General features: G+C 63.4%; 46 protein-coding genes, 2 tRNA genes and 1 pseudogene. 31 read left to right on the top strand and 18 right to left on the bottom strand.

The window, feature by feature from the left end; genetic code table 11:
- Positions 1-193: 193 nt before the first annotated feature.
- Positions 194-715 (top strand): hypothetical protein, encoded by a 522-nt coding sequence (locus tag IEV75_RS09325; protein WP_188452287.1) that lies wholly within the window; start codon positions 194-196, stop codon positions 713-715.
- A 9-nt stretch (positions 716-724) separates the two neighbouring features.
- Here the strand turns inward: IEV75_RS09325 and lipB are convergent, their stop codons facing one another.
- Complete coding sequence (gene lipB, locus IEV75_RS09320; RefSeq protein WP_188452286.1) at positions 725-1,405, bottom strand: lipoyl(octanoyl) transferase LipB; 681 nt, start codon at positions 1,403-1,405, stop codon at positions 725-727.
- A 102-nt stretch (positions 1,406-1,507) separates the two neighbouring features.
- Between lipB and IEV75_RS09315 the strand changes: the two genes are divergently transcribed.
- The 7 genes from IEV75_RS09315 (at position 1,508) to IEV75_RS09285 (ending at position 7,459) form a co-directional block, all read left to right on the top strand.
- Positions 1,508-1,753 (top strand): FliM/FliN family flagellar motor switch protein, encoded by a 246-nt coding sequence (locus IEV75_RS09315; RefSeq protein WP_127566322.1) that lies wholly within the window; start codon positions 1,508-1,510, stop codon positions 1,751-1,753.
- 107 nt (positions 1,754-1,860) lie between these two features.
- Positions 1,861-1,945 (top strand) — tRNA-Leu (locus IEV75_RS09310).
- A 192-nt stretch (positions 1,946-2,137) separates the two neighbouring features.
- Positions 2,138-3,136: a Kelch repeat-containing protein gene (locus IEV75_RS09305; RefSeq protein ID WP_188452285.1), complete on the top strand. Its 999-nt coding sequence runs from the start codon at positions 2,138-2,140 to the stop codon at positions 3,134-3,136.
- A gap of 64 nt (positions 3,137-3,200) precedes the next feature.
- Positions 3,201-4,718: a lysozyme gene (locus IEV75_RS09300; RefSeq protein WP_188452284.1), complete on the top strand. Its 1,518-nt coding sequence runs from the start codon at positions 3,201-3,203 to the stop codon at positions 4,716-4,718.
- Positions 4,719-4,766: 48 nt separating this feature from the next.
- The gene (locus IEV75_RS09295) at positions 4,767-5,939 is read left to right on the top strand and encodes an isovaleryl-CoA dehydrogenase (protein ID WP_188452283.1); all 1,173 of its coding nucleotides are present in this window, start codon (positions 4,767-4,769) and stop codon (positions 5,937-5,939) included.
- A gap of 694 nt (positions 5,940-6,633) precedes the next feature.
- Positions 6,634-7,080: an AbrB/MazE/SpoVT family DNA-binding domain-containing protein gene (locus tag IEV75_RS09290; RefSeq protein ID WP_188452282.1), complete on the top strand. Its 447-nt coding sequence runs from the start codon at positions 6,634-6,636 to the stop codon at positions 7,078-7,080.
- A complete protein-coding gene (locus IEV75_RS09285) occupies positions 7,067-7,459 on the top strand; it encodes a type II toxin-antitoxin system VapC family toxin (protein ID WP_188452281.1) in 393 nt (130 codons plus the stop codon). Before IEV75_RS09290 ends, IEV75_RS09285 begins: the two co-directional genes overlap by 14 nt.
- 4 nt (positions 7,460-7,463) lie before the next feature.
- On the opposite strand, the gene IEV75_RS09280 is transcribed toward IEV75_RS09285, so the two are convergent.
- The 6 genes from IEV75_RS09280 to IEV75_RS09260 all read right to left on the bottom strand — a co-directional run bounded on the left by IEV75_RS09280 (position 7,464) and on the right by IEV75_RS09260 (position 13,267).
- Positions 7,464-9,197 carry a patatin-like phospholipase family protein gene (locus tag IEV75_RS09280; protein ID WP_188452280.1) on the bottom strand — a complete coding sequence of 578 codons (1,734 nt, stop codon included), beginning with the start codon at positions 9,195-9,197 and terminating at the stop codon, positions 7,464-7,466.
- A gap of 41 nt (positions 9,198-9,238) precedes the next feature.
- Positions 9,239-9,601: a GFA family protein gene (locus tag IEV75_RS09275; protein WP_188452279.1), complete on the bottom strand. Its 363-nt coding sequence runs from the start codon at positions 9,599-9,601 to the stop codon at positions 9,239-9,241.
- Between the two features lie 17 nt (positions 9,602-9,618).
- Positions 9,619-10,731: a DUF885 domain-containing protein gene (locus IEV75_RS09270; RefSeq protein ID WP_267905774.1), complete on the bottom strand. Its 1,113-nt coding sequence runs from the start codon at positions 10,729-10,731 to the stop codon at positions 9,619-9,621.
- Positions 10,668-11,492, bottom strand: a complete 825-nt coding sequence (locus tag IEV75_RS13970) for a DUF885 family protein (protein ID WP_267905773.1) — start codon at positions 11,490-11,492, stop codon at positions 10,668-10,670. The genes IEV75_RS09270 and IEV75_RS13970 overlap by 64 nt, the downstream gene beginning before the upstream one ends.
- Positions 11,493-11,519: 27 nt before the next feature.
- Positions 11,520-12,359, bottom strand: a complete 840-nt coding sequence (locus IEV75_RS09265) for an enoyl-CoA hydratase-related protein (protein ID WP_188452278.1) — start codon at positions 12,357-12,359, stop codon at positions 11,520-11,522.
- A gap of 92 nt (positions 12,360-12,451) precedes the next feature.
- Positions 12,452-13,267 (bottom strand): DUF5694 domain-containing protein, encoded by an 816-nt coding sequence (locus IEV75_RS09260; RefSeq protein WP_188452277.1) that lies wholly within the window; start codon positions 13,265-13,267, stop codon positions 12,452-12,454.
- Between the two features lie 171 nt (positions 13,268-13,438).
- Here IEV75_RS09260 and IEV75_RS09255 point away from each other — a divergent pair, with 171 nt between their 5' ends.
- The 10 genes from IEV75_RS09255 to IEV75_RS09210 all read left to right on the top strand — a co-directional run bounded on the left by IEV75_RS09255 (position 13,439) and on the right by IEV75_RS09210 (position 23,902).
- The gene (locus IEV75_RS09255) at positions 13,439-15,046 is read left to right on the top strand and encodes a carboxyl transferase domain-containing protein (protein WP_188452276.1); all 1,608 of its coding nucleotides are present in this window, start codon (positions 13,439-13,441) and stop codon (positions 15,044-15,046) included.
- A gap of 544 nt (positions 15,047-15,590) precedes the next feature.
- Complete coding sequence (locus IEV75_RS09250; RefSeq protein ID WP_188452275.1) at positions 15,591-16,172, top strand: NAD(P)H-dependent oxidoreductase; 582 nt, start codon at positions 15,591-15,593, stop codon at positions 16,170-16,172.
- 96 nt (positions 16,173-16,268) lie between these two features.
- On the top strand, positions 16,269-16,586 hold the full coding sequence (locus IEV75_RS09245) for a hypothetical protein (protein WP_127566347.1): 318 nt from the start codon (positions 16,269-16,271) through the stop codon (positions 16,584-16,586).
- A 135-nt stretch (positions 16,587-16,721) separates the two neighbouring features.
- A complete protein-coding gene (locus IEV75_RS09240; protein WP_188452274.1) occupies positions 16,722-17,081 on the top strand; it encodes a hypothetical protein in 360 nt (119 codons plus the stop codon).
- A gap of 173 nt (positions 17,082-17,254) precedes the next feature.
- Entirely contained in the window at positions 17,255-18,049 is a 795-nt protein-coding gene (locus IEV75_RS09235) for an enoyl-CoA hydratase-related protein (RefSeq protein ID WP_188452273.1), read from the top strand.
- A gap of 18 nt (positions 18,050-18,067) precedes the next feature.
- Positions 18,068-18,937 carry a DUF817 domain-containing protein gene (locus IEV75_RS09230; RefSeq protein WP_188452272.1) on the top strand — a complete coding sequence of 290 codons (870 nt, stop codon included), beginning with the start codon at positions 18,068-18,070 and terminating at the stop codon, positions 18,935-18,937.
- Between the two features lie 50 nt (positions 18,938-18,987).
- Positions 18,988-20,964: an acetyl/propionyl/methylcrotonyl-CoA carboxylase subunit alpha gene (locus IEV75_RS09225; RefSeq protein WP_188452271.1), complete on the top strand. Its 1,977-nt coding sequence runs from the start codon at positions 18,988-18,990 to the stop codon at positions 20,962-20,964.
- A 628-nt stretch (positions 20,965-21,592) separates the two neighbouring features.
- On the top strand, positions 21,593-22,510 hold the full coding sequence (locus IEV75_RS09220; protein WP_188452270.1) for a cupin-like domain-containing protein: 918 nt from the start codon (positions 21,593-21,595) through the stop codon (positions 22,508-22,510).
- Complete coding sequence (locus IEV75_RS09215; RefSeq protein ID WP_188452269.1) at positions 22,510-23,442, top strand: hypothetical protein; 933 nt, start codon at positions 22,510-22,512, stop codon at positions 23,440-23,442. Before IEV75_RS09220 ends, IEV75_RS09215 begins: the two co-directional genes overlap by 1 nt.
- A 40-nt stretch (positions 23,443-23,482) precedes the next feature.
- A complete protein-coding gene (locus IEV75_RS09210; RefSeq protein ID WP_188452268.1) occupies positions 23,483-23,902 on the top strand; it encodes a DUF1489 family protein in 420 nt (139 codons plus the stop codon).
- 511 nt (positions 23,903-24,413) lie between these two features.
- Here IEV75_RS09210 and panC read toward each other — a convergent pair.
- A complete protein-coding gene (panC, locus tag IEV75_RS09205; RefSeq protein ID WP_188452267.1) occupies positions 24,414-25,289 on the bottom strand; it encodes a pantoate--beta-alanine ligase in 876 nt (291 codons plus the stop codon).
- A gap of 288 nt (positions 25,290-25,577) precedes the next feature.
- Between panC and IEV75_RS09200 the strand changes: the two genes are divergently transcribed.
- From IEV75_RS09200 to IEV75_RS09190, 3 genes are all read left to right on the top strand, one after another.
- The gene (locus IEV75_RS09200) at positions 25,578-26,153 is read left to right on the top strand and encodes an SPOR domain-containing protein (protein WP_188452266.1); all 576 of its coding nucleotides are present in this window, start codon (positions 25,578-25,580) and stop codon (positions 26,151-26,153) included.
- A 90-nt stretch (positions 26,154-26,243) separates the two neighbouring features.
- The gene (locus tag IEV75_RS09195) at positions 26,244-27,134 is read left to right on the top strand and encodes a division plane positioning ATPase MipZ (RefSeq protein WP_188452300.1); all 891 of its coding nucleotides are present in this window, start codon (positions 26,244-26,246) and stop codon (positions 27,132-27,134) included.
- Between the two features lie 10 nt (positions 27,135-27,144).
- A complete protein-coding gene (locus tag IEV75_RS09190) occupies positions 27,145-27,606 on the top strand; it encodes a J domain-containing protein (protein ID WP_188452265.1) in 462 nt (153 codons plus the stop codon).
- 3 nt (positions 27,607-27,609) lie between these two features.
- On the opposite strand, the gene IEV75_RS09185 is transcribed toward IEV75_RS09190, so the two are convergent.
- Both IEV75_RS09185 and IEV75_RS09180 read right to left on the bottom strand, forming a co-directional pair.
- Entirely contained in the window at positions 27,610-28,971 is a 1,362-nt protein-coding gene (locus IEV75_RS09185) for a D-alanyl-D-alanine carboxypeptidase (protein ID WP_188452264.1), read from the bottom strand.
- Positions 28,968-29,375, bottom strand: a complete 408-nt coding sequence (locus tag IEV75_RS09180) for a hypothetical protein (RefSeq protein WP_188452263.1) — start codon at positions 29,373-29,375, stop codon at positions 28,968-28,970. The genes IEV75_RS09185 and IEV75_RS09180 overlap by 4 nt, the downstream gene beginning before the upstream one ends.
- Here IEV75_RS09180 and IEV75_RS09175 point away from each other — a divergent pair.
- Together IEV75_RS09175 and IEV75_RS09170 are read left to right on the top strand one after the other, a co-directional pair.
- Positions 29,362-29,802: a phasin family protein gene (locus IEV75_RS09175; RefSeq protein WP_188452262.1), complete on the top strand. Its 441-nt coding sequence runs from the start codon at positions 29,362-29,364 to the stop codon at positions 29,800-29,802. The two genes, IEV75_RS09180 and IEV75_RS09175, sit on opposite strands and share 14 nt — an antisense overlap.
- Before the next feature lie 571 nt (positions 29,803-30,373).
- A tRNA-Thr gene (locus IEV75_RS09170) sits at positions 30,374-30,448 on the top strand.
- An 84-nt stretch (positions 30,449-30,532) separates the two neighbouring features.
- On the opposite strand, the gene IEV75_RS09165 is transcribed toward IEV75_RS09170, so the two are convergent.
- A complete protein-coding gene (locus IEV75_RS09165) occupies positions 30,533-30,940 on the bottom strand; it encodes a DUF1761 domain-containing protein (protein ID WP_188452261.1) in 408 nt (135 codons plus the stop codon).
- A gap of 9 nt (positions 30,941-30,949) precedes the next feature.
- On the bottom strand, positions 30,950-31,357 hold the full coding sequence (locus IEV75_RS09160; RefSeq protein WP_188452260.1) for a DUF1761 domain-containing protein: 408 nt from the start codon (positions 31,355-31,357) through the stop codon (positions 30,950-30,952).
- Positions 31,358-31,464: 107 nt separating this feature from the next.
- On the opposite strand from IEV75_RS09160, the gene metG reads away from it, so the two are divergent.
- Complete coding sequence (gene metG / locus IEV75_RS09155) at positions 31,465-33,171, top strand: methionine--tRNA ligase (RefSeq protein WP_188452259.1); 1,707 nt, start codon at positions 31,465-31,467, stop codon at positions 33,169-33,171.
- Positions 33,172-33,485: 314 nt separating this feature from the next.
- Here the strand turns inward: metG and IEV75_RS09150 are convergent, their stop codons facing one another.
- Positions 33,486-34,163, bottom strand: coding sequence for a lysophospholipid acyltransferase family protein (locus IEV75_RS09150; RefSeq protein ID WP_188452258.1), 678 nt, complete (start codon positions 34,161-34,163; stop codon positions 33,486-33,488).
- A 216-nt stretch (positions 34,164-34,379) separates the two neighbouring features.
- Between IEV75_RS09150 and IEV75_RS09145 the strand changes: the two genes are divergently transcribed.
- The 5 genes from IEV75_RS09145 (at position 34,380) to aspS (ending at position 39,529) form a co-directional block, all read left to right on the top strand.
- A complete protein-coding gene (locus tag IEV75_RS09145) occupies positions 34,380-35,702 on the top strand; it encodes an amidohydrolase (protein WP_188452257.1) in 1,323 nt (440 codons plus the stop codon).
- 90 nt (positions 35,703-35,792) lie between these two features.
- The gene (locus tag IEV75_RS09140) at positions 35,793-36,068 is read left to right on the top strand and encodes a hypothetical protein (protein ID WP_188452256.1); all 276 of its coding nucleotides are present in this window, start codon (positions 35,793-35,795) and stop codon (positions 36,066-36,068) included.
- A gap of 50 nt (positions 36,069-36,118) precedes the next feature.
- The gene (locus IEV75_RS09135) at positions 36,119-36,271 is read left to right on the top strand and encodes a hypothetical protein (protein WP_188452255.1); all 153 of its coding nucleotides are present in this window, start codon (positions 36,119-36,121) and stop codon (positions 36,269-36,271) included.
- A gap of 95 nt (positions 36,272-36,366) precedes the next feature.
- Entirely contained in the window at positions 36,367-37,569 is a 1,203-nt protein-coding gene (locus IEV75_RS09130; protein WP_188452254.1) for an FAD-dependent oxidoreductase, read from the top strand.
- A gap of 133 nt (positions 37,570-37,702) precedes the next feature.
- Positions 37,703-39,529, top strand: a complete 1,827-nt coding sequence (gene aspS, locus IEV75_RS09125) for an aspartate--tRNA ligase (RefSeq protein WP_188452253.1) — start codon at positions 37,703-37,705, stop codon at positions 39,527-39,529.
- 68 nt (positions 39,530-39,597) lie between these two features.
- Here aspS and IEV75_RS14065 read toward each other — a convergent pair.
- The 4 genes and pseudogenes from IEV75_RS14065 to IEV75_RS09105 form a co-directional block, all read right to left on the bottom strand.
- Positions 39,598-39,905: pseudogene (locus IEV75_RS14065) on the bottom strand (GIY-YIG nuclease family protein).
- A gap of 230 nt (positions 39,906-40,135) precedes the next feature.
- Positions 40,136-41,338, bottom strand: a complete 1,203-nt coding sequence (locus IEV75_RS09115) for a pentapeptide repeat-containing protein (protein WP_188452252.1) — start codon at positions 41,336-41,338, stop codon at positions 40,136-40,138.
- Positions 41,339-41,399: 61 nt separating this feature from the next.
- Positions 41,400-41,897, bottom strand: a complete 498-nt coding sequence (locus IEV75_RS09110; protein WP_188452251.1) for a pentapeptide repeat-containing protein — start codon at positions 41,895-41,897, stop codon at positions 41,400-41,402.
- A gap of 68 nt (positions 41,898-41,965) precedes the next feature.
- The gene (locus tag IEV75_RS09105; protein WP_188452250.1) at positions 41,966-43,051 is read right to left on the bottom strand and encodes a helix-turn-helix transcriptional regulator; all 1,086 of its coding nucleotides are present in this window, start codon (positions 43,049-43,051) and stop codon (positions 41,966-41,968) included.
- Positions 43,052-43,161: 110 nt separating this feature from the next.
- Here IEV75_RS09105 and IEV75_RS09100 point away from each other — a divergent pair, with 110 nt between their 5' ends.
- On the top strand, positions 43,162-43,989 hold the full coding sequence (locus IEV75_RS09100; protein WP_188452249.1) for a hypothetical protein: 828 nt from the start codon (positions 43,162-43,164) through the stop codon (positions 43,987-43,989).
- An 882-nt stretch (positions 43,990-44,871) separates the two neighbouring features.
- Here the strand turns inward: IEV75_RS09100 and IEV75_RS09095 are convergent.
- Positions 44,872-45,117, bottom strand: a complete 246-nt coding sequence (locus tag IEV75_RS09095; RefSeq protein ID WP_188452248.1) for a hypothetical protein — start codon at positions 45,115-45,117, stop codon at positions 44,872-44,874.
- A 213-nt stretch (positions 45,118-45,330) separates the two neighbouring features.
- On the opposite strand from IEV75_RS09095, the gene IEV75_RS09090 reads away from it, so the two are divergent.
- Entirely contained in the window at positions 45,331-45,726 is a 396-nt protein-coding gene (locus IEV75_RS09090) for a hypothetical protein (protein WP_188452247.1), read from the top strand.
- The last annotated feature ends 205 nt before the right edge of the window (positions 45,727-45,931 follow it).

Below are 45,931 nucleotides of genomic sequence, written 5' to 3'. Positions count from 1 at the left end.
ACTTCCTGGCCGCCATCGCACTCGCATCAGCAAGACTCTGGGTCAGAGCTTATGAGTCCACGCCCTAGAACTTTATCCGCTGAGGTGAAGCTTGCGGGCGCGGGTGACAAACCCGCGCCCGTTGGCATTTGACGATTGACCGGCTTGGGCTAGAAGCGGGGCTGCCGACTGACCGCAGCCCGGAGCCCGCCGCGTGCCCCTCAATTTCCGTGCATTCTTCCTGCCTGATACGCGCGCCGACGCCGACACATTCTGGCTCGGCCTCGGCTTCATCGCGCTTGCCGATGCCTTGCGTCTGACGCTTCTGGATGCAGGGCTGGCCATGTTCGCCTGGCTGCTTGTCCTGTTCTGTGTGGCGTCCATCCATATCAACCGGCTGCGTGATGCGGGCCGGCAGGGCCCGCTGGTCATCATCCCGCTGGCCGCGGGGGTGGCCGTGAAGGCCGTGGTCGCGATTATCGCGGTGACGGTCGCCATACTGCCGGGCTTCATGGAGTATCTCGAAGCGCAAGGCGTCGACATCAATGACCCCGCCCAGGTGCAGGCCGCCGGTCAGGACGACGAACTCATTGCCGGTTTCCAGCAGCTGATGATCGAGAACGAGGCCGATACGCTTGCCGCGTTTTCCGCTGGCGACTGGCCGTCGGCCATCGCCTTCTGGCTCACCGTGTTTGCCATCGGTTTCTGGTTCGCGCGCATGCCGCGCAAGGGGTGAGGGCGGCCCTCAAACCGGCGGCACCTCGTCCTGTACCGCGCCGAAAATCTCGACGAACGCCTGTTTCAGCGCGAAGTCCGCATCATCCATCGTCACCGGCAGGCCGAGATCGGTCAGGCTGGTGACCCCGAACGATGGATTGGTGATGCCGCACGGCACTATCCCGCCAAAATGGGACAGATCCGGCTCCACATTCAGCGCAATGCCGTGGAAGGAAATCCAGCGGCGCAGACGGATGCCGATGGCGGCAATCTTGTCTTCGCGAGAGGGCCCGCCTGGAACCGTGCGGTCCACCCACACGCCGATCCGGTCACAGCGCTTTTCACCCTTCACGTTGAAGCGGTCCAGCGCGCCGATGATCCAGTCTTCCAGATTATTGACGAATTTGCGCGCATCGCGTCCGCGCATCCGCAAATCCATCATTACATAGGCCACGCGCTGGCCCGGCCCGTGATAGGTGTATTCACCGCCGCGTCCGGAGCGGTAGACGGGAAATCTCTCCGGCTCGCGCAGGTCTGATGCGTCCGCGCTGGTGCCGGCCGTGTAGAGGGCAGGGTGCTCCAGGAGCCATATCAGCTCGCCCGCCTCGCCGCGATGAATGGCCGCCACGCGTGCCTCCATCGCCGCAACGGCGGCGTCATAATCGACCGGGGCTGCAGAAACTGCCCATCCCGCTGGTTTTTGTTGCATTGCTTAACGCCTCGGAAACCGGCCCGGAACATCGTGTGTAAACGTGCCGCTTTCAAGTGAGGGTGTGCGGCGGGAAAACGCGGGACAAGGTACCAGCACATTATGAGTCAGCTCGGCGCTGTGCAGATTGAAATTGCGGTTCTTCTGGGCCGCTCGCGCCTGCCCATCCAGCAATTCTTGCGGATGGGGCGCGGCGCGGTGATTCCCCTTGATGCGGCCGAGCACGAGGAAGTGTGGATTCTGGCCAATAACCACCCCATCGCGCGCGGTGAAATCGTCATTCAGGGCGACCATATCGCCGTGTCGATCACCGAAGCGGCGGATGTGCACGATTATTTCGCTGCCTGATTGCCTTCATTTCCGCTGGCGCGGACCGCTCGGAAAATCGTCCTGTGTCACGCAGTGAGGGGCTTTCCTTTCCCGCGCCGTCTTGCTAAACGCCCGTCTCCCAGTTTGCGGCCGTGGCGGAACTGGTAGACGCGCAGCGTTGAGGTCGCTGTGGGGCAACCCGTGGAAGTTCGAGTCTTCTCGGCCGCACCATTTTCTCTCCGGCGGAGAGATATGAAAATCACCCGGTCCGCACCTTGCGGGCCGGGTGTTTTCGTTTTTGGGCCGCGGCTTCATCTGACCACTCGCCTTGCCGGGCTGCACGCAGTAGGCTGGCCGCCATAATCCTGCCTTCCGGCAAGGGAAGGCTGACGTCTGGTTATTCGCTGTGCTGGAGGGTGCCTGGTGCGCCGTATTGTCTGCCTTTCCACGCTTGTGATCGCGGGTGCGCTTGCTTGTGCGGGCCCGTCATCCCTGATGTCCGCTGCAAACGCACAGGACGGTGCCAGCAGCGGGCTTTCCCTGCATTCGGGCTGGCAGAGCGGACCGGAGCTGGAAAGCGCGCGCGCCGGACTGGCCGCGGTAACGCTGGACGGTCAGATCTATGCCGCAGGCGGGGCAGGGCGGGTGACGCCGCGTGACAATTTCGAGGTCTATGACAGCGAAATCAATCGCTGGCGGCCTCTTTCGCCCCTGCCTGAGGGGTTGGAACGTTTCGGCCTTGCTGCCGCGGACGGGCGTATCTGGGCGGCTGGCGGGTACAGCTCTGAATCGGGCCGCGAGCCGGTTGCCGAGATGTGGTCCTATGACCCGGAAAGCGATGTCTGGCAGAGCGAGACGCCCATGCCCGCCGCCCGCGCGGCCTTTGCCATGGTGGCCTATCAGGGCCGTCTCTATGCCGTCGGTGGCACAGAGGAGCCCGGCGGCGTGTTTGTCTTCGATATCGAGACAAGCGAGTGGGCCGCTCTGGAAGCGCCCGCAGAACTGCGCCGCCGCGATGCGGGCATTACGCTGGTCAATGGCGAAATCTGGGTGACAGGCGGCATCGTGAACCGGCGGGCGGTTAGCCGCGTCGACATCTACAATATTGATGCGCGCGAATGGCGGCGCGGGCCGGACCTGCCAGAGGCACGTGCCGGGCACGCGCTGGTCTTTGACGGCGCGCGTATACTGGCCCTGGGCGGACGCGGCGATGATCTGCGCTCCACCCATGACACGGTGTTTGCCGCTGCGCCGGACGCACGCAGCTGGCGTGAGGATGGCGCACTGGCGACGGCGCGTACCGAGGCGGCGGCGTCGGTGCTTGATGGCGCCGTGTTTCTGATCGGCGGCGGCGTCGGTGGCGGCGTGTTCGCGCCCTTTACCGCGCTTGCCTCTGTCGACGTTCTGGGGACTGGCCAGTAGCGCGGCAACCAATTTGCAACGATACCGGAAGAGCCCCTGAAGGGCGTTTCGGAACGGGACAGTTATGAAGCCGCGCTTGAAATCCAGCCGCGCCGCGCGCGAACTCATCAAGACCCATGAACCCTTTCTGGGCGACGCGCTGCGCCGTGGCCGCCGCTGGGCGCTGGGCTATGGTCATACCGCCGCCGCAAAGGAAGGCGCGCGTATCAGCCGCGAAGATGCCGAGCTGCTCCTGCTCTATGATGTGATCCAGGCCGAACAGGCGATAGACAAGGCCGTGGGCGAGGACTTGCCCGGCGCCACCCGCGACGCGCTGGTATCCTTTGCCTGCTCCATCGGTCCGGGTGCGTTCAAGGTGTCGGATGTGGCACGCCTTGCCCGCGACGGGCGTCATCTGGAAGCCGCAGCCGCGCTGGAAACCTGGGTGCGCGCCGAGGAAGATGGCCGTCTGGTCGTCTCCGAGCGCCTTGTGCGCCGACGGGCCGCCGAGAAGGCGCTCTATCTGAAAGGTGTGCAGGAGACGGCAGAGCCCGCGCCCAAGCCACAGCCGGAGCCCGAGCTGGCGCCTGAGCGTGAGCCGGAACAGGCTGCGCCGCGCATCGGGCCGCTGGTCGATCTGGAACTGGAGTTTATCGATCCGCCAGAGCCGGGCGGCATGGTCCTCGACGAGCAGCCGCAACCGGAAACCGAACGCGTCGCGGAGCCGGAGCCTGCGCCGGAACCCGAACCCGAAGCAGCCGCTGAACCGGCTGAGGAACGGCCCGCCAGCCCGTCGCCGGCGCTTGCACCCGACGAGATTGATGATCCGACCGACAGCGTTATCGCGCGCATGAACGCGCAGATGGCCGAGACGCTGGCTGTACCGGCCGCGCCTGCCGAAGAGGCGCAGTCCGGCCCTGAACCCGTTAGCGGTGATACCCGCCTCGGCTTCAGCTTCATGAAGCGCGCCGAGCCGGAAGCCCCGGCGGCAATGGAAGAAGCGCCGGCGCCTGCGGAACCGGAACAGCCCCGTTACAAGGTTGGCCCGGTACCGGTTTATGCCGCGATTTCCTCGGTGACGATCACGCGCACGGATATCGCCGTAACGCAGGCCCCGCAAACACCTGAACCGGCTCAACCGGCAGCGGTCAGCGCCGAATCGCCCGCGCCAAGCGCCGGTTTTTCCGGTGAGGTGCAGGCGGTGGGCCGGCCCGCCGACATGCCCGAGGAGGAAGAGCCGGCCGACAGTGATGACATCCATCCCGGCGTGCTGACCGGCAGTGCGGCGTCTGCACCGGAATTGCCTCAGGCCGGTCCCGGCCCGGCCCTGCAATCAAGGCAGCCCGGCAATGGCACCTGGTTGTTCGTGGCCAATCTGGGTGTTGGTGTTGCGATGACGGGTTTCGGCCTGTGGACGATTATCGAGCGCGGCTCCGATCCCGACATCGTCGATTTCGGCTTGCTGGGCCCTGTTGCCGCAGCCATGGGCATCGCCTTGACCATCACCTCGGCCTGGATACTCATCACCCGCAAGCGGCAGAGTGAACCGGCCGCTGAAAGCGCGCAAGCGGAGAGCGGGGACACGCCTCCGGCGGCAGAGTAAAGACAGTCCGCGCTTGACCATAAGGCCCGGCGTGGTATCTCGCAGGCCATGATATCGAACCAATACCCGACGCTGGAATTCCCTTTGGGGGAGACCGCAGAGATGCTGCGCGACACTGTGCGCAGCTTTGCTTCCGACAATATCGCGCCCCTCGCGGCCGAGATCGATGTGAAGGATGAATTTCCGCATCATCTCTGGCGCGGCATGGGCGAGATGGGCCTTCTGGGCATCACGGTGGGCGAGGAGTATGGCGGCTCGGGACTCGGCTATCTCGAACATGTCATCGCGATGGAGGAAATCTCGCGCGCTTCTGCCTCGGTGGGTCTCTCCTACGGCGCGCACTCAAACCTGTGCGTCAACCAGATCAAGCTGAACGGCAATGACGCCCAGCGCGAGAAATACCTGCCCAAACTCGTCTCCGGCGAACATGTCGGCGCGCTCGCCATGAGCGAGCCGGGTGCCGGCTCTGACGTGGTGTCGATGCGCCTGAAGGCCGAGAAGAAGGGCGATCGCTACGTCCTCAATGGCTCGAAAATGTGGATCACCAACGGGCCGAGCGCCGATGTGCTGGTCGTCTATGCCAAGACCGATCCTGAAGGTGGCTCCAAGGGGATCACGGCCTTCCTGATCGAGAAGAACATGAAGGGTTTCTCCGTCGCCCAGAAGCTCGACAAGCTGGGCATGCGCGGCTCTGAAACGGGCGAACTGGTCTTCGATAATTGCGAAGTGCCCGAAGAGAACGTGCTCGGCGGCGTGGGCCAGGGCGTGCGCGTGCTGATGAGCGGGCTCGATTATGAGCGCGCCGTGCTGTCCGCCGGTCCGGTCGGCATCATGCAGGCCTGCATGGATGTGGTCATGCCCTACATCCATGAGCGCAAGCAGTTCGGCAAATCCATCGGCGAGTTCCAGCTCGTCCAGGGCAAGATTGCCGACATGTACACCCGCATGAACGCGTCGCGCGCCTATGTGTACGCCGTCGCGCAAGCCTGCGATGCGGGCAAGACAACGCGAAAAGATGCCGCTGGCGCGATCCTGTTTGCCGCCGAAGCGGCAACCCAGTGCGCGCTCGATGCCATCCAGATTCTCGGCGGCAATGGCTATATCAACGAATACCCGACCGGGCGCCTCTTACGCGATGCCAAGCTCTATGAGATTGGCGCAGGCACCAGCGAAATCCGCCGCTGGCTGATCGGACGCGAGCTGTTCGGCGAGAGCGCTTAAGACGCGGTTTCGTGTCCCCTCTCGTCGTTCCCGCTTGAGGTGGGAGCCCAGAGCCGTATGCATTGTCTGAGCGCTATGATCTCTGGACACCCACCTCCGTGGGGGTGGTGAGTGCATGAGTAAGTATCACCGCGTTTCCCCGACGCACGTCGGGGGCCAGAACGGCTGGGCACCGGCTTTCGCCGGTGAAACGCGACTGCCCCACGTTCAGGGATATTCGTAATTGGCCTGGGACCGGGAGTGGGGTCCCGCTCGGGGGCGGGGGGCGGTATTATCGCTCAGGACTCTCAACCGGGTTCCCCGGCTTGACCGGGGATCCAGTTATTTGATTGGCGCGAACATTCGGTTTGGAAGGTCCAGTCGAACTGACTCGTTCTGGGCGACGCGATGCTGCTCCTCCCGGTTAAACGGTCCGAGGTTCTTCCCGACGCCCTTCTCGGTTACTCGGACGAAATACTCTTGCTGCCCCCGGACGCGCCGCATTCAAAGACACGTACGAAGTTGGTGGGAAGTGGCGATTCCATCATTGATCTCCTGTGTTAATGGAATGCGTAGCTTTTCAGCTTCTCATGACGAGGCAAACGCACCAGACTTGGTGTGTCGACCGTCGGGGTGAAACAGCCGCCTGCCGATACATTTTGACACAACAATAGAATATTGACATTATTACCCGGTATTATCCCGGAGGTTTGTCATGTCACATCAGGCAACGCACGAGCTGGGGCTCTCCGTAGCCCACCTGCCGACCAAATCGGCCAAGATACGCGCTCTCGCCCGGAAAGGCCTGTCCCGAGCAGATATCGCGCGGGCGCTGGATATCCGCTATCAGCATGTGCGCAATGTCCTCGTCTCAGACGAGGAGAAGGCTGACAAAGCACCGGTCAAACCAGAAAACATGACAGTTTCAGTTGATAGTGCCGGACGGATATTGATACCGGCGGCCTTTCGGGAGTGGTACCAGCTTCGGGAAGGAAGCCAGTTGATACTCACCGCAGGAACGCAAGGGCTCGAACTGTTGCCTCCCTCACGTGCGGTTGAAAAGGCGCGCGCGCTTCTAAAGCCCTTCCTGCAACCGGGCCCTCATCTTTCAGAGGAACTTGTCGCCGACCGGCGTGCGGAGGCCGCCAGTGAAAACGGATAATGCGGCGGTCCTTGATGCTTCGGCCCTGCTGGCGGTACTGACGGGAGAACCGGGCGCCGGGTATGTTGAACGCTATTTACCGGGCGCCGTCATCTCGGCGGTAAATCTGAGCGAAGCGGCCGGCAAGCTGATGGAAAGGGGAGCGCCGCTGGAGGCCGTCAAGGCAGCCATCGCGTCTATCGGGTTGGTCGTTCTCGATTTCGACGAAGTACAGGCAATGGCCGCTGCGGCGTTGAGGCCGCGCACCCGGGCGCTTGGCCTGTCACTGGGTGATCGGGCCTGCCTTGCCCTTGGCGAGACGCGCGGCGGCAAGGTTTTGACCTGTGATACGGCTTGGTCGGCAGTGGATACCGCTGCAGACATCGTGCAGGTGCGTTAGCCCCCTACCGTCCCGGCTTCAGCCTCGCCATCAGGCGGTGATCCGCGCTGTTGAGCATGGCCATTGTGCTCTCATAGCCCGCCACGATGGCGTCGTCATAGCGGCGCCATTCGCGCAGATCCATCTCGATATCGGGCAGGACCAGCATGTCGGCGGCCTGCCTCGTGTCTTCGTGCTCATCCAGCGTCGCAGCGGTGGCCGCGCGCATCAATAGCGAGGCGATCGGCGGCGGATCGGACAGGCCATGGCGGATCGCCCAGCCGAAAAAGCCCGGCGGATTGATGAAATCTTTCGGGTTGATGGCGCGGTTGCGCGTCACATCCACCCCGATATTCGCCCCGCGATGGCAGGCCTTGAGCTCGCGTATCGGGAAATTGTTGAACACGGCCCCGTCCACCAGCACGTTCTCGCCATCGATCACCGGCGGCAACAGGCCTGGAATGGCCAGAGACGCCCGCAGAGCGTCGCGCAGGCGTCCGCGCCGGTGCACCCGCACCGATCCGTCTGTGAGGTTGGAGGACACGCAGAAGAAGGGCCGGTGAAGGTCTGCAATATCGACATCACCGAAATGCTCGGCCAGGCGGCGCTCCACCTCCTTGCCGCGTACCAGGCTGACCACAGGCAGCGTCCAGTCGCTCAAAGGGCTGGACTCCACGAAAGCCTTGCGGATGCGCGTATCGATCTCGTCATTGCTCCAGCCCATCGCCACGCCGGCGGCGATGATCCCGCCCATCGACGTGCCGGCCAGAAAGTCAAATTCGATCCCGTGATCGCGGAAGGCCTGGATGGCACCGATATGGGCATAGGCCCGGCTGCCGCCGCCCGACAGGACCAGCCCCACCGAGCAGCCCGCCATGGTGCGGGCGAGATGGGCCACGTCGCGCTCTTCGAACTGGCGCCAGTGGAAACAGCGTGCCGCCTCGGCGGCGTCCATCCATTCCTGCGGGGTGGCCACGCTGCGCGTGCCGCCATGGTGCAGTAGGACAATATCGATCAGGCGCAGCTTTGCCGCCGGGGAGGGGTCTTCGGGCAGTATGGGCAATGAGGGCCGTGCATCCCCGCGCGCCAGCAGCCACACCCGGTCCGCGCGTCCGATGGCCTGGCGCGCCCACGACACGTCATTCAGGCGTGCGGTCAGAATGATGATGTCACCGGTGCGTTCGGCCTCGTCGAGCTTTGACGGGGCAACCAGCTCGCCTTCCTCGCCAATGATGGTGCAGCTCCGGCCCAACGCCTTGAGCGCATCGCTCAGCTGGCGCGAACGCAAGGTCAGATCAATGGTTGGCGAGGTGGAGACCAGGGCGAACACACGCGGCTCGGCCTTGGAGCGCAGCGTGCCGCCGCGCAGGCGGAACAGCATCATGCGCGCCAGCTCCCGCATCAGGCTGGCATGACGGCGGGTGAGTTTTTCAAACGCGGCCTTGGGAAGGCGGATCAGCTCGCTGTCACGCAGCGCATAGATATTGGCCGAATGGGGCCGGCCCTCGACCAGTGCCATCTCGCCAATGGGTTCGCCGGCCCGGATATGGCCGACCAGCTCGGGCCGGCCGTCTGCACCGTTGCGGAACGCTGTCAGCGCGCCGGAACGCACCAGATAGAAGGCATCGGCCGGATCGCCTGCCTCGAACAGGGTCTGTCCCGCTGGCAGGCAAAACCACTCCACCTCGGCTTCGACAGCCTTCAGCGCGGCTTTTTCAAGCCGGTTGAGGAAGGGAAGAAAGCCGAGCTTCATGTCCATGGTGCATCACGCCCCTGCCGGGTGCGTAGCGCGCTACCCGGTCACTCGTCCAGATACCGCCATGAGTCCGCGCCGTCGAACACCCGCAAAGCCAGATGGGTGAAGTCGTAACTCACCGCCATGCGCATATTCACCTTCATGCGGGCGTCGGGGTTGGGGTCATTGCTTTCGTAATGCGTGGTGCAGCCACAGGTGCCGCAAGAGATGAAGGCCAGCGAGCGGCCGCCCTGCTCATAGCGGACGACCGCGCCCAGCGGGTAATCCAGCGTCACCTCGCGGACAGGGTACGCCGCCCACAGGGCGCCCGACCGCGCGCAATAGGAGCAGGTGCAACTGGTCAGCCATTCGGGGTCTCCCGGGACTGACCAGCGTACCTTTCCACAATGGCAAGCGCCTTCAATCATGCGCTGTCCTGGCTGTTCTAGCCCGCCTGCACCTCGGCGATCCAGGCATCGACCAGTTCTTCGAGCACGGCCAGCGGTACCGCGCCATCACGCAGGATCACCTCGTGGAACATGCGGATATCGAAATCATCGCCCAGCTCGCTCTCGGCGCGCTCGCGCAGCTCGAGTATCTTGAGCATGCCGATCATGTAGGCCGTCGCCTGGCCCGGCATGACGATATAGCGCTCGATGGCGTTGGTGGCGTCGCCGCGCGGATTGGGTGTGTTCTCCACCAGATACTCGATGGCCTCCTCGCGGGACCATTCGTGATAGTGCAGCCCGGTATCGACCACCAGGCGCGCCGCCCGCCACAGCTCCATGGCGAGCCGGCCAAAATTGGAATACGGGTCTTCATAGAAGCCCATTTCCAGCGGCAGGTACTCCGTATAGAGGCCCCAGCCCTCCGAGTAGGCGGTAAAGCCGCCAAACCGCCGGAAGGACGGGATGTCCTCCAGGTCTGTCATGATGGCCAGCTGCATGTGGTGCCCCGGATTACCCTCGTGATAGGCCAGCGCTTCCAGCTGATAAATGGGCATGTCGCTCATATCGCGCAGGTTCGCGTAATAGATGCCGGGGCGCGAGCCGTCGGCAGCGGGGCGCGAGTAGAAGGCCTTGCCGGCAGACGCCTCGCGGAACGGCTCTACCCGGCGCACTTCCAGCGCATGCTGGGGCAGGGTGATGAAGTATTCCGGCAGGCGCTCATTCATCCGTTCGATGGCGGCGGTGGCCTCATCGAGATAGGCCTGACGGCCCTCATCGGTGTTGGGATAGTAGAATTGCGGGTCCTCGCGCATGAACGCGAAGAAGTCCTGCAAACTCCCTTCAAAGCCCACCTCTTCCATGATGGCTTCCATCTCGCCGTGGATGCGCTCCACATTGGCAAGTCCCAGATCATGGATTTCCTGCGCTGTCAGGTTTGTAGTCGTGAAATTGGCCAGCCGCGCATTGTAGAACGCTTCGCCATCAGGCAGGCGCCATACGCCGTCACCGGCGGCCGCGCTCTCGCGCTGGGCGGTCATTACGGCGATCAGGCGTTCATAGGGCGCGGCCCAGCTTTGCAGGGCCTCACGGCCTTCATTGAGCAGGCGCACGCGGTCCTCGTCGCTGATATCGATCTGGCTGATGTTCCGCGCATAGCTTTCCCAGACGGGATCCGCGCATAGCTTTCCCAGACGGGATTGGTGCCTTCATCGTCGAACGGCGCGCCGGAGATCACATTGCGCGATGTTTCGATCACGTAGTCATACATCCAGCGCGGCGGCTGGATGCCCATTTCGAAGCGCGCCTCGGCCTCCTCGATGAGCGTGTGCATCACCTCATCGACACTTGAAGCACGGGCAACCCAGGCTTCGGCCGTTTCCAGCGAATTGATCCGGTGGATCGTGGTCAGGAAGACCGGCACCATGCTGTGCATGCCGCCCATCTGGTTGAACACATAGCCATGGCGGCGATACGGATAATTCGCCCGTGCATTCTCCTGCCGGTATTCGAACAGGCGCCAGCTCAGCTGGGCTGAAGAATCCAGCGCGTCAAAGTCGAAATTCCCGCGCATATAGGCGAGGCGATCTTCGCTGATCTGGAAGCTCTCCTCGGCAAATTCATTGCTGAAATCGCCCCACTCGCCGTAATCCTCGTCGATAATGCCGCGATAGGCCTTCATCAGCGGGGCACGGTCGAGATCTTCCTGTTCGATCTGTTCAAACCAGGCGTTCAGACGCTCCGTCTCGCTCTGCTCGGCGGCGGCCTCCTGAACGGCGATGCTGGCGAACGCCGGCGCGGCCACCATCGGAGCCGCCAGAATAAGGGCCGTCATGGCCGCGCCGGACAGGCGCTGGCGAAGGGTATGGGTCATGGTTTTGAACTCCCCGGTTCTTGTAATTTACGTATCCCGGCCCAGCCGTTTGAGCGGCGCGAGCGGCGTGAATTTGCCCTCGCGCTTTTCAGACCGGGCGGCCATCGCCTCCACGATATCATGCGGATTCCAGATGGAAGCCTGCAGTGTCATCACATGTTCGAGACTGTCGGCGACCGAATGATCCCTCGAATAGAGATGGGATTTCTTGATGCCGGCAATGGTCAAAGGCGGGCGGCTGGCTATGCGCGCCGCGACCGCGTCCACATGCGCTTTCAGCGCCGCTTCGTCCGGCAGCACGCCATTGAGAAGCCCCAGCGCTTCCGCTCGTTCAGGGCTTAGCGTTTCGCCCGTATAGGCGAGCTCCAGAGCAACGCCTGAAGGGATCAGCCGGGGCAGGCGCTGCAGCGTGCCGACATCAGCCATCATGCCGATATTGGTCTCCTCGATGCGCAGCCAGGCGTCCTTGGTGCCATAGCGAAGGTCACAGGCCGTCACCATGTCCACCCCGCCGCCCACGCACGGGCCCTGCATCGCGGCGATAACCGGAAAGCGCGCCCGTTCGAATGCGGTGAATGCGTCCTGCAGCGCCATGGCGGCACACATGAACGCCTCGCGCGCAGCCGCCGTGTCGGTGGTCAGCGCGTTCGGGTCAGAGAATACCGATATGTCCATGCCGGCGGTAAAGACCGGGCCTTCAGCGTCCAGAATCAGCACCCGCGTCCCGCCGGCATCGGACAGCGCGTTCACCGCGTCCGGCAGCTCGCGCCAGAAGGCGGGCGTCATCGTGTTGCGCTTGTCGGCGCGGTTCAGTGTCAGGCGGGCGATCGGACCATCTGAGGACAAGGCGAAGCTGGAATAATTCATGGGCGCGCTCCCGGTCTGGCGTGAAAGCGTCACTCTAGACCGGGAGGCGGGGCATGCCAGCGTGATATCAGCCTGCTCGGATGAGCGCCGCTCTACTGCAGATAATCCAGCGGGTCGATGACCGCGAAGCCGGGCGCCTCATCGAAGTACTGGTCGAGCAGGTATTTGTGGCCCGCGCCGTACAAGACCAGTACCCGCTCGCCCGGCTGGGCTATTTGCGCGATGCGGGCGAAAATGACCATGTTGCGTCCCCACCAGGCCGTCATCTGGTGTGCGCCCACCGGATCGTCGACCGTTCCGGCCTGTGCCAGCCAGAGATACATGCGGTGGAAATCCATGGCCTCTGGGGAGTTGGCATCGATCAGCCGGTCGCGGACAGACCCGTCTGCGTTGCGGGCAAAGAATGTCTCCACCTCGCCAATCGTCTGCTGGAAGGCATCAAGCAGGCGGGTCTGGCCAGCGGCCTGCGCAGCGCCCAGCATTGCCTCGAAATCCATGCCGTTCTGATAGTCCACAGCCCAGACCTGATCATGGCCGAGGCGCGCCGCAAGGCGCAGTCCGATCTGGTCGCGCTCATTGACCGTCAGCTCGGCCTCGCCCGCACGCCAGGCGCGGTAGCGCTCATTGATCCAGCCTTCGTGTTCAGGTTCCAGCTCGACGATGATCCGGTCCGGCTGAAAGGCCTCCAGCCTGTCCAGAATGCCGGCGATTTCCGCCTGGCGGGGCGCAGAGAGGAAATCATCCACTTCCGGGTTCACATAGTCGCCGCCCCCGCCGTCGAAATGGATCGTGCCCAGTACCATGACCTGGGTGTCCGCAGGTGCTGGCGCGGGCGCATCGCCATCCTGGCCGGACGCGCTGGCAGTGAGCATGGCGGCGGCCAGTATGGCGGCCAGACAGGTCAGCATGAGCAATATCCTCGCAGCGAATTGACGTGATGCTACTGCCTTGATGCCCCGAACCCCTGATCTGGATGCAATGACCGGACAAATACGCCAGCACACTGCTTACATTGCACTTGTGCCACGTTACCGGCTAAGAGCAGCGCCTACTGCGCAATCGACATCAGGACGCTGCTCATGACCCAGCTTACCTCCAGGCTTGATCCCGCCTCTGACAGCTTCAAGGCCAATGCCGCACGCATGGATGAGCTGGTAGCCGAGCTGAAAGCGCGTACCGCTGAAGCCGCGCTGGGCGGTCCGGAGCGCGCGCGTGAAAAGCATCTGGCGCGCGGCAAGCTGCTCCCCCGTGAGCGCGTGGAGCGCCTGCTGGACCCCGGCACACCGTTTCTGGAGATCGGCGCTCTGGCGGCCAATGGCATGTATGAGGGCGATGTTCACGGCGCGGGCATGATTGCCGGGATCGGCCGGGTTGCGGGCCGCGAAGTGATGATCGTTTGCAACGATGCCACCGTGAAGGGCGGCACCTATTACCCGCTGACCGTGAAGAAGCATTTGCGCGCGCAGGAGATTGCCCGCGAGAACCGCCTGCCATGCGTCTATCTGGTGGACTCTGGCGGCGCGAACCTGCCCTTCCAGGCCGATGTCTTCCCCGACCGGGAGCATTTCGGCCGCATCTTCTTCAATCAGGCCAACCTGTCATCCGAAGGCATTGCACAGATCGCCGTGGTGATGGGCTCGTGTACGGCGGGCGGCGCCTATGTGCCCGCGATGAGCGATGAGACCGTGATCGTGAGGAAGCAGGGCACGATCTTCCTGGGCGGCCCGCCTTTGGTGAAGGCTGCGACCGGCGAGGTGATTTCGGCTGAAGACCTTGGCGGCGCCGATGTCCATGCCCGCCGCTCCGGCGTGGTCGACCATTATGCCGCCAATGACGATCACGCGCTGGAAACTGCACGCCGCATTATCGGCGGGCTCAACACGGTCAAACGCGTGGATATGGATATCGCCGAGCCCGAAGCGCCGGCCATCGACCCGGCAACACTGAACGGCGTCATCCCGTCAGACGTGCGCACGCCCTACGATGTGCGCGAGGTGATAGCGCGGATCGTGGACGGCTCGCGCTTTGACGAGTTCAAGGCGCTTTATGGCGAAACGCTGGTCACCGGCTTTGCCCGCCTGCACGGCATGCCGGTCGGCATCATCGCCAATAATGGCGTGATCTTCTCTGAAAGTGCGCTCAAAGGCGCCCATTTCATCGAGCTGTGCTGCCAGCGCGGCATCCCGCTCCTCTTCCTGCAGAACATTACCGGCTTCATGGTCGGCTCGAAATACGAGGCCGGCGGCATCGCCAAGGATGGCGCCAAGCTGGTCACAGCTGTGTCGTGTGCGCGCGTGCCGAAGATCACCGTGATCATTGGCGGCTCCTATGGGGCAGGCAATTACGGCATGTGCGGGCGCGCCTATGGGCCGCGCTTCCTGTTCATGTGGCCGAATGCCCGCATTTCCGTCATGGGCGGGGAGCAGGCCGCCAGCGTGCTCGCCACCGTCAAGCGTGACGGTATGGAGCTTCGCGGCGAGGAATGGAGCGCGGAAGATGAAGCGGCCTTCAAGGCCCCGATCCGCGAAAAGTATGAGGCCGAGGGCTCGCCCTATTACTCCACCGCAAGGCTCTGGGATGACGGCGTGATCGCACCGGACCAGACCCGCGATGTAGTGGGCCTCGCCCTCTCCGCCTGCCTCAATGCCCCGATCGAGAAAACGCGCTTCGGCGTGTTCAGGATGTAGGGGGGAGGGGCCCCCTGGCTCCCACCGAGTGTCATCACCCGCTTCATGCGGGTGCCCCATGCCTGAGAAGGCGCGATCACGGGCTCATAGCTGGCCACATAGCGGCCTGAAAAGCGCGAACGCGCGCCCGCGACTTTTCGCGGAATATCGCAACGCAGATGCGTTGCGGAGCTAAAGGAGGCATGGGTTCCCCGGACCTCGCTGCCGCTCGGCCGGAGAATGACACGCGTAGAGGTTTTCCGTTCTCACGCGTTTCACGGGCTCATACCGGGAAAACGAGAAGATGGATCTGGTTCGGGGGCCGGGACCCCGGTATCTATCATCGAGCCTCTCAACCGGGTTCCCGGGCTTGCCTGTCCCCGTGAAAACGGGGAACCCGGGATCCAGATATCACAGCGCGATAGTACCAGGTATGGCTCTCGGTTCCCGTCTGCGCGGGAACGACGCTGCTGCTTGGTGCAAAACCGCGCTCTCACCAATCTGCCGCATGGCGTTTGCGTCCGGCGCCAGCTAATGTCCCTACATCTGATAGGGAGAAATCTTCATGGCGCGCTCAATCCTTCTGGTTAACGGACACCCGGACCCGTCCAGGGAGCGGTTCTGTCATGCGCTGTGCAACGCCTACCAGGAGGGCGCGCATGAGGGCGGCAATGCCGTAACGCGCGTCGATATCGGTGCGCTGGACTTCGCCTTTCTGGAAAATGCGCAGGCCTTCGTCACGCCGCCGCCGGCCGATATCGCCGCTGTGCAGGCCATGCTGGAGCGGGCCGATCACATGGTGCTGGTCCACCCGCTCTGGCTCGGTACGCTGCCCGCGCGCACCAAGGCGTTTCTGGAGCATCTCGCCCGCAATGATTTTCTGGTGAAAACCGAGGTGAAGGGCATGTGGCCCGCCAAGCGGATGCGCGGCAAGTCGGCCCGTATCGTGATGACGATGGGCATGCCGGGCTTTGCCTACCAGCTCTTCTACCGTGCCCATTCGCTCAAAGCCCTTGAGGCGGGCGTGTTCCAGATGGCCGGGTTCAAGCCGGTCCGTCACACGATATTCGGCGCGATTGATCTTTCTGCCGAGGGCCGCCAGCGCATGCTGGCAAAGATGCGCGCGCTCGGCCGCGCGGGAAAATAGCGTCCCCGGGGCAGCGGGCAGCTTTTCCTTGCCATTCGCGCCCATCCCCGGTTTGATGGATTAACCATATCCAAATAGAGCCGGGGGGCGATTTTCATGGATGCACTTCAACCTGTGCTGGACTTTTTCCGGCAGGGCTTCAGCACCGTAAACGGCGTGCAGGGGCTGATCATCGCCCTTGTGGCGGCGTTTCTTCTGCCTGCGTGGAGCCGTCTGATCGTATTCGTGTTTGGCGCGACACTGGTTCATCTGGTCGTGGACGCGCTACTGCCTGTGCTGGCCAATAACGCCGCTTTGCGCCTGCCGGACGTGCTGTCCATGCCGTTCTGGCGCTATGTGGCGGCCTTGCTGGCAGGGTATCTGATCGTCATCAGCCTGCTTGCCTTGCTCAAGCGGCTACTGCTCAGGCGCTAGTTTGCTGCGCTTGCATGATGCTGCCGGGCGCTCAACCCGCCCGTGCAAGGTGCGTTTTTGTTTGCTTTTTGGTAAGAATTTGGCACGGTTGCCGACGGGAATGCCCGTCCGGGCAGGCGAATGAGGGGAAATGTAATGGAAATTCTTGATACGGTATGGGGCTATCTGGAGCCGGTATGGGCGTGGCTGCGTGCCGGGCTGGACATGCACGGGCCGGGCAACTGGACCGAGCTGGGCATCCAGATGGGCGTGATTGCCGTCGTGATGGCGCTGATGATGCAGAGCTTCGGCGCCATTCTGATCTTCACCGTGGTGGGTGTTATCATCCACGTCGTGGTGGACGAGGTACTGCCGATGGTGCGTGACAGCGCGGCGTTCTCGATGCCGCCGGTATCGGACATGAGCTACTGGCAGTATATCGCTTTCCTGGCGCTGGCCTATTTCGTGGGCCTGATCGTGCTCTTTCTGATCAAGAGCATCATCTTCCGCCGCTAGGCAGTTGCAAGATGACGGGCAGGGGCGCTGATCGGGGGATTGGCGCCTCGTCTGCATGACCATGTGCGGAGCACCCCGGCCAGATGGCCGGGGTGCTTTGCTTTGTGCGTTCTGCTGGCCTAATGATGGCGTCAGATGCGCGATTTGCGCCTGCGCCGGCAAAGGAGCCCCCCATGAGCCAGAACGATGTCCTTCTGTCCGTCACGCCGGGCGGCACCGCTGTCATCACGCTGAACCGGCCCGACAAGCACAACGCCTTCAACGCCGATGTGATTGCCACCCTGTCGGACATGTTCGAGACGCTGCGCGCCAATACTGACGAGGTGCGCATGGTCGTCCTGCGCGGAGCGGGGCCCAGCTTTTCCGCCGGGGCAGACCTTGAATGGATGAAGGCGGCCGCCGACTGGACCCATGACGATAATGAGGAAGATGCGCTGGGACTGGCGCGCATGCTGCGCCGCCTGCACGATCTGCCGCAACTGACTGTGGCGCTGGTGCAAGGCGCGGCGATGGGCGGCGGAGCAGGACTGGTGGCGGCCTGCGATATCGCCATCGCGGTGAAAGACACCAAATTCCGCTTCTCCGAAGTGCGCCTCGGCCTGACGCCCGCCACCATCTCACCCTTCGTGGTGCGCGCCATCGGCCCGCGCTGGGCCAAGGCCCTGTTTGCCACCGGTGAAGGCTTTGACGGCGAGTTTGCCCATAAGATCGGCCTTGCCCAATATGTCGTCGGCAATGCCGACGAGCTCGATGACATGCTGGAGGCGGTCGCAAAGCTGGTCTTTGCCGCCGCGCCGGGCGCGGTTGCGGCCTCCAAGGCGCTGGTTGACGAGGTCTATGGCGAAGAGATCGACGACCGTCTCGGCAAGCACACGGCCAAACTGATCGCCGACCGCCGTGTCAGCGAGGAGGGGCGCGAGGGCCTTGCCGCCTTCCTGGAAAAGCGCAAGCCGGCTTGGGTGAAATAGCGCCGCGCCGGTCCCGCCATGCTGTCCTTACGTCAGCTGGAGGCGGCGTTTCACCGGATGCGCGAGGCGTTGCGCACCCGGCTCGTCCGGGGCCGCTGGAGCGGGTATGCGTTCGAGTTTCTGGCCTTTGGCATCAAGCAGGGTTGGGCGTGCATGTTCGGCGCGCTCATGCTCGTCGTGCTGCTTGGCACCTTTCTCTTCTACCCCGAAGGCGCCGCGCTCCCGCGCTATGACTTCATCACTCTCGCCGCGATTCTCATCCAGATCGCCATGCTCGCCTTCGGGCTCGAAACGCTCGAGGAGGCAAAGGTCATCGCCGTCTTCCATGTGGTTGGCACGGTCATGGAAATCTTCAAGGTGGCGATGGGATCATGGATCTACCCCGAAGCCGGAGAGGCGATGCTGGTCATCGCCGGTGTGCCGCTGTTTTCCGGCTTCATGTATGCGGCGGTGGGCAGCTATCTGGCCCGTGTCTGGCGCCTGTTCGATTTCCGCTATGACCGTTTTGCTCCTTTATGGCTTCAGGGCCTGCTGGCGCTCGCCATTTACGTCAATTTCTTCACCCATCACTTCGCGCTCGATATCCGCCTCGGTCTGTTCGCGCTGAGTGCGCTGATCTACGGGCCGTGCGTGATCTGGTTCCGCCCCGACCGCGCACATCGTTGCATGCCTCTCCTGCTGGGGCTGGTGCTCGTCGCGCTTTTCATCTGGTTTGCGGAAAATATCGGCACATTCGCCAGGGCCTGGGCCTATCCGGGACAGGAGGCAGGCTGGCACATGGTGTCGCTCGCCAAGCTCGGCTCCTGGTATTTGCTGATGATTATCAGCTTCGTGCTGGTGGCGGCTGTGCATCGCGTTTCCGGTCCGCGCTTGCGCGATCCGCGCTGATCGACCACAACGCGGCGACAGACCTGATCAGAAAATTAAGGGGCCCGCCCATGATCAAGAAACTCCTCATCGCCAATCGCGGGGAAATCGCCTGCCGGGTGATTCGCTCGGCGCGCCAGATGGGCATCGCCACGGTCGCCGTCTATTCGGACGCTGACCGGCGCGCCCCGCATGTGAAAATGGCAGATGAGGCGGTGCATATCGGGCCCGCTCCGGCGCGTGAAAGCTATCTCGTCGCTGACAGGATCATCAAGGCGGCGAAAGACACGGGCGCTGACGCGATCCACCCCGGCTATGGCTTCCTGTCGGAGAATGCCGGTTTCGCAAGGGAATGCGCCAAGAATGACATCATCTTTGTCGGCCCCAGCCCCGAGGCCATCGATGCGATGGGTCTGAAAGACCGGGCCAAGGCGCTGATGGAAAAGGCCGGTGTGCCGGTCACGCCCGGCTATCACGGCGAAAATCAGGACCCGGATTTCCTTAAAGAGCAGGCTGACCAGATCGGCTATCCCGTTCTTATCAAGGCGGTTGCCGGTGGTGGCGGCAAGGGTATGCGCAAGGTGGAGAAATCGGCCGATTTCGCGGCGGCTCTGGACAGCTGCAAGCGCGAGGCCGCCTCCAGCTTTGGCGATGTGAATGTGCTGATCGAGAAATACATCACCAGCCCGCGCCATATCGAGGTGCAGGTGTTTGGCGACAGCCACGGACAGGTCATCCATCTGTTCGAGCGCGATTGCTCGCTCCAGCGCCGCCACCAGAAAGTGCTGGAAGAGGCGCCCGCGCCCGGCATGAGCGCGGCAGTGCGCGAGGCCATGTGCTCGGCGGCCGTGCGCGCCGCGCAGGCCGTGAACTATGCCGGTGCCGGCACGGTGGAGTTCATCGTCGATGGCTCCGGCGAGCTGCGCGCTGACGGCTTCTACTTCATGGAGATGAACACCCGCCTGCAGGTCGAGCATCCCGTGACCGAGATGGTGACCGGGCTTGACCTGGTAAAGCTCCAGCTTGAAGTCGCCGCTGGCGGGAAGGTGCCGCCGCAAGACGAGATCACGCTCTCCGGCCATGCCATCGAGGCACGTCTTTACGCGGAAGATCCCGCAACCGGCTTCCTGCCCTCCACAGGCCCGCTCACCCTTCTCAGCCTGCCGGAATGGCAGCGCGCGATCCGCGTGGATTCCGGGGTGGAGCAGGGCGGTGAGGTCACCATGTTCTACGATCCGATGATCGCCAAGATTATCGCTCATGGCGAAGACCGCACCGATGCCATTGACCGCCTGGTTGATGCCATCGATAGCGATGTCGGCGTCTGGCCGGTGCGCACCAATGCAGGCTTTCTGCGCGCTGCCCTGTCCCATGGCGAGTTCCGGGCGGGCGACGTCTATACCGGCTTCATCGAAAAACATCTGGACGCGCTGGTGCCAACCGGCACGCCGGTCCTGCATTTCGCTGCGGCCGGTCTGGCAGCCTTGTCTGAAACAGGTGATCCGGTTGATCCGTGGAGCCGCCGCTCAGGCTTCCGCCTGAATGCGCCCGCGCGCCTCGAAACCGTTTTCGACAGCGCAGGCGAGCGCTGCGTGGTGCGGCTGAACGAGGGCGATATCGCCGTGGGCGGCCAGCGCATCACCGTGCGCGGCGTGCATGATGCCAGCGACGCGGTGACCTATGCCGAACTCGCCGATGATAGCGGGGCATCCCTGACCGCCATTGTCGATCACCGCGCCGATGGCTGGCTGGTCACATTGCGCGGCCAGAGCATACTGGTGCGTCCCTTCGGTGCCGGGGCCGATATCGATGCGCTGGCTGGCGGGGACGCCATCAAGGCGCCCATGCCCGGCAAGCTGCTCAGCCTGTCGGTGAAGGAAGGCGACACCGTGACAAAGGGCCAGACCCTCGCCGTCATGGAGGCGATGAAGATGGAAATGGCCCTGACCGCGCCGCGCGATGGCGTTATCGAAACGGTCAATGCCGCCGAAGGCCAGCAGGTCAATGAAGGTGATGTCCTGATCGCGCTGGCCGAAGAGGCGGGTTAGTCCTCTTGCTCCCAAACGTTGTCATCCTCCGGCCGCGTAGCGGTCCGGGGGACCCATGCCTCTTTTAGTTCCGCAACGCATCCGCGTTGCGATGTTCCGCGCGCGAGCGCGGGCGGCCAGTCGGCCTTGCGGCGCTGCGCGCCGGGAGAGCGGTGTCTTTCAATGTCCACCCAACTCGTCATTCCAGAAAGCGCGTCAGCGCTTATCTGGAACCCAGTTGTTGTAGAAAAGGGCTGGGCACCGGCTTTCGCCGGTGAAACGCGTGGTCTGTGCGCTATGGGTCCCCCGTCGGGGTGGGGGACACCGGTACCTGTCACCGAACTTCTCAACCGGGTTCCCGGGCTTGCCTGTCCCCGTGAAAACGGGGAACCCGGGATCCATATCTTGAGCGATTGGCGGCTCCCCATGGGTCCCGGCTCGGGGACCGGGACCCCTGTTGTGGGGCGTTTGGCACCCCCTCAGGCCGCTTGCGGGCCAAAAGCGCGAACGCGCGCCGGGCACTTTTGCCCGCAGCGACGGGGCGGATGCCCCGGAGCATCACTAAAACTGGCACACCCCTCGCATGATGAAGGCCCGATCCCCTCACGCTGTCCCGCAAATGGACAGCAAAAGAGCAAAGGTGTGGGCCATGGACGTGCTGGCAGACTGGACTGATCAGACCCGCCGCGATTTTCGTGAGCGCATCACGCGCACCACGCACAATCTGCACACCTCGCCCCTGTTCAGCGAGGAAGCGGTTGAACGCCTGATCGAGATTCATCCGCGCGAATATGCCGATTTCGCCACCATGGACGAGACCGGCTCGCGCAGCTCCTGGAAAACGGGCGATCCGGGCAAGCTTTCGGGCAAGGAGCTGATCCGCGCCGTGAAATCGGGCCGCCTCTGGATAAACCTGCGCAATCTGTTTGGCATTCACGACGAGTACCGCGCCCTGCTCGACCAGATGTTTGAGGAATTGCAGGACGAAAATCCGGGCTTCCATCCGGTGCGCATTCTGGGCGGGCTTCTGGTGTCCTCGCCGCAGGCCAAAGTGCCGTTTCATATGGACCGCACCGACACCATGCTGTGGCATATCAGCGGGAAGAAGCGTGTCTTCGTCTATCCCCACCATGATGAGGTTGCCACCGATGAAGAGCGCGAGGAAGTCCTCCTGCACGCCTTCAATGACGAGCTCGTCCATCACCCGGAAGCGGAAAAGCACGCGAAATGTTTCGACCTTGAGCCCGGCGAGATGATCTGCTGGCCGTTGCACACGCCCCACCGCGTGGAGAACAGGGGCACGCTCAATATCTCGCTGGCGACCGAATACACCACGCCCGAGGCACGCCAGCTCAACAACGCGATGTATTTCAATGGCGTGATGCGCCGCCGCTTTGGCTGGCAGCCGCCGCGCATTGCCGAAACACACGGCCTGAACCGCACGGTGCGTTATGTCGCCGGCGCGCTGATGCGCAAGGCGGGGGTCACCGTGCCGGTGGAGACGCCGCACGAGGGCGGATACCGGTTCGAGATTGATCCCGACGCGCCGCTGGGTGTGCGCGCCTGATGGCCGTGGCGGCACGCACCCGCATCGAACCGCCGCTTCTGGACTGGAGCGAGTACCACCGGGGCGAGTTTGCCCGCGGCGTGGTCAGCGCACGGCATCAGCTCGCCCGGCTCCCGCTTTTCACCGACGAGGCGCTGGCCGCCATGCTGGACCGGCATGACCGGGCCAATCTGGATGTCTGCACGATGGGCCGCGACCCGGCAGAACGCTCCAGCTGGCGCGACGTGCCGGTCTGCCGCCATCTGCCCGGCCATCATCTGATCGAGGCCGTGCGCCAGACCCGGCTCTGGGTGCATGCCCGCCACGCACTGGATACCGATAGCGCGCTGAAGCCCGTCTTTGCCGCAATGATGGATCAGCTTCGCCATCTCAATCCCGGCTGGGCGCCCCTGCGCGCCTATGGCGGTGTGGTCATAGCCTCGCCGGGTGCGCAGGTCTTCCTGCATTCGGATATTTCCGAAACCATGATGTTCCAGGTGAGGGGTTCGCAGGAGGTCTTTGTCTACCCGCCGCGCGACCCCTGGGTCAGTGACCGGGCGCTGGAAGGCGTGCTCTTGGGCGGGGCGGGCGAGGATTTGCCCTATGATCCGTCATGGGACGCATCTGCTGCGCGCATCGGCATGGAGCGCGGCTGCTTTGCCGCCTGGCCGCTGCATGCGCCGCACCGTATCCGTTTTGGCGACGAGCTCTCGGTGACGCTGGTGCTCGAAGTGGTCACGCAGGAATCGCTGGTGAAGAACGGTGTGCTGCATGCCAATGGCCTGATGCGCCGCGCCGGGCTCAACCCGAAAAGTACCGATACCGGCGGTCTGGGCGCGGCGGTGAAACTGGCCATCTCGCGCGCTGCCAAGACAGCCAGCGCCGTGCGCAAGCGCCGCAGCGAACCGCAAGTCCCCGACATCACGCTGGCAGGCGCGCTGGAGCAGGCCTGAGGCTTTGACGGGACGCCGGTTTCGTCCTAGCTCATGAAGCATGAGCCTTCATCTCATCAAGCTGTGCGTCGGTGCCGATACGATCGAGGATCTCGAGGCGTGGCGGGCCAAAATCGCGCCCGGCGGCAAGCCCATGTATCACGTCACCCGGATGAGCCCGAAGCGGGCTGATGAGCTTCTCGACGGCGGGTCGCTATACTGGGTCATCAAGCGTGTCATTCAGGTGCGCCAGCGCATTATCGGACTGGAGGAGGTGACCGGCAGTGACGGCATTTCGCGCTGCTGCATCTGGCTCGACCGGGAGATCATCCGCACCGCGCCGCGCCCGAAAAAGCCGTTTCAGGGCTGGCGCTATCTTACCAGTGCCGACGCGCCGCCAGACCTCTCATCGCCCGCTTCCGGCGGCGAGGATCTACCTGATGACTTACGCGCCAAGCTGATCGAAATGGGGGCGTGGTAAGGTTTTTTCTGATGCTCCGCACATCCGTGCGTCGCTCCTCGCCCCTTCGAGACGCCGCCTGCGGCGGCTCCTCAGGATGAGGGTGGCTCGGGCGCGCGGTCGCGCTTGCGGGCCGCTAGCGCGGCCCGAATGGCCATTGAACTATCCACCGGGGTCCCCCGCCACGACGGAGGACCCAGAGATAAAAAGCTGGGTTCCCGCCTGCGCGGGAAGGACGAGAAGATGAAGAGGCTGCCGGGGATTGATGCCTCCTCGCGCGCGTTTCACCGGGATAAGCCGGTGCCCAGCCGAGTCTTCCTTCTGGACCCCGACTTTCGTCGGGGGAACGCAGAAGAAGGGAGCGTTCAGGGATGCCGGTTTCGCGGCCCGTGCCGCCGAAATGCGTCTTGCCGGATTCATGCTCAATCAAGCCGGGTTCCCGGGCTTGACCCGGGATCCAGAAAAATGGGTCCCCGCTCGTGGGCGGGGATCCTGGCTGGGCCGGAAGCGCTAACTTGATAGGGTCTTCACGCTACCCCCGTCTCGCCGGGCTGGCCGGGACGTTGTCGATCAGGCGTGTCTTGCCCACGCGCACCGCTGCCAGCACGCGCGCCGGCCGGTCAAGCAGGCCTTCGCCCATCATTTCCAGCCGGGCCGCGTCGCGCACCTCGATATAGTCCACCGCATCAAACACGGATGACGCCAGAATGCGCGCATGCTCCAGCGCTCGGGCAGCCGGCTCACCATCCTCCAGCGCATGGGCGAGATCACGCAAAATCACGTTGAGGCGCCCGGCCCGCATACGTTCGGTGGACGAGAGGTAGACATTGCGTGAGGAGAGGGCGAGCCCGTCCGCTTCACGCTTCGTCTCCACGCCCAGCACTTTCACCGGCAAAGCCAGATCGCTGACCATCTGGCGTACCACCATGAGCTGCTGATAGTCCTTCTCGCCGAACACGGCGATATCGGGCCGGACCTGTCCGAACAGGCGCGCCACCACCGTGGCCACGCCGGCAAAGAAGTGCGGCCGGGCATCGCTTTCCAGCCCGGTCGCCGGACCCTCGACCGAGACCGTGGTGGCAAACCCGTCCGGATAGACCTCCTCCGCCGATGGTGCGTAGAGCAGATGGCATCCGGCGGCGGCCAGCAGGGCGGAATCGGCCTCGAGCGTGCGCGGATAGGTGCCCAGGTCTTCATGCGCGGCAAACTGGGTGGGATTGACGAAAATGCTCACCACCACGCGGTCGCACACCTCCATCGCTTTGAGCACCAAGGCGATATGGCCCTCATGCAGCGCGCCCATGGTCGGCACAAAGCCGATTGAGTGGCCGTCTGTGCGCCACTGGCTGATCTCGCGCGCGAGGCTCTCGGCGGTATGGACGGCAGGGCAGTGCAGGGCAGGCAGCATTGAGAGACCTTGGGTCGGCAAAACATGAACAGGCCCCGGATCGGCTAGGCCGTCCGGGGTTTCAGTGCTTATATCGTCCTGAACTCCCGGCCAAGCGCAGCGCAGAGCCGGGAACTGGCTGCAGGATAAAGCCCTCGTCCTTCGAGACGGCCTGACGGCCCCTCAGGATGAGGGCTTTAGGTGCGCTTTTCCCTCATCCTCTCGGACGCGGTGGCGCTCGAAGGACGGGGGAAAAGCATCCTTATCGCACTGGAGGCAAGGCACCGACTCGGCGCACAGTTTCATGCAATGAAAAAGTTTGCTCTTCCCATCCTGAGCGCGCTGGTGCTGGGCGCTTGCAGCGTCACCGGCGGCCATGCCGGTCGCGATGCCTCACCCGATGCGCAGCAGGCGGCGCGGCTGGCAGCCAGCCTGAACGAAGCGGCGCGCGCCGATGATCCGGTGCTGGCGCATGTGACAGGGGAGATGAGTGCGCTGGAAGCCGCGCTGGCGCGCGGCGTGCCCGCGCCGGACCCCGCCCCGGTCGAAGAGGAAGAACCCGCTCTGGCACTGGTGCCCGCACCGGATGTGGGCGGGCAGCCCCGTCTCAGCCTGATGCATGGCATCCATCTGGCTTCCTACCGGGAGGAGCGTCATGTGGCCGAGGGCTGGCGCGCGCTTCAGGGCCAGCACGCCTCGCTGTCCGGCCTGCAGGCGCGTTATGTTCCGGCTGATCTCGGCGAGCGCGGCACCTATCTGCGCCTTGTCGCCGGGCCGTTTGACAATGCCCGGGAAGCTGCCTCTGCCTGCCGGGCGATACAGGCCGCGCAGAGCTGGTGTGCGGTCACCGCATTTGACGGCCACCCGGTGCTCTCGTCACAGTGATTCACTGACTGTCTGCATCATCTGTTTGCGCGAGCGGCGGGCAGGGTTATCTGTTTGACGAAGACGCGTCGTTTCGGAACCGCCACGGTCATGAACTCACCGGCCAATCTGCAAGTATCACGCACCACTTCGCCGCGCACGCCGCAGGCCGGCGCGCGCGAGGCGCATGTGATTGTCGTGGGCAATGAGAAGGGCGGGGCGGGCAAGTCCACCGTCGCCATTCACCTGGCGATCGCGCTGATGCGCATGGGCCAGATGGTGACGGCGATAGACCTTGATCTGCGTCAGGCCTCGTTCACCCGCCATCTGGAAAACCGCACACGTTGGGCCAATACGCGCGGGGTGGACCTGCCTATCCCCGATCAGGCCGTGATGCGCACCAGCCTGTCTCGCGACATGGATGTGGCCGAAGCCGAGGAGCGCGCCGCCTGGGAACGCGAGCTGGCGAGCCTGAAGGCGCGCAGCGATTTCATCGTCATCGATGCGCCGGGCCATGACACGCACTATTCGCGCCTCGCCCATGCATCGGCAGACACCATCATCACGCCGGTCAATGACAGCTTTGTCGATTTTGACCTGCTGGCGGACGTGGATCCCGAGACCTTCGAGGTGGGCCGTCCCAGCGTCTATTCCGAAATGGTGTGGAATTGCCGCAAGCAACGCGTGGCGCGTGACAAGAAGCCTATCGACTGGGTGGTCATGCGCAACCGCGTCTCCACCCTCGATGCCCGCAATACGCGCCGCGTGGCCGATGGGCTTCGCAAGCTGTCAGAGCGGATCGGCTTTCGCATCGCGCCGGGTTTCTCTGAGCGGGTGATCTATCGCGAGCTCTTCCCGGTCGGCCTGACCCTGCTGGACCTGACCGAGAGCGGGTCTGCCATCCCTTTCACGATGAGCCATGTCGCCGCGCGCCAGGAATTGCGTGACCTGCTGATCGTGCTCAAGCTGCCGCCACTGGCGGGAAAACCTTTCCCATTCTGATGGCGGCGCGATGAGCATTCTGTTCGGAGTTCTGATCGCGCTGGGAGCGATGGTGCTGCTGGCCTGGCTGTTTGCCAGGGCGAAGCCGTCCTCCGTTGTGAAGACGGGCCGCAGCATTGCCGCTGCCGTCGTCATTCTGCTCGGTGTGGTGATGACCATGCGCGGCATGGGCATTCTCGGCGTGCCGATGGTGATGGCCGGAATAGGCTTCCTGCTCACCGGCACATGGCGTGGGCGCTCCGCCGGCAGCGGGCAGGGCGGTAGCGGGCCCTCACAATCCTCATCGCCGCACAGCGAAAGCATGACCATCGCGGAGGCACGCGCCACGCTGGGCGTGGAGCCCGGTGCCAGCCGCGACGACATCCAGCGCGCCTATCGCGAGATGATGAAGAAGGTCCACCCCGATACGGGCGGCAGCGGGGCACTCGCCCGCCGCGTGCAAATGGCACGTGATCTCCTGATCGGGGATTAGGGCTTACGCGCCCTGATTGACCGCGAAGCAGGCTTCGTTAAGCCGGGCGAGGTCTGAACAGACCTGCCGGGCCGTGGCCGGGTCTATCGCTTCAAAGCGCGCCCGCCAGAGCGAGCGGCCATCGCGCACGACTTCTTCGGTTACTTGCGTGGCCCCTGACAGGGCAGGGGCAAGGCCCAGCACCGTTTCCAGCCGCGCCTGCGCCACGGCGCGCGAGCCGAATGCGCCCACTTGCACCGCCCAGCCGCCGGATGACGGGCGGGCAGCTTGGGTTGCGGCAGGCGGCTGTGCGGCCGAGGTGACATTGGGACGCTCAGCAGCAGCAGAGTCGAACCGGACGCGGTCGCTGCCTGTATCCCGTGCCGGGCGTGTGAGGTCTGGAATATCTTCCACCACAATGCGTACCGGCGGCGCACTATCGCCTGTCTCGCTGCCAGCCGACCCCATCGCCGTCGGGCCGGGCATGCCGGAAAGCTCGGCGGTGAGGATTTCCTGCTCGCGGATCGGGCTGATGCGCGGCGAATTGAGGCTGGCGAGGATCATCCCGTCGCGGCGGGCATCCAGCGTGGAGAAGGCCGCCTCCACCAGCTCGGTGGCGTGGGCATCGCGTACCGGACCGGTGGCACCGCCCATCACCACCGTGACCAGGCGCCGGCCTTCACGCTCTGCGGTAACGGCGATGTTGAAGCCGGAGGCGCGGATATAGCCGGTCTTCAGCCCGTCCACTCCGCGCACCCGGCCGACAAGCGTGTTGTGCGTGGTGTAGGTGCGGCCCGAATAGCTGAAGCTGCGCTCGTTGAAATAGTGGAAATATTGCGGGAAATCGCGGTGCAGGGCGTGCGCCAGCCGCGCCATGTCGCGTGCGGTTGTGCGCTGCGCTGCGTCCGGCAGGCCCGAGGCGTTGCGGAACACGGTGGCGGTAAGGCCAAGCTCGACCGCCCGGTCCGTCATGGCCGCAGCGAAATCAGCTTCGCTCCCGGCCAGCCGCTCGGCGACCATTACGGCGACGTCATTGGCGCTGCGTATGGTCAGGGCGCGAATGGCGGTTTCCACGCTTATCGTGCCGCCAGCGGGCACACCCAGCTTTGAAGGCGGGCGCGAGGCGGCTTCTGCCGACATGGTCAGCTGCGTGGACAGGGTCAGCTCGCCCCGCTCCAGCGCATCGAACAGCATGTAGAGCGTCATCATCTTGGTCAGCGACGCCGGATAGCGCGCGGCGTCGGGCCTGCGCGCATGCAGCACCTCGCCCGTGTCCATGTCGGCCACGAAGGCGGCGTAACGGTCCTGCGCCATGGCCGGTGTACCCGGCGCCAGAAGCGCGAGCGCGAACACCATGAAGCAGGCGGCGAAATGACGATGTTTCATAGGCCCGCACGATCACAGCAATGCGTTGACGGGCCGTTAACCGCCTCGCCCGGCTCTAAAATTGTGCGCCGCACAAAAATATCTTGACTTCGCGGGCGTGATTCCACATATTTGCTGCAGTTGCGAACTGCAAAGCAGGGTTTGAAACCAATGCCGACCGACGCTGAAACCACCAACGCCCCGGCCGCCACGACGGAGGAAAAGCCCGTTGTGACGAAGGCCGAGGCCGTCAGCGCCACCAAGGCCAAGGCCCCTGCTGCCAAAGCTGAAACCAAACCCAAGGCGCCCGCCGCGCCTGCGAAGAAGGCGGCGCCGTCCGCAAAGAAACCCGCGTCCCGTAAGCCCTCCGCTCCCCGCAAATATACGGGCGCCGTCAAAGGAGACACCATCATGGCTGCTGCCAAGAAAGACCTCGCCAAGGAAACGTTTGAAACCTTCACCGCCGCGTCGAACGACGCTGTGAAGGACGGTATCGAGAAGTCGATGGCCGCTGTGAACGATCTCAGCGCCTTCCACAAGAATTCGGTCGAAGCCGTGATCGCGTCTGCGACCACCGCCTCGAAAGGCTTTGAAGAGCTCAACGCTCTGGCCGCCGGCTACGCCAAGAAGTCGATGGAAGACGGCATGACTGCCGCCAAGTCGCTGGCCTCTGCCAAGTCGGTCCAGGAAGTGATCGAGATCCAGTCCGACTATACCAAATCCTCGCTGGAAGCCTATCTGGCCAACGTGAATACGGTCTCTGACCACGTGTCCTCGATGATGAAAGACTCCATGAAGCCGCTCAACGAGCGCTTCGCGGCCGCCGTCGAGCTGATGCAGTCCCAGCGCTAATCCCGCGCTGACACAAGTTTCCGGCAGGCGAGGGGCCAATCCCCCGCCGCCGGTGACAAGTCCTCCCTGACTGGCCCGGCTCTGCCGGGCCATTTTTTTGGTTTTTGCCTCGCTCCAGCCTGCGGGGCTGGGGCGGACATATCCCACCCAGCCTCCCACTTCGTCATTCCAGAAGCCCGAAGGGCTATCTGGAAACCAGTCGTTTATTTGTGCTCCGCACATCCGTGCGTCGCTGCGGGCAAAAGTGCCCGGCGCGCGGTCGCGCTTTTCAGGCCGCTTTGCGGCCTGCAAGGGCAAGGCCCGCCCGCGGCTTTTCGCAGAACATCGCAACGCAGATGCGTTGCGCAACAAAGAGGCTGGGTTCCGGCTCTCCGCTTCGCTGCGGCCGGAATGACGAGGTGGAGGGGCGTGGCAGTTATTGCACGGCCCAACCTGTTCGCGTTTTCCCGGCGGAAACCGGGGTTCAGCGGGACTAGACACCCGGCATACGCCGGTGAAACACCGGCAGTGCGTAGCCGCGCTTGCCCGGCGCGCCGCTTTTGTTTTATGACGCAGCGCGCAATGCGTATTGGCCGGCGTAGCACAGCGGTAGTGCAGCGGTTTTGTAAACCGAAGGTCGGGAGTTCGATCCTCTCCGCCGGCACCATTCCTCATCTCAGGTTTCGTAGCCCGCCTGGATTGCCGATTGCGGACAGGATGGATCCCGGCCCGGAGGCCGGGACCCGGCATCCTAAACGATCAGCCCGAAAATCAGACCCGCCAGCAGGAAGCCCACGAGATTATTGCTCCAGTGGATCAGGGTGAGTTTCAGGGGCTGGCGTTCCCAGATATGGGAAAGGGCCTGCGTGGTGGCCGAGAAGCCCAGCCAGAGCAGGACGGCCCATATCAGGTGGTCAACCAGCGTGACCGCCACGACTTCGGCCAGCACATAGCCGATAAACGCAGCCATCACGGCCGAGTTGATGACGCCCTTGACCATGGTCAGCGTCATGTTGACGCCCTCGAAAGACTCGCGGGTAAAGCCGTTCAGCTCCATCCAGGCCTTGCCGAAAAGCGGGCCGTACCAGACAAAGCCGACGGCCATGAAGCCGACGGTCGCCAGCACCCAGGCAATGAGGTTGATACCGAGAATTTCCATGTTTCCCTCCTATTTGCGCCAGACCAGGATGGCCGACGCGGCGAGTATCCCCAGCAGCAGGTGGACCGCGTCGAGCGCCAGTGCCGCCGGTGTCATGGTGATGCCGTAGGCAAAGCCATAGAGCAGCGTGCTCAGCGAGAAGCCCGCCCACGCGATGACACCGATGCGCAAATGGCTTTTAAGCCCGCTGGCATTGGCCGCCTGGAACAGCGCGGCAAGGCCCAGCACGGTAAGCACCGGCATGATGGGGCCGAGGAACATTTTCCATTCATGGCCGGCAAAGCTGTCGGCAGTGTAGCCGTACTGCTCCATCCAGAAGGTGGAGAAGAGAAGGCCGTAGATGAGATAACCGATGATGTAGATGGCGACCGCAGCGGCAATCACCGCTAGAAGGTCGTGACCGAAAATTCTGGGCATGAGTGTTTTCCTCCCCGTCCGGGGCGGCTATTGCTCCGCCCTCGAACTGTCGTTGATGGCGCGGCTTGCGCCTGCATTAACCATACGCCCGTTGGGGATTCGCCGCCATGGCCCGCATACTGATCACGTCCGCCCTGCCTTACATCAATGGAATCAAGCATCTGGGCAATCTGGCCGGCTCCATGCTGCCCGCCGATGTCTATGCGCGCTTCCAGAGGATGCGGGGCCATGAGGTACTTTATATCTGCGCGACCGACGAGCATGGCACGCCCGCAGAGCTGGCTGCTGCCGCCGCCGGGCAGGACGTGCGCGCCTATTGCGACGAACAGCATGTCCTGCAGAAGGAAATCGGCGAGCGCTTTGCCCTGTCCTGGGATTATTTCGGCCGCACCTCGTCGCCGGAAAATGCCAAGCTGACCCAGCACTTTGCCGAAGTGCTCGAGGCAAACGGCCTGATTGCCGAGATCGTTGAAAAACAGATCTATTCGAAGGCCGATACGCGTTTCCTGCCGGACCGCTATGTGGAGGGCACCTGCCCCAATTGCGGCTTTGAAAAGGCGCGCGGCGACCAGTGCGATAATTGCGGCAAGCTGCTCGAACCGACAGACCTGATCGAGCCCTATTCCACCATTTCCGGCTCGCGTGATCTCGAAGTGCGCGATACGCGCCATCTCCAGCTCAAACAGAGCCAGATGGAGCCGCGCCTGCGCCAATGGGTGGACGAGGCCACCAGCTGGCCGCAGCTCGCCCGCTCCATCGCCTATAAATGGCTCGATGAGGGGCTTCGCGACCGCACCATCACCCGCGATCTCAGCTGGGGCGTGAAGGTGACGAAGGATGGCGGCCCCCGCGAAGGCTTTGAGGACAAGGTCTTCTATGTCTGGTTCGACGCGCCTATCGGCTATATTGCGGCGACCGCCGAATGGGCGAAGGCTACGGGGAATGACTGGGAGCGCTGGTGGCGCACCGACAAGGGGGCGGGCGATGTCTCCTACGTCCAGTTCATGGGCAAGGATAATGTCGCCTTCCACACGGTCAGCTTCCCGGCCACCATCCTCGGCTCTGAGGAGCCGTGGAAGCTGGTGGACCGGCTCAAAGCCTTCAACTGGCTCAACTGGTATGGCGGCAAATTCTCCACAAGTTCAAAGCGCGGCGTGTTCATGGACAGCGCACTGGAGCTGCTGCCGTCCGATTACTGGCGCTGGTATCTGACCTCGAATGCCCCTGAAGGCTCTGACACCCAGTTCACCTGGGAGAGCTTTCAGGGCGTCATCAATTCAGACCTCGCCAATGTGCTCGGCAATTTCGTCAACCGCATCACCAAGTATTGCGCCGCGAAGTTCGAGGGTCAGGTGCCGGCGGCCGGCACGCCCGGCGAGGCGGAAGCCTGGATCGCGTCAGAATTATCCGAACGGCTGAAAGCGCTGACCGCGCATTACGAGGCGATGGAGTACCGCAAGGCCGCCGCCGAGACCCGCGCCATCTGGGCGGCGGGCAATGAATATCTGACAAAAGCCGAGCCGTGGGTGAAGTACAAGAGCGACGTGGACGCCGCGGCTGTGGGCGTGCGTACAGGGCTCAATCTGGCCGCGCTCTTTGCCATCATCGCCCAGCCCATCATCCCGGACACGGCGGGGAAGGTTCTCGGTGCACTTGGCGTCCCTGACGACAGGCGCAGCTGGCCGGACTGGCAGGACAAGACCCTGCTCGACGCCCTGCCGCAGGGCCACGCCATCACCCCGCCCGAAGTCCTCTTCGCCAAGATCGAGGACGCCTCGGTGGAGGAGTGGAAGGAACGGTTCGGAGGGGAGTAGAGCTGTCTTTTTTGATGCTCCGCCCATCCGGGCGTCGCTCCTCGCATAGGCTCGGGGGCGCAGTCGCGCTTGCGGGCCGCTAATGCGGCGCGGGAATCTCCGCCTTAGGTCCCGGCCCCCGAGCCGGGACCCATGGGAATATTCGATGGCTGAAAACATGGATCCCGGGTCAAGCCCGGGAACCCGGTTGAGGGCGCTGGGGCTTTTCCCATGTTAGCTTCCCGGTTGTCATCCTCCGGCCGCGTAGCGGTCCGGGGGACCCAGTTTTTAAGTTCCGCAAGGCATTCCCCGCCTGCGCGGGAACGGCGAAAGAGCTACCGCATCCCCCTTCGCCCTGCCTTTACCAGCTCGGCGGTTCGCGTTTCGATGGCCGCTTCCAGCGCCGCGATGAAGGCTTTGGGATCATCGCCAGGGTGGATCGGGTCCAGCAGCTCGATGATCGCAAGACCGGGGTGAAATTCCCATTTCTGCTGCGGCCAGAATACGCCCAGATTGGTGGCGACGGGAATGACAGGCCGGTTCAGCACTCTGGCCAGCTGATAGACGCCCAGCCGGTAGCGCTTTTTCGACCCGACCTCGCTCAATCCGCCTTCGGGGTAGATCAGCACGTCGCGGCCTGATGCCTGAAGCGCCCGCAGCCCTGTATCGAGCGCGCCGTTCGCGCGCTTGCCGCCCGCATTGTCGACCACAACGGCCTCGGCACGGCGCAGTATCCACCCCACTAGCGGGTATTTGAGCATGTGATCGCCGATCACATAGGTCAGCTCCCGGTGGCGCGAGACCAGGCATATCCCGTCGCCCCAGGACTGGTGTTTCGACGCGATTACCGCCGGTTCGGTGTCAGGCAGCACGTGCAGGCGGCGCACCAGCAGTTTCAGCCCGCAAATCCCCATCCAGCCGGTCATCGCCCGGCAATAGAGCCAGATCGCGCCGACTGTCGGCCACCGTCCGGGTATCAGCGTGGCCGGAGCGACAACCAGCAGGCCCATCATCACCGAGATGAACCAGTAGCCGGAATGGAAGATATGCGTTCGCAGGGTGCGCTCCCTAGCTGGGTGAGGCGCGCATGATGGAGCGCGCAGCGATTCCGGCCAAGGGGCGTTTCTGAAATCCCGGATCTCTGCGTATGCGGGGTTTCAGAGCGGGTTGACCCGGCGCGCGCAGCGGTCTGTTCTGACGGGCATGGAATAAGGAGGGGAAAGCCCATCATGCGCACGCTCGTTTCAGCACTGGCTCTCGCCGCTTCGCTGGCCATGCCCGCCGTCGCCCAGGACGATCTGAGCGAGGCGCTGCAATCGGACTGGGATGCGCACTTGCGTCCCCTCTACGAGCATTTCCACGCCAATCCCGAGCTGTCCTTCATGGAGTTCGAGACCGCCGCGCGCCTGGCCGCCGAGCTGCGTGATGCCGGCTATGAGGTGACGGAGAATGTCGGGCGCACCGGCATTGTGGCCGTAATGGAAAACGGCGAGGGGCCTGTGGTGCTGATGCGCGCGGACATGGACGGCTTGCCGGTGCGCGAGCAGACGCCGCTGGAATACGCCTCCACCGTTATCGGCCAGGACCGGATGGGCAATGAATTTCCCGTCATGCATGCCTGCGCGCACGACACCCACATGACCGCCCTGGTCGGGGCGGCGCGCTGGATGTCGGAAAATCGCGAGGCCTGGTCCGGCACGCTGGTGCTGATCGGCCAGCCGGCAGAGGAGGTGGGTCTGGGTGCCTATGCCATGCTGGAAGAAGGCCTCTATGAGCGCTTTCCGGTGCCCGACGCCGTGATCTCGCACCATACCTGGGGCTATGTGCCCGCCGGCCAGATACGCTATGTGCCGGGTTTTGCCATGGCCAATGTCGACACGGTGGACTTACGCATTCGCGGCATTGGCGCGCATGGCGCTTCGCCGCATCTGGGCCGTGACCCGGTCGTGCTCGGCGCGCAGATCGTCACGGCGCTGCAAACGCTGGTCAGCCGGGAATTGTCGCCGTTTGATACCGGCGTGGTGACGGTCGGCGCCTTCAATGCCGGCACCAAGCACAATATCATTTCCGATGAAGCCCATCTGCAGATCACCGTGCGCTCCTATACCGATGAGGTGCGCGAGCGCCTTCTCACCGGCATTGAGCGCATTGCGCGCGGCACGGCGATGGCCGCCGGCCTGCCTGAAGAGCTGATGCCGGTGATGGAGATAGACGAGGTCTACACGCCTGCGCTCTATAACGACCCGGCCTTGTCGGATCGGGCGGGCGCGGTGCTCACCCGGCGCTTTGGCGATGCGGTGGATACGGCAAGCCCGGTGACAGGCGGCGAGGATTTCGCCCGCTACGGCCGCACCGAACACGATGTGCCGATCTTCATGTTCTGGGTTGGCGGCTCTCCGCAAAGCGTATGGGACGCCGCGCAGGCACAGGGCGAAACACCGCCCGCCAATCACTCGCCCTTCTACTATCCTGATGCGCAAAGCGCCGTGACCATGGCCGCCGAAGGCATGACGCTGATCGCGCTCGACCTGTTCGAAAACGGGGTTCCATAGGGCCGCATTTACCTTTGCATGATTTGATTTCATGCTCAGGGATGGCCATATTGGTAAGGCTATGAGGGTTTGTTTCCCGGAGGCGCCCCAATGCAGGTAAAACGCCACGCGCTCAACATTGCCGAGCATGAAACGACCGGCTGGCTGGTCGCTACCGCAGACGGGCTGCCGGGATTCTTTGTGCAGGGTTCGAGTCTCGAACAGATCCGCGACCGTGCGCCGCGCGTCTTGGCGCGGTATCTGGAGCGCCAGAATATCGCTGCTTCAGACATTGCCATCATTGAGGAAGCGGCTTCGCCGGACGGGTTTCACTCGACGCGGCTTGCTGCAGAATATCAGCCGCTTGCTCCGATAGCCGCCGAGTGACGGTAGAAGAATATCTCAGGGAGCTACGCGAAAGAGCCGGTCTCACGAAGATGGGCCCGGCCTTTGATGGCAATATTCTGTGCTGTGACCAGAACCACACCCATTTCGAGGTGCCTGATCCGGATGAAATACCGGAGGACGCGCGCCGGGCCGTTCTGGAACTGGTGATTAACAATCTCGCCAAATACGCTCTGGGCTACTAGGCCGCAAGACAGGGCGGGGCCGGGGCGCTAGGCTGGCCTCCCGCCGGCCTGTCGCGCCTTTTTTGTCCCTCCTGCCGCCGAGCCTGCCACCCGTCATGACCCCCCTTCATATCGCCATTGCGGGCTGTGGCCCGGCCGGGCTTGCTGCGGCGCTGCTGCTGCACCGTGATGGCCATCGCGTGCGCCTCTATGAGCGCTTCGAGACGCCGCGCCCGATTGGGTCCGGCCTCCTGATCCAGCCGACGGGGCTGGCGGTGCTGGAAAGGCTGGGTCTCGACACGGCGCTGAAAGCCCATGCGGCCTGCGTGGAGCGGCTTCTCGGCAAGGCGGTGCGGTCGGGCGCGACGGTGCTCGACGTGCGCTATAGCGCGCTTGGGACGCCCTTGCGCGTGGGGCTTGGCATTCACCGCGCGGCGCTGTTTGCGATCCTTTATGAGGCCGTGCGGGCCGAGGCCATTCCGGTCCATACCTCTGCCGAGATTACGGGCAGCGAGCTGGGCGCAAACGGCCAGCGCGCGCTGCTGCTGGCCGATGGCCGCCGCGAGGTGCCGTTTGATCTCATTGTCGACGCGCTGGGCACGCGCACGCCACTGGCGCCGCCGACAGGGAAAGAGCTGGCCTATGGCGCGCTCTGGGCGAGCCTCGACTGGCCGGAAAACTCCGCGCTGAACCCGCATGCGCTGGAACAGCGCTACCGCGCGGCCTCCATCATGGCGGGCGTGCTGCCCATCGGCACCGCGCCGCATGACGCACGCGCCAAGGCCGCCCTGTTCTGGTCCATCAAGGGGGCGGATGTGCCCAAGTGGCGCGAGGCGGGGCTGGAGGCGTGGAAAGCGCAAGTGCGCGCCGTCTGGCCCGCCGTGGAGCCTCTGCTGGAGCAGATCACGGACCCCGATCAGCTCGTCTTTGCCCGCTATGCGCACCGCACGCTCAAAACCCCCGGCGAAACGGGTCTTATCCATATCGGCGATGCCTGGCATTCGGCCAGCCCCCAGCTGGGGCAGGGGGCGAACATGGCGCTGCTGGATGCGTGGGCGCTGGCGCTGGCTTTCCGCGAGGGTTCGGACGTTTCCGACGCCATCGCCATCGCGATTGCCTATCGGCGTTTCCATGTCTGGCTTTATCAGGTGCTGACGGCCTTCTTCACCCCGGTCTACCAGTCTGACAGCCGCCTCATCCCCTTCCTGCGCGACCGGCTGGTCGGCCCTGTCTCCAAGGTCTGGCCCGCGCCCGGCATACAGGCGGCTCTCGTCAGCGGGCTGGTGGGAGGGCCTTTGGGGCGTCTCCATCTTCGCTGAAACCGCGTCCCCGCCTTGACATTGGGCGCGCGCCAAGGCCTTTTCCGCGCTGATTTCCGCCCCTGATTTCCGGGCGGGTTTTTGTCCGCCCTGTCCGGCCCGTTTCCACCTCAGTTTCAAAGAGCCCTGACCCATGTCCGTTACCAAGACCCATTGGCGCACCCATACCTGCGGCGAGCTGCGCAAGACCGACGTGGGCAATGATGTCACCATCTCCGGCTGGGTGCATCGCAAGCGCGACCATGGCGGCCTCCTGTTCATCGATCTGCGCGATCATTACGGCCTGACCCAGTGCGTGCTGGAGCCGGATTCAGAGCATTTTGCCCGGCTGGAGCGCCTGCGCGTGGAGAGCGTTGTCACGCTGACGGGCAAGGTGGTTGCCCGCAGCGATGACACGGTGAACAAGAATCTGCCCACCGGCGAGGTGGAGCTGCGCGTGGAGGGCCTCACCGTCCAGTCCGAGGCGGAAGAATTGCCGCTGGCCGTGTTCGGCGAGCCGGACTGGTCTGAGGAAGTGCGCCTGAAGCACCGCTATATCGATCTGCGCCGCGAGAGCCTGCACAAGCGCATCGTCCTGCGCTCGAAAATCATCGACTCCATCCGCCGCCGCATGGTCGAGCAGAATTTCGTCGAGTATCAGACGCCGATCCTCACCGCCTCCAGCCCCGAAGGCGCGCGCGACTATCTGGTGCCCTCGCGCCTGCATCCGGGCAAGTTCTACGCCCTGCCGCAGGCCCCGCAGCAGTTCAAGCAGCTCATCATGGTCTCCGGCTTTGACCGCTATTTCCAGATCGCGCCCTGCTTCCGCGACGAGGATGCGCGCGCCGACCGTGCGCCCGGAGAGTTCTACCAGCTCGACATGGAAATGAGCTTTGTCGACCAGGAAGACGTGTTCGGCGTGATCGAGCCGGTGCTGGCGGGCCTCTTCCGCGAGTTCGCTGATGGCCGCGAAGTGAGCGATGACGCCTTCCCGCGCATTCCCTATGCCGAGGCCATCCGCACCTATGGCTCTGACAAGCCGGATCTTCGCAACCCGCTGAAAATGCAGGCCGTGACCGAGCAGTTTGCCGGTTCCGGCTTCAAGGTGTTTGCCGGCATGATCGAGAAAAACCCCGCCGTAGAGGTGTGGGCGATCCCTGCCCCGACGGGCGGTTCACGCGCGTTCTGCGACCGGATGAATAGCTGGGCGCAAAAGGAAGGCCAGCCGGGCCTTGGCTATATCTTCTGGCGTGAAGAGGGTGGGCAGCTGGAAGGCGCAGGCCCCATCGCCAAGAATATCGGCGAGGAGCGCACCGACGCCATCCGTACCCAGCTCGGCCTGAAAGCGGGCGATGCGGTGTTCTTCGTCGCAGGCCAGCCGAAAGACATGTACGCCTTTGCCGGCCGCGCACGCGACATTGTCGGGCGTGAGCTCGATCTCACCGAGAAGAACGTGTTCCGCTTCTGCTGGATCGTCGATTTCCCGATGTATGAGTGGAATGAGGACGAGAAGAAGGTCGATTTCTCCCATAACCCGTTCTCCATGCCGCAAATGGACGCCGAGACCTTCATGGCGCTCGACCCCAAGGACTCCGACACGCTGCTGGGCCTGAAAGCCTGGCAGTACGACATCGTGTGCAACGGGGTGGAGCTGTCCTCCGGCGCCATCCGTAACCACCGTCCCGATGTGATGCTCAAGGCCTTCGAATATGCAGGCTATGGCCCGGAAGTGGTCGAGGAAGCCTTCGGCGGCATGCTCAACGCCTTCCGCTATGGCGCCCCGCCGCATGGTGGTATCGCGCCGGGCGTGGACCGCATCGTCATGCTGCTGGCGGGCGTCGAAAACCTGCGCGAAGTGGTGATGTTCCCCAAAGACCAGCAGGCTCGCGATCTGATGATGAACGCGCCGGCCTACCCGGAAGCGCGCCAGCTGCGCGAGCTGCACCTGCGCACCGTGCTGCCGGAGGCGAAGAAGGGGTAGGAGGGGAAGCCTCCTGCTTCTACCTCTCGTCATTCCAGAAGCGGCGTGAGCCGCTATCTGGAACCCAGCTAAAGCAGCGTCTCGTACAGATCGCGCCAATCAGGGTTGGCCGCTTCGATCAGTTCCAGCTTCCATGCGCGTTTCCAGCCTTTGATCCGCGTTTCGCGGATAATGGCGTGCTCCATGGTGGCATGCACTTGAACCAGACGAGAAGCTTCACGCCATACTTGCGTGTGAAGCCAGGCACCATTCCTTCGCGATGTTCGTAAATCCGCCGCAACAGATCGCTGGTCACGCCGGTGTAGAGCGTACCGTTGCGCTGGCTCGCCAGAATGTAGACGGCAGGCTGAAAGAGGCGCTCGCGCGAAAGAAACAGTTTTCTGGGTTCCGGCTCTGCAGCTTCGCTGCGGCTGGAACGACGATGTAGGAGAACACGCCCACTCTTTTCGTCATTCCGGGGGAGCGCAGCGACACCCGGAACCCAGATTTTTTCAAGAACGACTGGGTTCCAGATAGCGGCTGCGCCGCTTCTGGAATGACGAAGGGGTGGGGGGTGTGATCCTGCAGCGAGCAGTGCGAAAACCGGCACGCACTGGAAAACCAACCCTACCGCCGGTCGGGCCGCTCGGAGCGGGCAGGGGGCGAGGGTGGCGAGGGTGGCGCGGGCGGCGTGGACGGGCGCTGCGCGTCCTCCAGCCAGAACTGCACCGGCTCGCCCACTTCAGAGCGGCGTATTTCAAACTGCCAGCCCGTATGGGCGCGCGCCCGGGCCAGCTCGGCCTGCGCGCGGGCAGCCTCGCGCAGGGCTTCGCGGGCATGCTCCATCGCCTCGCGCTCCAGCCCGCCAGCGGCCATGGCCCTTGACTGAACGCTGGCCAGCGCATTGGCAAAGGCTTCCTGCGCGGCTTCCAGCTGCGCCAGGCGGCGCGCCTCGGCCTCGGCAATAAAGGCGCGCTCATCGACCGGACCGGTTCCTGCGACCGGCTCGTCGCACGCTGAAAGCGTGATGATCAGGAAATCGGGCAGGCGCGTCGACGCGTCCCCGCAGGCCTGGGCGAGCAGTTCCGGTGTCAGCCCGTCCACATCGCTCAGATCCACCCCGGTGAGGTTTACTGCACGGAAGCGCGCCCCGGCCAGATTGGCCCCGGCCAGACGTGCGCCTGTCAGGTCCACATGATCGAGAAACGCGCCCTCCATCGATGCATCGCGCAAATTGGCGCGGTGCATGATGATGTGCTGCATCACCACATTGGTCAGGCGTGCCTCGCTGAGATCGGCTGCACGCATATCGCCGGAGCGTATCGTGGCCGTGCTGAAATCCGCCTCGCGCAGGTTCGAGCCCTGCAGGGCCACCTGAACAAGGCTGGCCCCGTTCATCTGCACGTCGCGGGCATTGGCCCCCTGCAGCATGACCTGGTGCGCGCGCATGTCCGTCATGTTCGCGCCGGTCAGGATGGCGCCGCTCATCGTCACATTGGACAGGCGCACCTCGCGCATGGACGCATCGGAGAAGTCCGCGCCATCCAGGCGCATATTGGCGAAGCGCGCGCCCAGGAGCTGCGCGCCGGAAAAATCGGCATTGGCAAAATCGCCGCGATAGAGGTGCGCGCCTGCCAGGTTCGACCCGCTGAAATCGCAGGAGGCGCATTCCCCGCCAATCACCAGGCGGCGTTGCGGATCGGTATCGCGCTGGGCCCGGACGGCCTGTGCCGTATCGCTGGTCTCGCCAAGATCGGACGCGGCAAGGGCTGACGGCGTTAACGCTGTCAGCGGAAAAAGCGCAGCAAAGACAAGATGGCGCAGCGTCATGCCCTTTTTCCTACTCCCCGGCGCAGGCAAGAGCGACTTAAATTGCAGTAATGGGAAATGTCTAGCGCGAAGCCGTGCACGGCGGAACATGCAGGCCCGCGGGCAGGCGCGTCGATGCATCGCCGCAGGCAGTGTTCAGCTGGCTTTGTGTCAGGCCGTGGGCGCGCTCCATCTCGGCGCCGGAAATATTGGCCCCGGCAAGGTTCGCGCCGGAAAAGTCCGCGCCGCCGAAATATCCGCCCACCAGAGTGGCGCGTTCCAGATTGGCTCCGGCAAAGCTCACCCCCGTAAACCGGCCGCCGAACAGATTGGCGATGGAAAGGTCGGTCTGTGCCAGCCGGGCATTATTCATGGTGGAGAGCGACAGATCCGCCTGGCGCAGGCGCGAGCCGGAAAGGTCCACGCCCGGCAGGTTGCGGTAGGCGAGGTCGGCCTGGAACAGATTGCATCCGGTGCAGGAGCTGCCCGCCTGCACGCGCGCGATCTCCCTGGCGTTTTGCGCCCATGCGGGCGCGCCAGCGGCGGCTAGCAATGCCAGTACGGCCAGAACCTGTTTCATCACGGCACATCCTTTACCGGCCCTTGCGGGCTTTCAAGGGAGAACACGCAAGGAGCGGGCCGGGGGTGTCAGAAACGGGCAAGAACCCGAACCAGCTCCACCTGGTTTGCAGCCCCGGTCTTGGCGAAGATCGAGCGCATATGGACGCGGGCCGTTTCGTGGCTGATCCCGAGATGGTCGGCGACAGAACGCAGATCGTTGAACGTGCTGGCGAACAGGTGTGCGATTTCTGCCTCGCGAGCCGTGAGACCAAAAAGACTGCCGAATTTTTCCGGTGCGCACGGCGGTGGCCCTGCTCCGGGAATCTCGATGATGCAGCGGTGGGAAACACCGTGCATGCCCAGGCTGGCAATGGGCACAAATCCAAGCCGCAACAGATAGCTGCGCTCTCCTGACGGCCTGTGTATGGCGCAGAAACGTTCAGCCGGTCCATCGTAGTTGGCGTAACAGGTGCCTTGGATCAGCTGGCGCAGTTCCTGGCCATCAGCGTGATCGGCGGTGCACAAATGGCCCTGTGTCACGCTCAAGCCGTCCCCGGCAGACAAGATGGCCTCGGCGGGGGGATTGGCATCAAGAATTTTGCCCTTGCCATCGACCAGCATGGCCGGGTGCCGGATCAGGCGCAGGTCAGGCGGGCGATAGGCGAGGCGCGATGCGCGTTGCAAATGGTCAAACACCAGGGCGTGGAGTTTCTCCTGCTCCGGTGTCAGCCGGTGCATGTCTGCGGGTGTATGCAGGGCAAGCACGAGGCTGACCCCGTCATTGCCAGCACTGAAGCGGCTGTGATAATCGCCGCTGCCCAGCTCATGGCGGATGAAGTCGTGCCAGACATCCGGCTCAGGGGTCAGCGCCCTGCCGGTATCGCGAAACCGGAAATTGCCGCCCTCGGGCCGGGCAAGGGCGTAGGGTACGCCCGGATCAATCGGCACCAGCTCGCGATGGAGATCCAGGGCATCGGCGAGGGCGGACGTCTCCGGGCCAACCACGCTGGATACGGGCAGCGTGCCTGTCGAACCGTCAATGACCGCCAGAAACGCAAATCGCGCATCGGACAGATTCACAAATTGCTTCAGTGCATTGGTCCAGCGTTCCGGCTCAACCACGCCCTCGTATATTTCACCCAGCAAAGCTGAAATAACGTCTTGTGAATGCATGGCGCCCGCTTTCCCATTATTAACCTTGCCCATGCCGGCCAGTTAATCAAGCGCAGCCTAACCCGATCGGGTGATGCGGCCAGCGCACGAGGGGCGTTAACGTTCTTCAGATGCGCTCAGATGCGGGGTTTTCCGGGGTTCAAGGGGAAAATGAAATGCGGACGGTATTAACCACCACCCTATTGCTGTTTCTGTTTGGTTGCGCAAGCAAAGATGCCATCGGTGCGGCGATACAGCCACAGGATTTGGTCATAGACGCGATGACCGCGCGATCCATTCTGGGCGATGACTATCGACAACTCATCGGGGATACCCGGTCTTCTTACGGTCACCGCCCTGTCAGGGTGCGCTCTATTGAGGCGTATCTGGCCCAGAGCGCTGACAATGATGAGGCCGCAAACCGGCGCCGCGCGGCGCTGGTCAATGCAGCAATGTCCGCATCGGACTTGCATTGCGCGCGCTATTTTGAGCGGACGTCCCGGACCGACAGCACCGCCTCGTCCATTCTCGGGACCTTCTCAATCGCGTCGGCTGCGGTGGCAACCGCCGCCAGAGCATCACAGAATGCCTGGGCGGCTAGCGCTGTGGGGTTCAGCAGCACACGTGACCTGTTGCGAAGCGAATGGCTCAGCGACCAGTCCACCTCGCTCATCTTCAGGACCGTTATCCTTGAGAGGCAAAGAATATCTGAGCAAATTCAGCCTTCTAAAAGCTTCTATGAGAATATGGGCCATGTCTACAGATACCATTCGGCGTGTTCCGTAGAAGCAGCGCTCACCGCCATTGAATCGGCGGTGGAAGGCCGGTCCAGCGCTGACCGGATGGACAATTTCACGTCCGAACTTCGAAGCTTTCAGGACCGCCTGCAACAGCTGGAAAGCTCGGAGGAAGAACCCGGCAATCCGGGTTCGGACGAAGACCGGCCAACAACTGAGTAGTCAAACTCGTGAAGAGCCAGCCAGCAAGCGGGCACTTAGAAAGCCATGGAGGAATCGATGAAAAAGTATTCTTTAGCTAGTTTGAGTGGCGGGTAAGCGGTCCTTTTCGCCCTGTGGCCCTCAACAGAGCGGTGAGTTTGATTGCGTTGGCCGCTGTGACAACCGAGCTGAGTGCGCAGCGGCAATCGGAGCCTGAGCCCATTGAACCATAAACAACATGCGGCTTGGGAAAGCCCATGGCTTCACGCGCCGTGTCGTCAGGGAACCCACGCCTGAGGCGAAATTCACCAGGACAAACCGGGCGTCTCGGACGCCGCATTAGGGGAGAACCACGCCATGACGAAAGCCATCCGATTTCCAGTGAGGCTGAAGCAAGTAATACATACCAATTCATACATTATTAATAGCGATCATATCGCTAAGACACTTTGTGCAATAAGCTTTTCCATATTGTTATCAATATTCGTCTCTTTTCAATCTACAGCAAATGCCACATATTACAATATTAATGAAAATACATTTAACAATTTAAGTAAATCCATAAGCGCTCAACAAAGGGCGAACATCACTGTAAGAGGTGGTGGAAATACTAGAAATGAAGCGGATCGAACATTAAGCGATAGGGCAAATGTTGAATGCGCGAGAAATATTGGGATGTCATCTGACCAACTAAATACACTGAGTGGTTCGGGAATTACATTCGGCGAAATCACAAATGTACGATGCGAATTTGTCCCCAGGGGGGGCGGCTATGATGGCGTCAGGTACTACGACTGGCACCGTTGTAGCGCTACTGCACGGTGTCTTACCCGAGCGGAAGTGGAGGCGGTTGTAGCTAGGAGGCAAGCAGAACGGGAAAGCCGTGAACGAGCCGAAGCGGCATCACGCCAGCGCGCCCAGGAAGAACAGCGCCGTCAGCAGGCTGCGGCGGCGGCCCAGCAGCGTGCGGCTCAGGAGCGCCGCGCGCGTGAGGCGCAGGAGCGTCAGCGCGAGGAAGAAGAGCGCCTGCGTCAGGAGGAGGAAGCGCGTCTGTTGGCTGAGGCGGAACGCGCCCAGCGCGAAGAAGAAGACCGCCTGCGACGTGAGGCCGAGGAGGCCGAGCGCGCCCGGCGGGAGGAATTGGCGCAAGCCGGTCTCGAGGCGGTAAACAGATGTAACCCCCCCATCCGGGGCAATGCGAGATGGCTTGGCTTGGGAGTCTCCGTAGAACCGGGCATGTATGTGAGCTCTCATTATCCTCGCGGAGGTGATTTCAGCCGGCCCGAGAACTATGCTTGCCACGTAATGTCCCCGCTCGCCGCCTGCGAGGGCCTGATGTGCAGCGAAGCCGTGAGGATCAGAATGGATCACATGGTCGAGCGTGATGTGGGTGAAGGTGCTCTTCGCAATCATGGCACCTGCTACGATGTGGCCGTGCGGCGGGTTTCAGCAGAAATGCGATATTCGCCCGTCCCGTCGCGGGCCAATATCGAGCAGGACGGATTTACGGAGCCTTCGTCGCTGTTTGGGCCGCTGCGTGCGGCGAGAGACGCAGAATGGAATGCGCGTGTGAATCATGTGGAGCGCATGTTCAGGTCGGCACACCAGGAAAACGTGACGCGGGTGGCTCAATGCCTCGAGAGCGCCGGGTTCAATTTTCAAGGGCAAAGCCTTCAGGAATTCGACATGTGGGGCACGCCATTAGATTTGGTGCGCGAAGGAGAAGAGGGCGGTGCCCGTCCAGGTGACCCCGGATGAGCCGGGCACGAGCGGTACCGGCAGGTCTTATGCCCGTTTGATATAGACCCCTCTTGCGCGTCACCAGACCCGGGCGGACTTCATCAGGTCCGCCCGGGTTTTTTGTGTCTGAGAGCATCGGATTTTCGCGGTGCCAGAAACTTGAGAAGCCTTCCTGCCTTCGCTCCCGTGTGCAGCCACCGTGCGGCGCCTCCTTGCCCCCCCC

The sequence above is a fragment of the Glycocaulis albus genome, from assembly GCF_014639075.1.
Taxonomy (GTDB): Bacteria; Pseudomonadota; Alphaproteobacteria; order Caulobacterales; family Maricaulaceae; genus Glycocaulis; species Glycocaulis albus.
This window is presented reverse-complemented; position numbering and strand designations above follow the sequence as displayed.

Coding starts and splice junctions, on each gene's coding strand:
- IEV75_RS09140 (WP_188452256.1), top strand. CDS start 35,793: ATGCAGGTAAAACGCCACGCGCTCAACATTGCCGAGCATGAAACGACC.
- IEV75_RS09090 (WP_188452247.1), top strand. CDS start 45,331: ATGGATCACATGGTCGAGCGTGATGTGGGTGAAGGTGCTCTTCGCAAT.
- IEV75_RS09265 (WP_188452278.1), bottom strand. CDS start 12,359: ATGAATTATTCCAGCTTCGCCTTGTCCTCAGATGGTCCGATCGCCCGC.
- IEV75_RS09105 (WP_188452250.1), bottom strand. CDS start 43,051: ATGCATTCACAAGACGTTATTTCAGCTTTGCTGGGTGAAATATACGAG.
- IEV75_RS09185 (WP_188452264.1), bottom strand. CDS start 28,971: ATGAAACATCGTCATTTCGCCGCCTGCTTCATGGTGTTCGCGCTCGCG.
- IEV75_RS09230 (WP_188452272.1), top strand. CDS start 18,068: ATGCTGTCCTTACGTCAGCTGGAGGCGGCGTTTCACCGGATGCGCGAG.
- IEV75_RS09225 (WP_188452271.1), top strand. CDS start 18,988: ATGATCAAGAAACTCCTCATCGCCAATCGCGGGGAAATCGCCTGCCGG.
- IEV75_RS09145 (WP_188452257.1), top strand. CDS start 34,380: ATGCGCACGCTCGTTTCAGCACTGGCTCTCGCCGCTTCGCTGGCCATG.
- IEV75_RS09280 (WP_188452280.1), bottom strand. CDS start 9,197: ATGGACATGAAGCTCGGCTTTCTTCCCTTCCTCAACCGGCTTGAAAAA.
- IEV75_RS09130 (WP_188452254.1), top strand. CDS start 36,367: ATGACCCCCCTTCATATCGCCATTGCGGGCTGTGGCCCGGCCGGGCTT.
- IEV75_RS09135 (WP_188452255.1), top strand. CDS start 36,119: ATGGGCCCGGCCTTTGATGGCAATATTCTGTGCTGTGACCAGAACCAC.
- IEV75_RS09195 (WP_188452300.1), top strand. CDS start 26,244: ATGAACTCACCGGCCAATCTGCAAGTATCACGCACCACTTCGCCGCGC.
- IEV75_RS09260 (WP_188452277.1), bottom strand. CDS start 13,267: ATGCTGACCTGTCTGGCCGCCATACTGGCCGCCGCCATGCTCACTGCC.
- IEV75_RS09215 (WP_188452269.1), top strand. CDS start 22,510: ATGGCCGTGGCGGCACGCACCCGCATCGAACCGCCGCTTCTGGACTGG.
- IEV75_RS09240 (WP_188452274.1), top strand. CDS start 16,722: ATGGAAATTCTTGATACGGTATGGGGCTATCTGGAGCCGGTATGGGCG.
- IEV75_RS09110 (WP_188452251.1), bottom strand. CDS start 41,897: ATGAAACAGGTTCTGGCCGTACTGGCATTGCTAGCCGCCGCTGGCGCG.
- IEV75_RS09190 (WP_188452265.1), top strand. CDS start 27,145: ATGAGCATTCTGTTCGGAGTTCTGATCGCGCTGGGAGCGATGGTGCTG.
- panC (WP_188452267.1), bottom strand. CDS start 25,289: ATGCTGCCTGCCCTGCACTGCCCTGCCGTCCATACCGCCGAGAGCCTC.
- lipB (WP_188452286.1), bottom strand. CDS start 1,405: ATGCAACAAAAACCAGCGGGATGGGCAGTTTCTGCAGCCCCGGTCGAT.
- IEV75_RS09295 (WP_188452283.1), top strand. CDS start 4,767: ATGATATCGAACCAATACCCGACGCTGGAATTCCCTTTGGGGGAGACC.
- IEV75_RS09100 (WP_188452249.1), top strand. CDS start 43,162: ATGCGCTCAGATGCGGGGTTTTCCGGGGTTCAAGGGGAAAATGAAATG.
- IEV75_RS09250 (WP_188452275.1), top strand. CDS start 15,591: ATGGCGCGCTCAATCCTTCTGGTTAACGGACACCCGGACCCGTCCAGG.
- IEV75_RS09315 (WP_127566322.1), top strand. CDS start 1,508: ATGAGTCAGCTCGGCGCTGTGCAGATTGAAATTGCGGTTCTTCTGGGC.
- IEV75_RS09160 (WP_188452260.1), bottom strand. CDS start 31,357: ATGCCCAGAATTTTCGGTCACGACCTTCTAGCGGTGATTGCCGCTGCG.
- IEV75_RS09210 (WP_188452268.1), top strand. CDS start 23,483: ATGAGCCTTCATCTCATCAAGCTGTGCGTCGGTGCCGATACGATCGAG.
- aspS (WP_188452253.1), top strand. CDS start 37,703: ATGTCCGTTACCAAGACCCATTGGCGCACCCATACCTGCGGCGAGCTG.
- IEV75_RS09290 (WP_188452282.1), top strand. CDS start 6,634: ATGTCACATCAGGCAACGCACGAGCTGGGGCTCTCCGTAGCCCACCTG.
- IEV75_RS09200 (WP_188452266.1), top strand. CDS start 25,578: ATGAAAAAGTTTGCTCTTCCCATCCTGAGCGCGCTGGTGCTGGGCGCT.
- IEV75_RS09245 (WP_127566347.1), top strand. CDS start 16,269: ATGGATGCACTTCAACCTGTGCTGGACTTTTTCCGGCAGGGCTTCAGC.
- IEV75_RS09165 (WP_188452261.1), bottom strand. CDS start 30,940: ATGGAAATTCTCGGTATCAACCTCATTGCCTGGGTGCTGGCGACCGTC.
- IEV75_RS09300 (WP_188452284.1), top strand. CDS start 3,201: ATGAAGCCGCGCTTGAAATCCAGCCGCGCCGCGCGCGAACTCATCAAG.
- IEV75_RS09275 (WP_188452279.1), bottom strand. CDS start 9,601: ATGATTGAAGGCGCTTGCCATTGTGGAAAGGTACGCTGGTCAGTCCCG.
- IEV75_RS13970 (WP_267905773.1), bottom strand. CDS start 11,492: ATGACCCATACCCTTCGCCAGCGCCTGTCCGGCGCGGCCATGACGGCC.
- IEV75_RS09175 (WP_188452262.1), top strand. CDS start 29,362: ATGGCTGCTGCCAAGAAAGACCTCGCCAAGGAAACGTTTGAAACCTTC.
- IEV75_RS09115 (WP_188452252.1), bottom strand. CDS start 41,338: ATGACGCTGCGCCATCTTGTCTTTGCTGCGCTTTTTCCGCTGACAGCG.
- IEV75_RS09235 (WP_188452273.1), top strand. CDS start 17,255: ATGAGCCAGAACGATGTCCTTCTGTCCGTCACGCCGGGCGGCACCGCT.
- metG (WP_188452259.1), top strand. CDS start 31,465: ATGGCCCGCATACTGATCACGTCCGCCCTGCCTTACATCAATGGAATC.
- IEV75_RS09220 (WP_188452270.1), top strand. CDS start 21,593: ATGGACGTGCTGGCAGACTGGACTGATCAGACCCGCCGCGATTTTCGT.
- IEV75_RS09150 (WP_188452258.1), bottom strand. CDS start 34,163: ATGATGGGCCTGCTGGTTGTCGCTCCGGCCACGCTGATACCCGGACGG.
- IEV75_RS09255 (WP_188452276.1), top strand. CDS start 13,439: ATGACCCAGCTTACCTCCAGGCTTGATCCCGCCTCTGACAGCTTCAAG.